Origin of the sequence: Rhizobium sp. BK212 (genome assembly GCF_014197475.1) — a bacterium.
Lineage (GTDB): Bacteria > Pseudomonadota > Alphaproteobacteria > Rhizobiales > Rhizobiaceae > Rhizobium > Rhizobium anhuiense.
Genome location: NZ_JACIFS010000002.1, coordinates 617342 through 672902 on the forward strand (window position 1 = coordinate 617342; position 55561 = coordinate 672902).

The 55561-nt window shown below is 61.9% G+C and carries 55 protein-coding genes and 1 pseudogene (2 of these 56 cut by a window edge); 30 read left to right on the forward strand and 26 right to left on the reverse strand.

Annotated features, from left to right (window positions below; all coding sequences use genetic code 11):
• From FHT79_RS08065 to FHT79_RS08075, 3 genes are all read left to right on the forward strand, one after another.
• A protein-coding gene (locus tag FHT79_RS08065; protein ID WP_047611230.1) for a Xaa-Pro peptidase family protein crosses the window boundary here: on the forward strand, positions 1-558 show its final stretch. 594 nt of this gene lie to the left of the window's left edge; the window shows 558 of its 1152 coding nt (coding positions 595-1152); its start codon lies beyond the left edge, outside the window; the stop codon is at positions 556-558.
• 91 nt (positions 559-649) lie between these two features.
• Positions 650-1471 carry a hypothetical protein gene (locus tag FHT79_RS08070; RefSeq protein WP_183903211.1) on the forward strand — a complete coding sequence of 274 codons (822 nt, stop codon included), beginning with the start codon at positions 650-652 and terminating at the stop codon, positions 1469-1471.
• A 105-nt stretch (positions 1472-1576) separates the two neighbouring features.
• Positions 1577-2509, forward strand: a complete 933-nt coding sequence (locus tag FHT79_RS08075; RefSeq protein ID WP_047611235.1) for a ribose-phosphate pyrophosphokinase — start codon at positions 1577-1579, stop codon at positions 2507-2509.
• Positions 2510-2784: 275 nt separating this feature from the next.
• Here FHT79_RS08075 and FHT79_RS08080 read toward each other — a convergent pair whose 3' ends face one another.
• A complete protein-coding gene (locus FHT79_RS08080) occupies positions 2785-4335 on the reverse strand; it encodes a hypothetical protein (protein WP_047614279.1) in 1551 nt (516 codons plus the stop codon).
• A gap of 348 nt (positions 4336-4683) precedes the next feature.
• Here FHT79_RS08080 and FHT79_RS08085 point away from each other — a divergent pair, with 348 nt between their 5' ends.
• From FHT79_RS08085 to FHT79_RS08105, 5 genes are all read left to right on the forward strand, one after another.
• Positions 4684-5292, forward strand: a complete 609-nt coding sequence (locus FHT79_RS08085) for a 50S ribosomal protein L25/general stress protein Ctc (RefSeq protein WP_047611239.1) — start codon at positions 4684-4686, stop codon at positions 5290-5292.
• 186 nt (positions 5293-5478) lie between these two features.
• On the forward strand, positions 5479-7830 hold the full coding sequence (locus FHT79_RS08090) for an EAL domain-containing protein (protein WP_047614282.1): 2352 nt from the start codon (positions 5479-5481) through the stop codon (positions 7828-7830).
• A 24-nt stretch (positions 7831-7854) separates the two neighbouring features.
• Entirely contained in the window at positions 7855-8568 is a 714-nt protein-coding gene (locus tag FHT79_RS08095) for a transporter substrate-binding domain-containing protein (RefSeq protein WP_047611786.1), read from the forward strand.
• A gap of 87 nt (positions 8569-8655) precedes the next feature.
• The gene (gene pth / locus FHT79_RS08100; protein WP_047614284.1) at positions 8656-9387 is read left to right on the forward strand and encodes an aminoacyl-tRNA hydrolase; all 732 of its coding nucleotides are present in this window, start codon (positions 8656-8658) and stop codon (positions 9385-9387) included.
• The gene (locus tag FHT79_RS08105; RefSeq protein ID WP_047614287.1) at positions 9384-9857 is read left to right on the forward strand and encodes a GNAT family N-acetyltransferase; all 474 of its coding nucleotides are present in this window, start codon (positions 9384-9386) and stop codon (positions 9855-9857) included. Before pth ends, FHT79_RS08105 begins: the two co-directional genes overlap by 4 nt.
• 11 nt (positions 9858-9868) lie before the next feature.
• Here the strand turns inward: FHT79_RS08105 and clpS are convergent, their stop codons facing one another.
• Entirely contained in the window at positions 9869-10180 is a 312-nt protein-coding gene (clpS, locus tag FHT79_RS08110; RefSeq protein WP_047614289.1) for an ATP-dependent Clp protease adapter ClpS, read from the reverse strand.
• A gap of 342 nt (positions 10181-10522) precedes the next feature.
• Here clpS and ychF point away from each other — a divergent pair, with 342 nt between their 5' ends.
• Positions 10523-11626, forward strand: a complete 1104-nt coding sequence (ychF, locus tag FHT79_RS08115) for a redox-regulated ATPase YchF (protein WP_183903212.1) — start codon at positions 10523-10525, stop codon at positions 11624-11626.
• An 18-nt stretch (positions 11627-11644) separates the two neighbouring features.
• Here the strand turns inward: ychF and FHT79_RS08120 are convergent, their stop codons facing one another.
• Positions 11645-12718 carry a hypothetical protein gene (locus FHT79_RS08120; protein WP_183903213.1) on the reverse strand — a complete coding sequence of 358 codons (1074 nt, stop codon included), beginning with the start codon at positions 12716-12718 and terminating at the stop codon, positions 11645-11647.
• A gap of 81 nt (positions 12719-12799) precedes the next feature.
• On the opposite strand from FHT79_RS08120, the gene FHT79_RS08125 reads away from it, so the two are divergent.
• Together FHT79_RS08125 and FHT79_RS08130 are read left to right on the forward strand one after the other, a co-directional pair.
• The gene (locus tag FHT79_RS08125; protein WP_047611259.1) at positions 12800-13270 is read left to right on the forward strand and encodes a MaoC family dehydratase; all 471 of its coding nucleotides are present in this window, start codon (positions 12800-12802) and stop codon (positions 13268-13270) included.
• On the forward strand, positions 13267-13734 hold the full coding sequence (locus tag FHT79_RS08130; RefSeq protein ID WP_183903214.1) for a MaoC family dehydratase: 468 nt from the start codon (positions 13267-13269) through the stop codon (positions 13732-13734). Before FHT79_RS08125 ends, FHT79_RS08130 begins: the two co-directional genes overlap by 4 nt.
• A 24-nt stretch (positions 13735-13758) precedes the next feature.
• Here FHT79_RS08130 and FHT79_RS08135 read toward each other — a convergent pair whose 3' ends face one another.
• From FHT79_RS08135 to petA, 4 genes are all read right to left on the reverse strand, one after another.
• Entirely contained in the window at positions 13759-14301 is a 543-nt protein-coding gene (locus tag FHT79_RS08135) for an adenine phosphoribosyltransferase (protein WP_183903215.1), read from the reverse strand.
• 114 nt (positions 14302-14415) lie between these two features.
• On the reverse strand, positions 14416-15300 hold the full coding sequence (locus tag FHT79_RS08140) for a cytochrome c1 (RefSeq protein WP_047611264.1): 885 nt from the start codon (positions 15298-15300) through the stop codon (positions 14416-14418).
• 25 nt (positions 15301-15325) lie between these two features.
• Positions 15326-16606 (reverse strand): cytochrome b N-terminal domain-containing protein, encoded by a 1281-nt coding sequence (locus tag FHT79_RS08145; protein ID WP_047611266.1) that lies wholly within the window; start codon positions 16604-16606, stop codon positions 15326-15328.
• 14 nt (positions 16607-16620) lie between these two features.
• On the reverse strand, positions 16621-17199 hold the full coding sequence (gene petA, locus FHT79_RS08150; RefSeq protein WP_063474524.1) for a ubiquinol-cytochrome c reductase iron-sulfur subunit: 579 nt from the start codon (positions 17197-17199) through the stop codon (positions 16621-16623).
• Between the two features lie 284 nt (positions 17200-17483).
• Here petA and FHT79_RS08155 point away from each other — a divergent pair, with 284 nt between their 5' ends.
• Positions 17484-18416: an endonuclease/exonuclease/phosphatase family protein gene (locus FHT79_RS08155; protein WP_063474523.1), complete on the forward strand. Its 933-nt coding sequence runs from the start codon at positions 17484-17486 to the stop codon at positions 18414-18416.
• Here FHT79_RS08155 and FHT79_RS08160 read toward each other — a convergent pair.
• Positions 18372-20285 carry an ABC transporter ATP-binding protein gene (locus FHT79_RS08160; RefSeq protein WP_097542077.1) on the reverse strand — a complete coding sequence of 638 codons (1914 nt, stop codon included), beginning with the start codon at positions 20283-20285 and terminating at the stop codon, positions 18372-18374. The two genes, FHT79_RS08155 and FHT79_RS08160, sit on opposite strands and share 45 nt — an antisense overlap.
• A gap of 162 nt (positions 20286-20447) precedes the next feature.
• Between FHT79_RS08160 and FHT79_RS08165 the strand changes: the two genes are divergently transcribed.
• Complete coding sequence (locus tag FHT79_RS08165) at positions 20448-20678, forward strand: ribbon-helix-helix protein, CopG family (protein ID WP_028757016.1); 231 nt, start codon at positions 20448-20450, stop codon at positions 20676-20678.
• 87 nt (positions 20679-20765) lie between these two features.
• Here FHT79_RS08165 and FHT79_RS08170 read toward each other — a convergent pair whose 3' ends face one another.
• On the reverse strand, positions 20766-22622 hold the full coding sequence (locus tag FHT79_RS08170) for an ABC transporter ATP-binding protein (protein WP_028757015.1): 1857 nt from the start codon (positions 22620-22622) through the stop codon (positions 20766-20768).
• Positions 22623-23007: 385 nt separating this feature from the next.
• On the opposite strand from FHT79_RS08170, the gene FHT79_RS08175 reads away from it, so the two are divergent.
• Both FHT79_RS08175 and FHT79_RS08180 read left to right on the forward strand, forming a co-directional pair.
• Positions 23008-23469, forward strand: coding sequence for a tRNA (cytidine(34)-2'-O)-methyltransferase (locus FHT79_RS08175; RefSeq protein WP_047611274.1), 462 nt, complete (start codon positions 23008-23010; stop codon positions 23467-23469).
• A 216-nt stretch (positions 23470-23685) separates the two neighbouring features.
• Positions 23686-25332: a Na/Pi cotransporter family protein gene (locus FHT79_RS08180; RefSeq protein WP_183903216.1), complete on the forward strand. Its 1647-nt coding sequence runs from the start codon at positions 23686-23688 to the stop codon at positions 25330-25332.
• Positions 25333-25335: 3 nt separating this feature from the next.
• Here the strand turns inward: FHT79_RS08180 and FHT79_RS08185 are convergent, their stop codons facing one another.
• Entirely contained in the window at positions 25336-25596 is a 261-nt protein-coding gene (locus FHT79_RS08185) for a hypothetical protein (protein WP_047611276.1), read from the reverse strand.
• A gap of 177 nt (positions 25597-25773) precedes the next feature.
• Here FHT79_RS08185 and hemF point away from each other — a divergent pair, with 177 nt between their 5' ends.
• From hemF to FHT79_RS08200, 3 genes are all read left to right on the forward strand, one after another.
• Positions 25774-26685, forward strand: a complete 912-nt coding sequence (hemF, locus tag FHT79_RS08190; RefSeq protein WP_028757012.1) for an oxygen-dependent coproporphyrinogen oxidase — start codon at positions 25774-25776, stop codon at positions 26683-26685.
• A gap of 103 nt (positions 26686-26788) precedes the next feature.
• Positions 26789-27058, forward strand: coding sequence for a hypothetical protein (locus FHT79_RS08195; RefSeq protein WP_028757011.1), 270 nt, complete (start codon positions 26789-26791; stop codon positions 27056-27058).
• A gap of 112 nt (positions 27059-27170) precedes the next feature.
• Positions 27171-27356 carry a DUF1059 domain-containing protein gene (locus tag FHT79_RS08200; RefSeq protein ID WP_010029983.1) on the forward strand — a complete coding sequence of 62 codons (186 nt, stop codon included), beginning with the start codon at positions 27171-27173 and terminating at the stop codon, positions 27354-27356.
• Between the two features lie 66 nt (positions 27357-27422).
• Here FHT79_RS08200 and FHT79_RS08205 read toward each other — a convergent pair whose 3' ends face one another.
• From FHT79_RS08205 to FHT79_RS08215, 3 genes are read right to left on the reverse strand one after another with little or no spacing between them, the layout of a single operon-like run.
• On the reverse strand, positions 27423-28676 hold the full coding sequence (locus FHT79_RS08205) for a CCA tRNA nucleotidyltransferase (protein WP_047611279.1): 1254 nt from the start codon (positions 28674-28676) through the stop codon (positions 27423-27425).
• Positions 28673-29323, reverse strand: a complete 651-nt coding sequence (locus FHT79_RS08210) for a CoA pyrophosphatase (protein WP_028757009.1) — start codon at positions 29321-29323, stop codon at positions 28673-28675. The genes FHT79_RS08205 and FHT79_RS08210 overlap by 4 nt, the downstream gene beginning before the upstream one ends.
• Positions 29320-29943 (reverse strand): DUF1285 domain-containing protein, encoded by a 624-nt coding sequence (locus FHT79_RS08215; RefSeq protein ID WP_047611283.1) that lies wholly within the window; start codon positions 29941-29943, stop codon positions 29320-29322. Before FHT79_RS08215 ends, FHT79_RS08210 begins: the two co-directional genes overlap by 4 nt.
• A 158-nt stretch (positions 29944-30101) precedes the next feature.
• On the opposite strand from FHT79_RS08215, the gene FHT79_RS08220 reads away from it, so the two are divergent.
• Genes FHT79_RS08220 through FHT79_RS08240 form a run of 5 tightly spaced genes read left to right on the forward strand, consistent with a single transcriptional unit; the run spans position 30102 to position 37348 of the window.
• On the forward strand, positions 30102-31112 hold the full coding sequence (locus tag FHT79_RS08220; protein WP_028757018.1) for a MoxR family ATPase: 1011 nt from the start codon (positions 30102-30104) through the stop codon (positions 31110-31112).
• Positions 31113-31125: 13 nt separating this feature from the next.
• Entirely contained in the window at positions 31126-32046 is a 921-nt protein-coding gene (locus FHT79_RS08225) for a DUF58 domain-containing protein (protein ID WP_183903217.1), read from the forward strand.
• Complete coding sequence (locus tag FHT79_RS08230) at positions 32043-34856, forward strand: DUF4159 domain-containing protein (RefSeq protein ID WP_183903218.1); 2814 nt, start codon at positions 32043-32045, stop codon at positions 34854-34856. The genes FHT79_RS08225 and FHT79_RS08230 overlap by 4 nt, the downstream gene beginning before the upstream one ends.
• Before the next feature lies 1 nt (position 34857).
• On the forward strand, positions 34858-36927 hold the full coding sequence (locus tag FHT79_RS08235; protein WP_063474519.1) for a hypothetical protein: 2070 nt from the start codon (positions 34858-34860) through the stop codon (positions 36925-36927).
• Between the two features lie 4 nt (positions 36928-36931).
• Complete coding sequence (locus FHT79_RS08240) at positions 36932-37348, forward strand: GNAT family N-acetyltransferase (protein ID WP_063474518.1); 417 nt, start codon at positions 36932-36934, stop codon at positions 37346-37348.
• Here the strand turns inward: FHT79_RS08240 and FHT79_RS08245 are convergent, their stop codons facing one another.
• Complete coding sequence (locus FHT79_RS08245) at positions 37349-37912, reverse strand: N-acetyltransferase (protein ID WP_183903219.1); 564 nt, start codon at positions 37910-37912, stop codon at positions 37349-37351. It lies immediately after the preceding gene.
• Positions 37913-38106: 194 nt separating this feature from the next.
• On the opposite strand from FHT79_RS08245, the gene FHT79_RS08250 reads away from it, so the two are divergent.
• Complete coding sequence (locus FHT79_RS08250; RefSeq protein ID WP_183903220.1) at positions 38107-39093, forward strand: glutathione S-transferase family protein; 987 nt, start codon at positions 38107-38109, stop codon at positions 39091-39093.
• 6 nt (positions 39094-39099) lie between these two features.
• Here FHT79_RS08250 and FHT79_RS08255 read toward each other — a convergent pair whose 3' ends face one another.
• The gene (locus FHT79_RS08255; RefSeq protein ID WP_029867931.1) at positions 39100-39579 is read right to left on the reverse strand and encodes an NUDIX domain-containing protein; all 480 of its coding nucleotides are present in this window, start codon (positions 39577-39579) and stop codon (positions 39100-39102) included.
• A gap of 70 nt (positions 39580-39649) precedes the next feature.
• Here FHT79_RS08255 and FHT79_RS08260 point away from each other — a divergent pair, with 70 nt between their 5' ends.
• The 4 genes from FHT79_RS08260 to FHT79_RS08275 all read left to right on the forward strand — a co-directional run bounded on the left by FHT79_RS08260 (position 39650) and on the right by FHT79_RS08275 (position 42820).
• Positions 39650-40558, forward strand: coding sequence for a metallophosphoesterase (locus FHT79_RS08260; protein ID WP_029867929.1), 909 nt, complete (start codon positions 39650-39652; stop codon positions 40556-40558).
• Between the two features lie 159 nt (positions 40559-40717).
• On the forward strand, positions 40718-41278 hold the full coding sequence (locus FHT79_RS08265; RefSeq protein WP_183903221.1) for a hypothetical protein: 561 nt from the start codon (positions 40718-40720) through the stop codon (positions 41276-41278).
• 187 nt (positions 41279-41465) lie between these two features.
• On the forward strand, positions 41466-41975 hold the full coding sequence (locus FHT79_RS08270; protein ID WP_183903222.1) for an RNA polymerase sigma factor: 510 nt from the start codon (positions 41466-41468) through the stop codon (positions 41973-41975).
• Positions 41976-41977: 2 nt separating this feature from the next.
• Positions 41978-42820 carry an anti-sigma factor gene (locus tag FHT79_RS08275; RefSeq protein WP_183903223.1) on the forward strand — a complete coding sequence of 281 codons (843 nt, stop codon included), beginning with the start codon at positions 41978-41980 and terminating at the stop codon, positions 42818-42820.
• 97 nt (positions 42821-42917) lie between these two features.
• Here FHT79_RS08275 and FHT79_RS08280 read toward each other — a convergent pair whose 3' ends face one another.
• Positions 42918-43946, reverse strand: a complete 1029-nt coding sequence (locus FHT79_RS08280; protein WP_183903224.1) for a zinc-binding dehydrogenase — start codon at positions 43944-43946, stop codon at positions 42918-42920.
• A 5-nt stretch (positions 43947-43951) separates the two neighbouring features.
• Between FHT79_RS08280 and FHT79_RS08285 the strand changes: the two are divergent.
• Positions 43952-44438: pseudogene (locus tag FHT79_RS08285) on the forward strand (helix-turn-helix domain-containing protein).
• Positions 44439-44450: 12 nt separating this feature from the next.
• Here the strand turns inward: FHT79_RS08285 and leuA are convergent.
• The 4 genes from leuA to FHT79_RS08300 all read right to left on the reverse strand — a co-directional run bounded on the left by leuA (position 44451) and on the right by FHT79_RS08300 (position 48570).
• Positions 44451-46184: a 2-isopropylmalate synthase gene (gene leuA, locus FHT79_RS08290; protein ID WP_029867923.1), complete on the reverse strand. Its 1734-nt coding sequence runs from the start codon at positions 46182-46184 to the stop codon at positions 44451-44453.
• A gap of 157 nt (positions 46185-46341) precedes the next feature.
• On the reverse strand, positions 46342-46467 hold the full coding sequence (locus FHT79_RS32365; protein ID WP_254959063.1) for a hypothetical protein: 126 nt from the start codon (positions 46465-46467) through the stop codon (positions 46342-46344).
• Positions 46468-46606: 139 nt separating this feature from the next.
• Complete coding sequence (locus FHT79_RS08295; RefSeq protein WP_183903226.1) at positions 46607-47797, reverse strand: benzoate/H(+) symporter BenE family transporter; 1191 nt, start codon at positions 47795-47797, stop codon at positions 46607-46609.
• Positions 47798-47985: 188 nt separating this feature from the next.
• Positions 47986-48570, reverse strand: a complete 585-nt coding sequence (locus FHT79_RS08300; protein WP_029867921.1) for an ATP-dependent Clp protease proteolytic subunit — start codon at positions 48568-48570, stop codon at positions 47986-47988.
• Between the two features lie 330 nt (positions 48571-48900).
• On the opposite strand from FHT79_RS08300, the gene FHT79_RS08305 reads away from it, so the two are divergent.
• Positions 48901-49671 carry a DUF2076 domain-containing protein gene (locus FHT79_RS08305; RefSeq protein WP_183903227.1) on the forward strand — a complete coding sequence of 257 codons (771 nt, stop codon included), beginning with the start codon at positions 48901-48903 and terminating at the stop codon, positions 49669-49671.
• 192 nt (positions 49672-49863) lie between these two features.
• Here FHT79_RS08305 and queF read toward each other — a convergent pair whose 3' ends face one another.
• The 6 genes from queF to FHT79_RS08335 all read right to left on the reverse strand — a co-directional run.
• Positions 49864-50328 carry a preQ(1) synthase gene (gene queF / locus FHT79_RS08310; protein WP_029867919.1) on the reverse strand — a complete coding sequence of 155 codons (465 nt, stop codon included), beginning with the start codon at positions 50326-50328 and terminating at the stop codon, positions 49864-49866.
• Entirely contained in the window at positions 50328-51242 is a 915-nt protein-coding gene (gene emfA, locus FHT79_RS08315) for a CDF family cation efflux transporter EmfA (RefSeq protein ID WP_047611305.1), read from the reverse strand. Before emfA ends, queF begins: the two co-directional genes overlap by 1 nt.
• A gap of 216 nt (positions 51243-51458) precedes the next feature.
• Positions 51459-52130, reverse strand: a complete 672-nt coding sequence (locus FHT79_RS08320; RefSeq protein ID WP_183903228.1) for a DUF2161 family putative PD-(D/E)XK-type phosphodiesterase — start codon at positions 52128-52130, stop codon at positions 51459-51461.
• 15 nt (positions 52131-52145) lie between these two features.
• Complete coding sequence (locus FHT79_RS08325; RefSeq protein ID WP_047611312.1) at positions 52146-52385, reverse strand: hypothetical protein; 240 nt, start codon at positions 52383-52385, stop codon at positions 52146-52148.
• Between the two features lie 131 nt (positions 52386-52516).
• A complete protein-coding gene (locus FHT79_RS08330) occupies positions 52517-54706 on the reverse strand; it encodes an anthranilate synthase (RefSeq protein WP_029867915.1) in 2190 nt (729 codons plus the stop codon).
• 264 nt (positions 54707-54970) lie between these two features.
• Positions 54971-55561: the 3' end of a TonB-dependent hemoglobin/transferrin/lactoferrin family receptor gene (locus FHT79_RS08335; RefSeq protein ID WP_063474511.1), read on the reverse strand. It continues 1644 nt past the right edge of the window; the window shows 591 of its 2235 coding nt (coding positions 1645-2235); its start codon lies off the right edge, out of view — the gene reads right to left on this strand; its stop codon occupies positions 54971-54973.

The following is a 55561-nucleotide window of genomic DNA, read 5'->3' on the forward strand; positions in this document are numbered from 1 at the left end:
GGCGGCGGCGACTATCCCGCCAACGAGTTCATCATCGGTTCCGGCGCCGACGCCCTGCTCTGCCGCTACAAGGCCGGCCGCCGCAAGCTCGACGCCAACGACCAGCTGACGCTCGAATGGGCCGGCGCCTATGCGCATTACCACGCCGCCATGATGCGCACGATCGTCGTCGGCGAGCCGACACACCGCCATCGCGAGCTTTACAACGCCTGCCGCGAGACCATCGAGGCGATTGAGACCGTGCTGAAGCCCGGCCATACCTTCGGCGATGTCTTCGACATGCATGCCAGGATCATCGATGAGCGCGGCCTCGCTCGCCACCGGCTGAATGCCTGTGGTTATTCGCTCGGCGCCCGCTTCTCGCCGTCCTGGATGGAGCACCAGATGTTCCATGTCGGCAATCCGCAGCCGATCGAGCCGAACATGTCGCTCTTCGTGCATATGATCATCGCCGATTCCGACACGGGCACGGCGATGACGCTCGGCCAGACCTATCTGACGACAGCGGATGCACCGCGCCCGCTGTCCCGCCATCCGCTCGACTTCATCGGCCTCTGACCGGTGAGAATCCGGAATTGACAGACGACCATCCCCGCCCGCATAAATTCGGGTGGGGCTGATTGCAATTGTGGGAAGGACGGATCAAGGGATGACGCGAGCTGCGATTGTGCCCACGCTCCTGTTCGTCACAGCTCTGCTGACCGCTTGCAATACCACCGATGCACTGACGCCGCAGGTCGATATCGGCGATTCCTCCGGGGCGACATCGTCGAGCCCGGTGTCGCAGAGCGAAGCCGAGCGTTTGGCGGGTACCCGCCAGCCGGGTTTCGCGGCAAGTGCGCAGCAGGGCGGCTACCATCCAGCCTATAATCAGTCGCAGCAGGCCTATCGGCCCGGCAGCGGCGCGCCGCCGACGACGATGCAGCAGCAGGCAGACGCCCTGTCGCGGAGCGGCTCCTCGCCGGCCGCCCCTACTCCGATCGAGGGGCAATCGCTGCCACCGGCGGCGGCCAATGGCGGGCTTCCCGCACAGCCGGCTCAGCCGGCCGAGGCGCAACAGCCACAGCAGACCGCGGCCCTGCCGCCCAGTTCTTCCTCCGGCCGCGGCAATACCGTACGCTTCCTGCCGATCATCGGCGCGCCGGTGCAGGCCGTGACCCCGCTCTCACGTCAGCTCGGCGCCGAGGCGCGCGCGCACGGCCTTTCCATCAAGAGCTCGACCGATGCGAGCAGCGATTACATCCTCAAGGGCTATCTCTCAGCCTTCAGCGACGACGGCAAGGTCACAGTGGTCTATGTCTGGGACATTCTCGACAGCGCCGGCGGTCGCCTGCACCGCATCCAGGGGCAGGAAAGCGTGCCGGCGGCCGCGGCCGATCCCTGGGCAGGCGTTCCCGCCTCGGTCATGCAGCAGATCGCCTCGAAAACCATCGCGGAATTCTCCTCCTGGCGACAGACTCAGGGCGGTTAGTCACAAACTTTTTGCAAATATGAAAGCCTGTGGCACCTTTGCCCTTGCATTCATCGGGAAGCTGACTAAAAAGCGCGGCTATCAGCGCATAACAGGCGGACCAAAATGAAGGTTTTCGCAGGCAATTCGAACCGGCAACTCGCCGAAGCGATCTGCACCTATCTCAATGTTCCCTTGGGGAGAGCCAGCGTCCGAAGGTTTGCCGATCAGGAAATCTTTGTGGAAATCCAGGAAAATGTCCGCGGTGAGGACGTTTTCCTCGTGCAGCCGACTGCCTTCCCGGCCAACGACCACCTGATGGAACTGCTGATCATGATCGATGCGATGCGTCGTTCGTCAGCCCGTCGCATCACTGCCGTGCTTCCCTATTTCGGTTATGCGCGTCAGGACCGCCGCGCTTCCGGCCGTACGCCGATCTCCGCCAAGCTGGTGGCAAACCTGATCACCGAAGCCGGCGCCGACCGCGTCATGACGCTCGATCTCCACGCAGGTCAGATCCAGGGCTTCTTCGATATACCCACAGACAACCTCTTTGCGCTGCCGGTGCTGACCCGCGACATCAAGAGTCACTATGATCTCAGCAACGTCGTGGTCGTCTCGCCTGACGTCGGCGGCGTGGTTCGCGCCCGCGCGCTCGCCAAACGGCTGGACTGTCTTCTGGCCATCGTCGACAAGCGTCGCGATCGGCCGGGTGAATCCGAAGTCATGAACATCATCGGCGACATTGCCGGCAAGGACTGCCTGCTGATCGACGACATCGTCGATTCCGGCGGAACGCTCTGCAACGCGGCCGACGCGATGCTGGCCAAGGGCGCATCCAGCGTCACCGCCTACATCACCCACGGCGTTCTCTCGGGCGGCGCAGTCACCCGCGTGACCTCCTCGAAGCTGCGCGAACTCGTCATCACGGATTCGATCCAGCCGACCACCGCCGTGCTCTCGGCCCACAATATCCGCATCGTGACGACGGCGCCGCTGATCGGCGAAGCCATCAGCCGAACGGCCCAGGAAGAGTCCGTCTCCAGCCTCTTCGATTGACCGGCCGCTTCGATTGACCAGCCTCTTCAATAAAAAAGAGCCGGCATCGACCGGCTCTTTTTAATTTCTGCATCAGATGGACCAAGCTATTGCCGGGCAGGCCCTCCGAGCCGCGTCAACTGCTGGCCGTTGATCGTCGCGGAGCCGCCTTCGTTGACAGCGAAAGCCCAGAATAAATCGTCGTCCCGATCGTTGGCCTCGGTGAAGCGTGTGACTTAAAACAAAGAGGCCGGCACAAGGCCGGCCTCTTCATGTCTGATCCCAATTGATAACGCTCAAGGCTGCTGCGGCGGCGCAGGTACCGCATCCTGACCCTGATCCGGTTCCTGCTCCTGATCTGGCTCCAGCCCTTGATCTTGATCCTGATCCGGACCATCCGGCCCCTTGATCTGCTGGCCGTTGACGGCGACCGCACCATCGCGGCTGACGCTGATGTCCCACCGCGAGCGTCCATCCGCATCGGTCTTGGCGAAGCCCTTCACCATCATGATGCCGAAGGAGACCTGGTTGAGATCGGGATCGGTCTTGGCAAGCTCCTGAACTGCGGCGATCGTCTTGTCGAGATCGCGGGCGAGGATCGTCGCCTCCATCGAATAGTCCTTCTGGGTATCGACGCGCCCCTCGATCTTGCCCGTCATGTCGATGTCATAGACATCCGACTTGGCGCTGATCTTCGGAAACTCGACGGTGAGCCGACCATCGCGGAAGAGCTTCTTGCCCATCTCCTCACCGCTCGTCTCCGGCGCCTTCTCATTGAAATCCATCGCCATCAAGGCGTCGCCGAAACTTGCGAAGTCTAGATTCGGCATGGCGAGCTGCAGATCGAAGCTGGTCGGCAGGAAAGGCGAATAGCTTGCCGGCATCAGCGGGCTGTCGAAGCTGATCTCCTGCGCATTCATGCCGAAGCCGAAGCGCATCGCGTTGGTCGGCCCATCGATGGCGACGTTATAACCGAAGGCCTTGACGCCGCCGCTGCCCACCTGGGTGCTGACGGTCAAATTGTTGACCCCGATCGTCTCGCTGAACGAGGCCAGAAGCGGGAAGGCTTCCTTGAGGATTCCCTTGATCCTGTCGCTGTTTTCTGGGCTCAACTCCTTCTCCTCGACATGATCGAGAATGAAGAAGACCATCTCGCGGATCTGCTTCGCCGGCAGGCCGTTCACCTTGGCCTCGACATCGACCGAGTCGGCACGGATTTCAACGGGCGGCATTTGCGCGCCGGAAATCTGCTCGACGAAAGCCGACATCGAACCGCTGCCCGTAAGATCGATACGCCCGTTGCCGCCTGCGCTGTCCGTCGAACTCAGCTTTTGATCCATGCTGGCGATGCTGGCGCTGACTTCCTCAGTCTCAGACTTGCTGGTGAGCTTGATGTCCTTGGCCGTAGAAGTGGCGGAGCGCAGATAGCTAATCGCAGGATCGAAGACGCCGCTGTAAACAAGCGATGCGATAGAATAGGAGAAATCCGTCGGCTTCTCGTCCTTGCCTTTGAAATGGCCGGAGACGTTGAACTTGTTGTCGCCTTCGATATTCCAAAGCCCGCTATCGAGCGGTGTAGCGAACGTCGAGAACGGCGCCAGCCCGTTGATCGCGAATGTCGCGGGATCGGCCTTGGCAAGCAGCTTCGCCAGATCGTAGATGATCTCGTAGCGCGTGCCTGCCGGATTGACGGTGATCAGGCCGCTCTTTGCCAGATCCTCCGGAAGCAGCTTCGTCAGGGTACCCTTGAGCGCGTCGGCGCCGCCCTGATTGATCTCGACACCCTGGGCCGTAGTGACAAGGCAAAGTGCCAGCAAGCTCGTTGCCGTGACAAGTTTAAGACGCATAGTCCGATTTCTCCTCAGCCGCTTTTTGAATGCGGCATCCAAAGAGGTGAAGCGCGCCGATGTCAACCTCGGCCGCAGCGGGAATGCTGAATTTTGCCGCTTGCTGGACCGGGAATACGATCGCTGCGAAGTCGGGTGCGGTTTCGGCTTGCCGAAGCGCGTATTTCGCCGGAAAACAGCCTGAAACCGCAACTTGCGTTTCCGATCGACTTATAATATAGGCCACCGGTCCGCGTAGACACCCTTGGAGGCAACGCGGATGAGGTTGGGTTATACCCGCCTCCGGTTCGACGGAGCAAGGCATTGCCCGCCCGCCGAACTCTCCAAATAACCTCGAAAGGAATAGCCATGAGCCAGGAAACTTACGAGCTCAAGGCCGAGGCGCGCGAACGGGTTGGTAAGGGGTCCGCCCGTGAACTTCGCCGCAACGGTTTGATTCCCGCTGTCATCTATGGTGACAAGCAGGCCCCCATTGCCATCGCTCTCAACACCAATGAGGTGACGAAGCGCATTCATGCCGGTGGTTTCATGACCACCGTGGCGACGATCGAAGTCGGCGGCAAGAAGTACAAGGTTCTGCCGAAGGACTATCAGCTCGATCCGGTCCGCGACTTCACGATGCATGTCGATTTCCTGCGCGTCTCCGGTAACACCCAGGTGAGCGTCGAAATCCCGGTTCACTTCGTCAACGAAGCGAAATCCCCGGGCATCAAGGTCGGCGGCGTTCTGAACATCGTTCGCCATGAAGTCGAAGTTCATTGCCCGGCCGATGCGATCCCGGAATTCTTCAATGTCGACCTCAGCGGCAAGAAGATCGGCGACAGCATCCATATTTCGGAAGTCACCCTGCCGAAGGGTGTCACCCCGGTCATCGACCGCGACTTCACGATCGCGACCATCATTGCCCCGGCTGCCGGCATCGACGAGACTGCTGCCGAAGGCGAAGCCGAAGCCTGATCGCTTCGACCAATTTGTAAAGCATATGGCCCGCTTTCCCCTGGAAAGCGGGCTTTTCATTGCCCGGCAACTGCCCCGTTTCAGCAACATTTAACAAATTCGTGAAAGCATGCTTCGTCAGCTGCGAAGAAGCCCGCCTTGACGCGCGACAGGAAATATGGCCGGCCTGGGGGAGTAAACGGAACCATGAACAATTCCGTTGAGAACAGATTTTTTGCGATAGTTTGCGGTGCGCTGCTTGTTTTTGTCGCTCCGCTTTTTGTTCTCTTCCTTTTTCTTTCCTCGGAACGGGCCGATAAGGAAATACGCGACCATATCTCCGTTCTTCTTGTCGCCAATGCCCAGGCGCTGGCCAAACCCCTGTGGGACCTCGATGAGGACAGCGTCACCCAGATCAGCGCGACGGTCGTTTCCCAGGGCGCCATCGTCAAGGTCGAGGTGCGGGATCAGTCAGGCCAGCTCGACGTCAGCCAGTCCACCATTCCGCGCTCCTTCGACGGCCAGCTCGTGCAGGTGTCGCGCGCCATCATCTACAACACCGTCGACGGTCCGAAGAATCTCGGCAGCATCAGCGTCTATTATCCCGCACTCGGCCTGTTTTCCGGCCTGAAGCAGGAAGAAGTCGTCTTCATCTCGATCTTCATTTTCGCGGTGCTGACCGTTTTCGGCACGGCGCTGATCGGCAACCGTTTCTTCGTCATCCAGCCGCTGATGCGGCTGACGGCGGCAATCGAGGCCACCCGCCAGCTAGGCTCCCGCCATCATGTCGACTGGCAGTCGAACGACGAGATGGGACGGTTGGCCCGCAGCTTCAACGAGATGCAGACCAAGCTTGAAAGCGAGGAAAAGGAGCTGAAGCTTGCCCACCGCCGCGCTACCGACATCTACAATCTGACGCCCGCCATGCTCTTCTCGCTCGACGAGGAGGATCGCATCACCGCCGTCAGCGATTACTGGCTGCTTGCGACAGGTTATAACCGCGCCGCCGTCATCGGCCGCAATTTCGGCGATCTCGTCACATCAAACACCCGCGACAAATTCGTCAAGCGCCGGCTGGCCGAAAGCGGCATGACCGTCACCGTCAAGTTCGTCTGCCTGGACGGCCGCACCATGGACGTCCTCATCATGGAATCGGAAGCGGGAGCCGGCGCTCATGACCGCCTGTCGCTCTCGGTCATGACCGATGTGACCGAACTCAAGGCCTCCGAGGACCGCAACCACCGCCAGGCAATCACCGATCACCTGACCGGCCTTCTCAATCGCCAGGGCTTCGAAGCCGTCCTCGACAACAAGATCGCCGCCGCCGACGCCGCCGGCCAGGAACTCGCCTGTCTCTTCGTCGATCTCGACCGCTTCAAGTGGATCAACGACAATATGGGCCATGCCGCCGGCGACATGGCGCTGATCGAACTCGTCGAGCGTCTGAAGACCCATCTTGCCCCCTCCGACGAAGCGGCCCGTCTCGGCGGCGACGAATTTGCCATCCTGCTGCCGGCCAAGGACGCCGCAAAACGCGCCAAGGTGATGTGCGAACAGATCGCCTCGATCTTCGAAACGCCCTTCACCCCGGACATGCATCTGAGCGCTTCCGTCGGCATCGCCATCTATCCGCACCATGCGGCGACCGCGGCCGAACTGCTGCAGAAATCCGACATGGCGATGTATGCCAAGAAACGCGACGGCAAGAACGGCGCGCAGCTCTTCGACAACGCCATGCTCGACCGGGCCCGCAGCCGCGCCGAGATCGAGGCCAATATCGAAGCCGGCCTCGTCGACAACTGGTTCGAGGCCTTCCTGCAACCGATCGTCAACCTGAACGGCCGCGGCATTGCCGGTTTCGAGGCGCTGATGCGCCTCAACCATCCGCAGAAGGGCTTGATGCCGCCGGCCGAGATCATCAGCGTCGCCGAGGAGACGGCAAAGATCGTCCGGGTCGGCAACGTCATCATGGAAAAGGCGATCGCCAACCTCGCGAAGATTTCCCGCATATCGGGCATGCAGGATACCTATCTCGCCATCAACTTCTCGCCGCTGCAGTTCGAGCCGGCGCTGCCGGCCCGTCTTGCCGCCATTGTCGGCCGCCACGGCATCCGTCCTGAGCGCATTGTCGTCGAAATCACCGAAGCCGTGCTGATGCACGACAACCCGCAGATCCGCATGATCGTCACGGAACTCCGTCGCTTCGGCTGCCGCATCGCGCTCGACGACTTCGGGACCGGCTATTCGTCGCTGAGCTACCTCAACCGCTTCCCCGTCGACATCATCAAGATCGACCAGTCCTTCACCCGTGCGATCAACGACGGCGACGACGACGTACGCCAGAAGAGCCGCATGCTGATCGAAGGCATCACCACGCTTTCGCACAAAATGAACTGCACCGTCATTGCCGAGGGCATCGAGACCGAAGAGGAATGCCGCACGCTCCATCAGATGGGGCTTGACTACGGCCAGGGCTACCTCTTCCATCGTCCGCAGCATGCAACCGCGCTCATCGAGCAACTGGTAGGCTCACAATCGGCCGTGGCGCGCGCCTCGTGAATGAAGAACGAAGGAGATGATATGATGAAAAAGCTCCTGCTTCTCGCATGCCTGGCGCTGCCCTGCGCCGCCCATGCGCAAACCGTGACCTTCACGACTGAGGACTATGCCCCCTTCAATTATCGCGAAGGCAAGGAGATCAAGGGCGCCACCGTCGAGCAGGTCGAAAAGGTGATGGCCGCGATCGGCGTCGACTACACGATCGAGATCATGCCCTGGGCGCGCGCTTTCGGCCTTGCCCGCACGGCGCCGATGACCTGTGTCTTCGCAACCGCCCACAACGGCGCACGCGACCCGCTGTTCAAATGGGTCGAGCCGCTGCTCATCGACCGCAACATCCTGATCACCCGCAAGGGCTCGGGCGTCATCGCCAACAATCTGGAAGAGGCGAAGAAATATACGGTCGGCACTCAGCGTGAGGATTACACCGAGACGATCCTGAAGGAGAAGGGCTTCACCAAGCTCGATGTCGCCAGCGACTTCAACGCGACGCTGCGCAAGCTGCTCGGCGGACGCATCGACATGATGCCGATCTCCGAACTCTATTTCGAAAAGCTGAAGGCCGACCAGCCGGTGGAGATGGTGACCGTGCTCTCCGCCCAGCCGATGAGCATCGCCTGCGAGAAGAGCTTTCCGGACGATCTGCTCGTCAAGATGCAAGCTGCCCTCGACAAGCTGATCGCCGATGGCGACCAGAAGCAGATCTTCCTGAAATACGGCATGAATCTGTCGCAGTGACTGCGACGGATACTGCCCTTTCCGCTTGACTTTGCGGTCATTTACAGGTGGTGAACGGCGGGAAATTCTAGCGAGGAAAAACAGACCATGCTGATCATCGCGGGTCTCGGCAATCCTGGCGGCAAATACGCCGGCAACCGCCACAATATCGGCTTCATGGCCGTCGACGCCATTCATCGGCGCCACAGCTTCTCGCCCTGGTCGAAGAAATTCAGGGCGGAGATCGCCGAGGGCGAGATCGGCGGCGAGAAGGTGCTGCTGATCAAGCCGCAGACCTTCATGAATCTCTCCGGCGAATCCGTCGGCGAGGCGATGCGCTTCTACAAGCTCCAGCCCGCCGACCTGGTCGCGATCTACGACGAACTCGATCTTCCCCCGGGCAAGGCGCGGCTTAAGACCGGCGGCGGCCATGGCGGCCATAACGGCATCAGGTCGCTGGACGCCCATTGCGGCCGGGAGTACCGGCGGCTGCGCCTCGGCATCGGCCATCCGGGCGTCAAGGAAATGGTGCAGAACCACGTGCTCGGCGATTTCGCCAAGGCCGACAAGGTCTGGCTGGAGCCGCTTCTCGACACCCTCGCCGACAATGCCGACATGCTGGTGCGAAACGAGGATTCGCAGCTGATGAACAAGATCGCGCTGGCGCTCGGCGGCAAGGCCGAGGAAGAGAAGCCGCGGAAGGAAAACAAGAATACCGAAAAGAAGCCGGCCGGCCAGTCGCATATCCATCAGGCCCGCAACCACAATCAGCCGAAGTTGCCGGCCAGCGGCCCGATGGCCGACATGTTGAAGAAGATGTTCGGCAACAAGGGGGAATGAGGCCGGTGCCGGATCACGACCAGGACCAGGATTTCGCCATCCGCCCGGCCGCCGTCGGCGATCTTCCCGGGCTGATCACCCTCTACCAGCATTTGAATTCGACCGATCCGGTTCTCGACAAGGCCTTGGCCGAAGAGCGCTTCTCCGCCATCCTCGCCCAACCCGGCATGACCCTCTTCATCGGCTTTGCCGGCGATCTCGCTGCGGCCACCGTCACGCTGATCGTCGTGCCGAACCTGACGCGGAACGGCGCCTCCTATGCCCTGATTGAAAACGTCGTCACCCACGCCGATCACCGCCGGCGCGGTTATGCCGGCGCCGTCATCGGCCATGCCGTGACGGAGGCCTGGAAAGCTGGCTGCTACAAGGTGATGCTGCTCACCGGCTCGAAAAACCCGGCGACCCTGCGCTTCTACGAGAATTGCGGCTTCGTGCAGGACAAGACCGGCTATCAGATCCGCAGAACCTGAATCCGCAGCATCTATTCTTCCGGCTCCGTTGTGAACATCAGTGGAAAGCCCATGCCCTTGGCAAGGTCGATGCCCTCCTTGGCCTTGGTCTCGGCGATATCCCTGGCGCAGACCACGACCACGCAGGAACCGAGCTTGTGCGCTGTTATCATCACCCGGTAGCCCGTCTCCTCGCTCATGCGGAACACGGCCTTCAAGATCACGATGACGAATTCGCGTGGCGTATAATCGTCATTGACGAGAATGACCTTGTAGAGCTTCGGCTTATCCAGCTTCGGCTTCACCTTGGTCTTCGGTTTCAGGGCAATGTCATTGTCACTCATCGGAAAAATCCACCCGTTGATGACATGGGGTCAGGAATGTTCAAACCAGCTAATCAGTGTCGATGACGAGTTTTCGACGGTCAGCCGCCACAGCTCCTGGCCTCAAACAGGCAGGACCTAGTCCCCGGCTTCGGCGCAGAGAGAGGCAATTGCATCTGCGTGGGAGTGATCTGGCATTCTGGTGAAATCCGCAATGCGTCGAAAATCTCAGTCGCATTCAAAAATAGGCCAGCACCGATCTGTCGGCAAGTGAGCAGCGGTAAAAGCTCTCTAAGACTTGACCATATTGCTCCTTTATCCCATAGGCACCAGCAAGGAATTCAAGAACAGCAGGTTTTAGCCATGGGCTTCAAATGCGGCATCGTCGGTCTGCCGAACGTCGGCAAATCGACCCTCTTCAACGCGCTCACCAAGACGGCGGCCGCGCAAGCGGCAAACTATCCCTTCTGCACCATCGAGCCGAACACCGGCGAAGTCGCCGTGCCCGATCCGCGCATGCGCAAGCTTGCCGACATCGCCAGGTCGAAGGAACTGATCCCGACCCGCATCTCCTTCGTCGACATTGCCGGCCTTGTGCGTGGCGCCTCGAAGGGTGAAGGTCTCGGCAACCAGTTCCTCGCCAATATCCGCGAGGTCGATGCCATCGTCCACGTGCTGCGCTGCTTCGAAGACAGCGACATCACCCATGTCGAAGGCCGCATCAATCCCGTCGCCGATGCCGAGACGATCGAGACGGAGCTGATGCTTGCCGATCTCGAAAGCCTGGAGCGCCGCACCGAGCAGACGCGCAAGCGCGCCACCAGCAAGGACAAGGATTCGATGGCGATGCTGCCGATCATGGAAGCCTCGCTGAAACTGCTCAACGAGGGCAAGCCGGTACGCACACTGCTGTCGACGCTCGATGCCGAGGAAATCGCCATCCTCAAGGGCCTCAACCTTCTGACCTCGCATCCGGTGCTCTATGTCTGCAACGTCGCTGAGGCCGAGGCTTCGACAGGCAATGAATTCACCGAGGCTGTCGCCGTTATGGCTCGGGAACAGGGTGCCGAAACCGTCGTCATCTCGGCGGCGATCGAGGCCGAGGTCGCCCAGCTTCCCGAGGATGAAGCCAAGGAATTCCTCTCCGCCCTCGACCTCGACGAAGCCGGCCTCGACCGGCTGATCCGCGCCGGCTACAAGCTGCTCCACCTCATCACCTATTTCACCGTCGGCCCGAAGGAAACGCGCGCCTGGACGATCGAGCGCGGCACCAAGGCGCCGCAGGCCGCCGGCGTCATCCATTCGGATTTCGAACGCGGCTTCATCCGCGCCAACACCATCGCCTATGACGATTACATCAAATACAACGGCGAAGTCGGCGCCAAGGATGCAGGCAAGGCGCGTGACGAAGGCAAGGAATACGTCGTCCAGGACGGCGACGTCATCCATTTCCGCTTCAACACCTAAATAAGAAATGCTGCCGCCTTAACCAGGCGGCAGCCTGTTTGCGATTGCCGGGGGCAGTGCCCGCAGCACCAGCCGTCGCAGTGGCATCCAGCCTGTTCCGATAATGAGAACGATCGCGCCCACGACGATCAGCGTCGTGAAGATGTAGGTGTCGACAGTCGCGCTTCCGTGCCGGAAGACGCTGAAGATCGCAACACCGAGTGATAGCAGCCCCGAGGTGACGAAAGCGCGGCGATCGATGATCAGACCGATCAGCATCAGCGCCGCCACGGTCGCGACGACCACGGGGGTCCGGGCCGACATGTTCGCCAGGTCGAAGATACGGCCGCCTTCTCCTAGAGACAGCAGAGAAACGGTGCTGTAGAGCAGCGCCGGCGCCGCACCGAGATGCAGCCAGAAAGCAATATCCGAGCGCGTCGTCCGGCGCAGCCGGTCGCCGAAATCGAAATAGAGCGCCGTCGCGAAGAGGCCGAGCGCGCAGACGAGGGACACCGCAGCCAGCAGGGCAAGATGGTCGACGAAAAATGCGGGATTGCCGCTTAGCCATTGCGCTAAACGTAAAAGCAGGGTGAGCACCAGGGCAAGTACCGACATGATGGCGAGCGCCAGCGTCAAGGGCACGCGATAGCGGGCATAGTAGATGCCGAGAAGGATCGGGAAGCCGGCAACGAACTGCGTGAGGTCCGCTCCGATCTCGGAGGTCCATGGCGTAAAGACACGGGACATCAGCAAAAATGTCCAGCAGAACAGCGCGATCGTCAAGCCGACGGCCGGCAGGGCGAGCCGCTGACGCCGCACCAGGATTTCCGAAAGCACGAGGATAGCGGGCGGCACCGCGTAAAGCGGTGCAAGCCCCCAGAGGCCGCCGAGCGCCACGACGACGCCGATGGTGATCAGCACGTCGTGGAAGCCGCGCACGAAACGCGGCGTCTCCGTATCCGACCAGGCCCGTCCTTCAGCCGCCATTGCCGGCTGCGCCTCGGCGACGGCCACACCGTGCGCGATCAGAAACGGCAGAAGCCGCTCTCCGGCCTCCGGCGAAATCAGTCCCTGGCGCACCGCTTCATCGAGTATCGACCTCAGTTCCGTCATGCCGGTTTATCTCCCCGGAATCATTGAGCCCGCGCGGATGCTATTGTAAGCATTGTGCGCTGCATATGGCGGGAGGAGCGAATGTCGGCAGAAAAGCTTTCCTTCGAGGATTTCCAGCCCGGCCGCCGCTTCGCGCTCGGCCCGAAGCTGGTGATCGCCGAGGAAATCATTGAGTTCGCAAGCGAATTCGACCCGCAGCCGATGCATCTCGATGAGGCGGCCGGCCGCGCCAGCATTCTCGGCGGGCTCGCCGCGTCCGGCTGGCACACCTCTTCGATGTTCATGCGCATGATGGCCGACAGCTATGTGCTGCATTCGCTCTGCGAGGGTGCACCGGGCGTCGATCTGATGGAATGGCGCAAGCCGGTGCTTGCCGGCGACACGCTGTCTGGCCATTCGACCGTCCTCGAAGCCCGGCCGATGCGTTCGCGCCCCGGCATGGGCATCGTCAAGTTTCGTCACGAGGTCGGAAACCAGCGCGGCGAACTCGTCTGCGTCTCGGAGAATTCGGTGATGATTCGCATGCGCCCCACATCGGAGCTGTCAGCATGAGAATGTCGGAACTTTACGCCGTCGGCGAGAAGGTCGAGATCGGCAGCTACGCCTTTACCGAGGAAAACATCATCCGTTTCGCGACGCGCTACGATCCGCAGCGTTTCCACATCGACAAGGAAGCCGCCAAGGACACGCTCTTCGGCGGCCTCTGCGCTTCGGGCTGGCACACCACGGCCGCCTGGATGCGGACCTTCCTCGCCTTTTGGGAAAGGCAGAGCGCTGCACTCGCGCAGGAGGGCCTGACGTCGCCGAACCTCGGCCCCTCGCCTGGCTTCCAGAAGTTGCAATGGCTGCGGCCGGTCTTCGCAGGCGACGTCGTCGCCTATTCCGTCGCCTTCCTCGCCAGCCGGCCGCTCGCGTCGCGGCCGGGCTGGCACCTCAACACCATCCTCTGCAAGGGCGTCAATCAAAACGGCGATGCCGTCATCCGCTTCGAAAGCAGCGTGCTCGAATTCGACTAACGCTGCCGCATAGTAGCCACGGACTCAGTGACCGGAGAATTCGACCAGCGTGTGCACGACGACGCCGAGCTCTTCCAGCTTCTTGCGGCCGCCGAGATCCGGCAGATTGATGACGAAGCAGGCGCCGACCACTTCGGCGCCGATTTGGCGCAGCAGCTTCGTGGCACCCACCGCCGTGCCGCCGGTAGCGATCAGGTCGTCGACCAGGATCACCTTCTCGCCGGGCTGCACCGCATCGCGATGCATCTCCATCTCGTCGACGCCATATTCCAGGCTGTAGGCGATGCGCACGGTCTCGTGCGGCAGCTTGCCCTTCTTGCGGATCGGCACAAAGCCCGAGGAAAGCTGGTGCGCCACCGCGCCGCCGAGAATGAAGCCGCGCGCCTCCATGCCGGCGATCTTGTCGATCTTCATGCCCGCATAGGGCTGCACGAGCTCGTCGACCGCCCGGCGGAAAGCGCGAGGGTTGCCGAGCAGCGTGGTGATGTCACGGAAGATGATGCCCGGCTTGGGATAGTCGGGAATGGAGCGGATGCTGGCTGCGAGCTCCGAAGTCGTATTGTCCATGGAAAATCCATATCTGCGAGCGCATGAAACTGGCCGCACCCTATCAATTGACAGGAATGGAACCAACAAAAAAGGCGGCCCGCAAGCCGCCTTTCGAATTCCGGTAGGGAACGCTCAGTGTTCCTTGTTGGCGTAAACCGAGCGCTTCGTCAGGTAGATCAGCACCGTGAAGATCGCCAGGAAGATCATGACCATGAAGCCGGTGCGCTTGCGCTCTTCGAGATGCGGCTCGGCGGCCCACATCAGGAAGGCGGAGACGTCCCTGGAATACTGCTCGACGGTCGCCGGCGCGCCGTCGTCATAGGTCACCTGGCCGTCGGAGAGCGGCTTCGGCATGGCGAGGACGGCGGCGGCATGGAAATAAGGGTTATAATGTCCACCCTGAGGCACCTGGAAACCGGCCGGCGGCTCTTCATAGCCGGTCAGCAGCGAGTGGATGTAGTCCGGTCCGCTTTCCTGATATTGGGTGAAGATATCGAAGACGAATTGCGGGAAACCGCGCTCGACCTCGCGGGCCTTTGCGATCAACGAAAAGTCGGGCGGAGCCGCGCCATTGTTGGAAGCAGCCGCCGCTTCCGCATTGGGGAAAGGCGACGGGAAGTGATCGGAAGGGACCGCCTTGCGGGTAAACATCTCGCCGGCGGCGTTCGGGCCATCCTGGACCTCGTAATTCGCGGCGAAAGCCTTCACCTGCGCCTCGGAATAACCGAGCTCGTCGAGCATGCGGAAAGGCACAAGGTTCATCGAATGGCAGGCGGAACAGACTTCGGTATAGACTTTGAGGCCGCGCTGAAGCTGAGCCTTGTCGTAATGACCGAACGGTCCGGCAAAACTCCATTCTTCCTCTTTCGGCTCCTTCAGCGGATAGTGCGGCGTCGCGCCTTCCTCGTGATGGGCAGGTGCTGCTCCATTCGCGGGCGCCGCTTCCTCGGCGAAGGCTGCGCTGCCGAGAACGACAGCGACGGCGAGCGGCAGAATGCTTGCAACAAGCGTTTTCATATTTCTATTCCCTTCCGTCGCGCGCTTACGCATTGGCCGCTGCACTGGCGGCAGCTGTCTTGTTGCGCTTTTCGAGCACCGCTTCGGTGATCGAGTTCGGGATACGGCGCGGCGTTTCCACCAAGCCTAGAACTGGCATCGCGACCAGGAAGAAAGCGAAGTAGAGGAGTGTGCAGATCTGCGAGATCGTGGTGAACAGCCCTTCCGCCGGCTGCGAACCGAGCCAGCCGAGGATGATCGCATTGATCACGAACAGCCAGTAGAACAGCTTGTACCAGGGGCGGTAGACGGCCGAACGGACCTTCGAGGTATCGAGCCACGGCAGGAAGAACAGCACGATGATCGCGCCGAACATCACCAGCACGCCGCCGAGCTTGGAGTCGATCGGGCCGATGTTGAAGGTGATCGAGCGCAGCATCGCGTAGAAGGGCAGGAAGTACCATTCCGGAACGATGTGGGCCGGCGTCTTCAACGGGTCAGCCGGGATGTAGTTGTCGGCATGGCCGAGGAAGTTCGGCAGGTAGAAGACGAAATAGGCATAGACCAGCAGGAAGACCGAAACGCCGAGCGCATCCTTCATCGTCGCATAGGGCGTGAAGCGAACCGTGTCGGTCTTCGTCTTGACCTCGACGCCCGTCGGGTTGGTCTGGCCGACGACATGCAGCGCCCAGATGTGCAGGACGACGACGCCGGCGATCATGAAGGGCAGCAGGTAGTGCAGCGAGAAGAAGCGGTTCAGCGTCGGCTGATCGACGGCAAAGCCGCCGAGCAGGAACTGCTGGATCCATTCGCCGACCAGCGGGAAAGCCGAGAAGAAGCCGGTAATGACCGTCGCACCCCAGAAGGACATCTGGCCCCAGGGCAGGACGTAGCCCATGAAGCCGGTCGCCATCATCAGGAGGTAGATGACCACGCCGAGGATCCAGAGGATTTCGCGCGGCGCCTTGTAGGAGCCGTAGTAAAGACCGCGGGCGATGTGCAGGTAGACGGCGACGAAGAAGAAGGATGCGCCGTTGGCATGCATGTAGCGCAGCAGCCAGCCGTGGTTGACGTCGCGCATGATCTTTTCAACGGAGTTGAAGGCGATCGTCGTGTCGGCGGCGTAGTGCATGGCGAGCGTGACACCCGTCAGGATCTGCACCACCAGCATGACGGCGAGCATGGCGCCGAAGGTGTAGGCATAGTTCAGGTTACGCGGAACCGGATAGGCGATGAAGCTGTCATAGACCATGCGCGGCAGCGGAAGGCGCGCATCGACCCATTTCTCGAGGCCGGTTGATGGCTCGTAGCTGGAATGGCCACTCATTAATCAGTCTCCCCTCAACCGATCTTGATTTTGGTATCGGACAAAAATGAAAAGGTCGGAATCGCCAGGTTCTGCGGCGCAGGACCCTTACGAATACGGCCCGCCGTGTCGTAGACCGAGCCATGGCAGGGACAGAACCAACCGTTGTATTCGCCGGCCTGACCGAGCGGCACGCAGCCGAGATGGGTGCAGGTGCCGATCATGACGATCCAGTTTTCCTTGCCCTTGCCGCCCGAACGGTCAACACCCGTTGCCTGAGCGTCGACAGGAAGGTTTGCATTGCGCGCGACCGGATCTTTGAGGTCCGACAGCGGAACATCGGCTGCGGCCGTCACTTCTTCCGGGGTACGGTTGCGGATGAAGATCGGCTTGCCGCGCCATTTGACCGTCAGCGACATGCCGGGCTCGAGGCTGGCAACGTCGACTTCGATGGAGGCGAGAGCGAGCGTCGAAGCATCAGGACGCATCTGATCGATGAACGGCCAAGCGACCGAAACGGCGCCGACGGCGCCTGCCATACCAGTGGTGAGATAAAGGAAATCACGGCGAGTGGGTTCGCCCATGCCCTCGCTTGTCGTTTCGTGTTCGCTCACGGCTAACATCCTCTGCGCAATTTTCGCGGAATTCCGCCCTACCCCCTCTACCGGCGAATCTCTCTGGACACAATTCGGCCATAGATTCCCCGGCAATCCGGCGCGTTCTATGCTTGATCGCAAATTATGTCCAGCCTTGACAAGGGGATGAGGGCACAATGTCGCGGGAAATTTCGGATGAATTTTTTAAGGCAAACACGCGCTCGCCATTATGTTGCATTGCAACAAAAAAGCCGGCGTGATAGGCGCAGTCACAACCACGCCAGCGAGCCGGACCGGAGCGGATGAGAGACACGATTTTTTGCGTATTCAGCGTCCTCACCACCCTCGTCCTCGCCATCGTCTCTCTGCGCTATGTCAAAGATTTCTACCTGCTTTCCTTCTTTTACAGCTTCCAGCTCCATCTGGCGGCGGCCGCGGCGGCCGCCTCGATCGCGGCCCTTCTCGTCAAGCGGCACTGGTATGGGTTTCTGACGCTCGGCGTATCGCTGGTTCTTGCCGTCCACGGCGCCGTGATGATGCGCGAATTCGTCGAGCCCGCGGTCGATCAAAGCCGCCCGGTCCTCTTCAAGCTGATGTCCTTTAATATCGAGAACGATAATTTCGCGAACGGGGCAGCGATCGCAGACATGGCCATTGCCTCAGGCGCCGACGTCGTCAACATCCTGGAGGCCGAACCGCTGCTGTCGGAATTGCCGCGGCTGTTGAAGACCTACCCTTATTACATCGGCTGCGGTGTCGGCATGGAGCAATGCGATACGCTGGTCCTGTCGAAGCGCCCGCTTATCGAACCTCGTATCCGCAGCCTCGGGCTCCTATGGCGCAACCGGCTGACGATCTCGACGATCGATTTCGACGGCCAGAAGGTCAATTTCCTCGCCGCGCACCTGACCAAACCCTATTACGACGAATTCCACGGCCTTGAGATCGCAGACCTCGCGGAGATTATCCCTTCCCTGCCGGGACCGCTCGTTCTTGCCGGTGATTTCAATACGTCGATTCTGGCGCCCGACGTGCAGTATCTCATGCGCAGCCAGGGCCTGGGCACGGCATCGCTGGAGCCGGCGACATGGCCAATCCGCGCCGGTGCTTTCGGCATTCCGATCGATCATATCTTCAGCAGGGCGCCCCTGCGGCTGAAATCGGTCCGCCGCATCGAGGACAGTTTCGGATCAAACCATTTTGGCCTCATGGCGGAATTCGTCGTCGACCCTTGAGCCCACATCCTCGTCCGTCGCGAGGAAGCCGCCGGACTGGCGTGCCCAAAGTTCGGCATAGAGCCCGCCGCGGCGAAGCAGTTCGTCATGGCTGCCCTCCTCGATGATCCGGCCGAGATCGACGACGATCAGCCGGTCGAGTGCGGCGATCGTCGACAGCCGATGGGCGATCGCAAGCACCGTCTTGCCTTCCATGATCCGGTGGAGATTGGACTGGATCGCTTCCTCCACCTCCGAATCGAGCGCCGACGTCGCCTCGTCGAGAACAAGGATCGGGGCATCCTTCAGCATGACCCGGGCAATGGCGATGCGCTGGCGCTGCCCGCCAGACAGTTTGACACCGCGCTCTCCGACATGCGCATCGAAACCTCTGCGGCCCTGCTGATCCTGCAGGCGGGCGATGAAGTCGATGGCTTCGGCGCGCTTGGCCGCCTCGACCAGCCCCTCCTCGCCGGCATCCGGCCGTCCGAACAGGATATTGTCACGCACCGAACGGTGCAGCAGCGAAGTGTCCTGGCTGACGACGCCGATCTGCATCCTGAGCGATTCCTGCGTCACGGCTGCAATATCCTGGCCGTCGATGAGAATGCGGCCGTCCTGGATGTCGTAGAGCCTTAGAAGCAGGTTCATCAGGGTCGACTTCCCCGCGCCCGAACGGCCGACGATTCCGACCTTTTCGCCCGGTCGGATGGTCAGAGAGAAATTCTCGACGACCGGCTGATGACCCTTGCCGTAGCGGAAGGAAACATTGTCGAAGCGGATGCCGGGATGCCGGATCACCAGATTTTTGGCATCGGCCCGGTCGACGAGCCCCAGCGGCTGCGAGATCAGTTCGGCGGCGTTCTGGATGGTGCCGAGATTGCGCATGATGCCGTTGAATTGCGTCATCAGCCGTCCGAGCAGGAAATTCAGCCGGAGCACCAGCGCCAACGAGAATGCCACAGCACCGGAACTGACCAGGCCGCGCAGCCACAAATCGACGCTCAGCCCCGCCATCGTCACGATCATCAGGCCGGAGAGCAGCGCCATGGAGGCCCTGACACCAGTGATGAACCGCGTGAAACGCAGCACCGTATCCTGATAGATATCGAAGCCCTGCCGCATATAGCGGTCGCTCTCCTCATCGCGCGCAAACAGCTTCAGCGTCTGCATGTTGCTGTAGGAATCGACCATCCGGCCATTCAGCATCGATCCGGCTTCCGCCGTTTCGCGGGAATGATGGCGAATTCGCGGAACGAAGTGGCGGGCAAGCAGGCTGAAGGCGCCAAGCCAGAACAGCACGACGGCGGCAAGGGAGAAGTCCAGCCGGGCGACGAGCACGAGCGTCGTTACGGCATAGATGCCGACGAACCAGACGCTTTCCATCAGCGAGGTGACGAGATCGCCGGTTGCCTGCCCGGCCGACCAGACCTTGGTGACGATACGTCCGGAGAAATCGCTCTGAAAGAACGATAAAGACTGGCGGGAGACATGGAGATAGGACTGCCAGCGTGCTAGATTATAGAAACCAGGCGTGATCACCTGCTGATCGACGAGCGCGATCAGGAAGGCGACGACGAAGCGCACGACCCCGATGAGGGCGAGCATGCCGAACAGTTCGCCGCCATGGGCTGCGAGAAGTCCGCTCCAGCCGGCGCCGGGCTTGATACTGCCGAGGATATCGACCAGCCGGCCGACGAACCAGAAGAGCGCCGCCTCGATTGCCGCCGATGTCCCGCCGAGAACGAGCATGGCGATGAACGGCATCCTCGCCTGGCCGATATAGAACCAGACGAAGCCGAGCGTCGAGCGCGGCGGCTGGAGATTGGCGCGTGGACGGAACGGATCGATCCAGGTTTCGAACAGGCGGAGGATGGGGCGCAGGAACATAGAAGCGATATAGGCGGATTGAGGGGAGCGGCAAAGAGAATGAAAAGCGGACGCAATCTTATATTTTTGTAATAAACGATAACATCGGCGGCATCGCCATTGACTGCCCCCGAACCCGTCACAATCTGACGTTACGATCGCGTGTCACCGGAGAGAAGGTCCATGGAAACGAAAATGCTCGATGCGCATATTCCGCTTCCGCTTGCAGAGAGGCTGGATGCCCTGGCCATCGACCTGGCGCAGCCGCGCGACGAAATCGTCACCGAGGCCATCACCGCCTGGATCGACCAGGAGGAGCGCCGCCGCATCACGGCGCTGCGCACGATCGCCGCCGCCAACACCATCGTCCTGATCGAACATCACCGCGCGATCGACTGGGCCGACAGCCTTTGAACGGATAGCAACCGCGCCGGCAAATTCGAAGCAACCCTGAGAATTCAAGAGGCCCTCCCCGCTTTCGCAGGGAGGGCCTCTTTCATCTTATTCCGCAGCCTCTTCCGCTTCCTCGGCGTGATCGGAGAGGAAGCCGCCGGACTGGCGGTTCCACAGGTCGGCATAGATACCGCCGCCCTCGATCAGTTCGCTGTGCGAGCCGGCCTCGATGATCCGGCCCTTGTCGAGCACGATCAGCCGGTCCATCTCCGTCAGCGTCGAAAGCCGGTGGGCGATCGCGATCACCGTCTTGCCCTCCATCAGGGCAAAGAGGTTCTCCTGGATTGCCGCTTCGACTTCCGAATCGAGCGCCGAAGTTGCCTCGTCGAGCACCAGGATCGGCGCGTCCTTCAGGAAAACGCGGGCGATCGCGATGCGCTGCCGCTGACCGCCAGACAGCTTGACGCCGCGTTCGCCGACCTGCGCGTCGAGCCCCTCGCGGCCCTGCATGTCGACGAGGCCTTCGATGAACTCCCAGGCATTCGCACGTTTGGCGGCCTCGATTATCTCGACGTCCGAGGCATCGGGACGGCCATAGGCGATGTTGTCGCGGATCGAGCGATGCAGCAGCGACGTATCCTGCGTCACCACGCCGATCAGCGAGCGCAGGCTTTCCTGCGAGACGCCGGCGATGTCCTGCCCGTCGATGGTGATGCGGCCGGCCTCCAGGTCGTAGAAGCGCAGCAGCAGGTTCATCAGCGTCGTCTTACCGGCGCCGGAGCGGCCGACCAGGCCGACCTTCTCGCCCGCCTTGATGTCGAGCGACAGATTGTCGATGACACCCTTGCTCTTGCCGTAGTGGAAGCGGATGCGGTCGTAGTGGATCGCGCCCTTCTTCGCCGTCAAGGTGGGCGCACCCGGCTTGTCGACGATGTCGTGTTGCTTGCTCATCATCTCCATGCCGTCATAGACCGTGCCGATATTCTCGAACAGCGCCGAGACTTCCCACATGATCCATTGCGACATGCCGTTGACGCGCATGGCAAGACCAATGGCGATGGCGATGGCGCCGACCGAAATCGCTCCGTTCAGCCAGAACCAGATCGACAGGCCCGAAATGACGAAGAGCGCAACGCAGTTGTTCAGATAGACGCTGATGTGGAAGAGCGTCACCTTGCGCATCTGCTTGTGCACGGTCTGCAGAAACTCATCCATGCCCTCCTTGGCATAGACCTCCTCGCGGCCCGCATGCGAAAACAGCTTGACGGTGGCGATATTCGTATAGCTGTCGACCACGCGCCCCGTCATCATCGAGCGCGCATCCGCCTGGGCGGCCGCGATCTTGCGAAGCCGTGGCACGAAATAGGCGACGATGCTGATATAGACGGCGAGCCAGACGAGGATCGGGATCATCAGCCGCCAGTCGGCCGCTGCGATGACGATGATCATCGTCAGGAAGTACGTCACGACATAGACGAAGACGTCGAGGATCTTCATCACCGTCTCGCGCACGGCGAGCGACGTCTGCATCACCTTGGTGGCGACACGCCCGGCAAACTCGTTGGCGAAGAACGACATGCTGTGGCGCAGCAGGAAGCGGTGCATCTGCCAGCGTGCGATCATCGGATAATTGCCGAGCATCATCTGATGCATGATGAGAGAATCGAGCCCCGCCGTCAGCGGCAGACCGACCAGCACAAGCGCCGCCATCCAGAAAAGCTTGTGACCCTCCGTCTGCAGGAAGGTGGCGCGGTCGGCATTGGTCAGCCAGTCGACGATGTCGCCCAGGAACTGGAACAGCGCCACTTCGCCGACGGCGATCAGCGCTGTCAGCAGCGCCATCAGGCCGAGCCAGGGGGCTGCCGGCTTGCTGTAATGCCAGCAGAAGGCAAAGAGACCCTTCGGCGGGGCGACAGGCTCCTCGCTCGGAAAGGGATTGAGTCGCTGTTCGAACCAGCCAAACATGAAATTGCTCCGAAACGTCAGCGTTTCGGCTCCCGGCTTCGCGCCATCCCAGCGCCATGCAAGCACATATGGGAACCGAACGTTCAAGGGGCGAGGCCGAAACAGCCGCACAATGGATCAAAAGGGGGATTTCAGAAAGAAATGCGCACTAGCGGCGGCGTGTCGCCTTAATCGGCATCACGGCGGGAAGGCGCATATCGAGCAAAATATTCATTGTGACCCTCCCTGCTGGCGATTGAAGATAGGCATGGATAACGCGAAAACCGCGAAAATTCCAGCCCTGTATTGCCGTAAATTGAACGTTTCCTGGTCAAAACGCGCCCTGTTGCGCCGAAATCACAGTTGCATTAGGCCTTTGACGGCGAAAGCGGAAAGACGGCGCATCATGACTTTACTCAGACTGGCACTCTATCAGCCGGATATTCCTGGCAATACCGGCACGATCCTGCGCCTTGCCGCCTGCCTTGGCTTCGCGGTCGATTTGATCGAGCCCGCCGGCTTCGATGTGTCCGACCGCAACCTGAAACGGGCCGGCATGGATTATATCGCCGCCGCGGCCCTCACCCGCCATGTCAATTGGGACCGCTTCGAAGCGTGGCGTCTGACCACCGGCCGCCGCCTGATCCTCGCCTCGACCAAGGCTGCGGAGCGCTACACTGATTTCGCCTTCCGCCCGGACGATATCCTGCTCTTCGGCCGCGAAAGCGCCGGCGTGCCGGATCAGGTCCATGAAGCAGCCGATGCACGCATCCTGATCCCAATGGTCGACGGCCAGCGCTCGATCAACGTCGCTGTTTCGGCCGCGATGATCGTCGGCGAGGCAATGCGCCAAACCGTCTGGACCTGACGAACGCGGGCGCCGGCGGAGCAAAGCCTGCGGAATTGCCGATCCGCTCCAGAATATGTCGCAAAATAGCGTTGTCTATCTGTGAAACCGGCGTATATTTATTAGCCGGGCAATCAAAAATTCAATATTGGCCTCCATGATTCCAATAAGTTGGAATAGCTATGCGAGGAAAGCAGCACTTCTCCAGATCTGTGAAAGAAGAATAAAAACAACAAAATGGACTCTACAATCATCATGATCAACCTGTTCGGCGCCGTGGCTCTGCTGCTGTTCGGCCTCGCGCAGGTAAAGGATGGCGTATCTAGAGCCTTCGGAGCCCGCCTCAGAACGGGTCTGGCGACCGGTACGCGCGGCAGTCTTCGTTCTTTCCTGTCGGGTCTCGTTGCAACCGTCGCGCTGCAGAGTTCGACGGCAACGGCGCTGATGACCGCCTCCTTCGTTGAACGTGACCTGATCAAGCCGCGCATGGCGCAGATCGTTCTGCTCGGCGCCAATGTCGGTACCGCGATCACAGCCTGGATCGTCGCCACCGGCATCGAATGGCTTTCCCCGCTTCTGATCCTCGCCGGCATCGTGCTTTACCGCGGCCGCTCCAGCACCAGCCAGGGCGGCGGCACGGCGCTGATCGGCATCGGGCTGATGCTGCTGTCGCTGCACCTTCTCGGCCTTGCGACGGAGCCGATGCGCGCCTCTCCCGCCCTTGCGGCCTTCATCGGCCTGCTGGACGGCGCCCTGCCCGTGGCAATGATCGTCTCGGCGGCACTCGCCTTTGCGTCCTCGTCGAGCCTTGCGGTGGTGGTGCTCATCCTGTCGCTTGCCTCGGCCGGCGTGGTCTCTGCCGAACTCGTCATCGTGCTCGTGCTCGGCGCCAATCTCGGCGGTGCGATACCGCCTGTCGTCGCGACATTGTCCGGCCCGGCTTCGGCGCGGCGCGTCACTCTCTGCAATCTCGCCATCCGCACGCTCGGCTGTCTCATCGCCCTGCCGCTGGCGGGCTACGGTGCGGAACTCATCCAGATGCTGCCCTTTGGCCCGGCCAAGCTGCCGGTCGATGCGCATCTTGCCTTCAACCTTCTGCTGGCAGCAGTTGCCTGGCCATTCTCCAGGCCGCTCGCCGCCCTGATGGCCAGGCTGGTGCCGGATCAGGCCGAGCCTGACAGTGCCCCGAAATATCTGGATGCGCAGGAGCTTTCGACGCCGGTCGTGGCCCTCGCCAGCGCCACCCGCGAAGTGCTCGGCGTCGGCGACCTGATCGAGCGCATGCTGATCCGGGTCTCCGAAGCCTTCGAGCGCAACGACGCATCCAAGCTTGCCGAGATCCCCGCCCTCGAAGAGCGCGTCGACCGACTGCAGCAGGCGGTGAAGGTCTATCTCTCCAGACTTGGCCGCGAGGGTCTCAGCGACGAGAACGCCCGCCGCTCGATCGTCGTCATCGACTATGCGATCAACCTTGAACATATGGGCGACATCATCGAGAAGGGCCTGTTGGAGCAGGTGACGAAGAAGATTTCGCTTGGCCTGAAATTCTCCGAGGATGGTCATCAGGAACTGCGCAAGCTGTTCGATCTGACGATCGACAATCTGCGCGTCGCCCAGACGATCTTCGTCACCCGCGATTTCAATCTCGCGCGTCAGATGATGGAGGTGAAGGTCGAGGTGCGCCGGATGGAAAAACAATCTGCCGAGCGCCACCTCGAACGTCTGCGCGATGGCCGTGCCGACAGCCTGCAGACGAGTTCGCTGCATCTCGACATGCTGCGCGACCTGAAGCGCATCAACGCCCACATCGTCTCCGTCGCGCATCCAATCATGGATGAAAGCGGCCTCTTGATCGAAAGCCGCGTACGCACCACTGCGAAGTGACGATCAGTCGGCCGAAGGCAGGCGACGCATGGTGAATTCGATCTGGTCGCCGTCGAGCTGGCGCCAGCTTTCCACCTCGGTCCAGTAGGCGGCTTTCGGATATTCGTCGAACCATTCGCGCGCCTTGGCCCGCGCGTCCATGAGGCCGAGGCAATATGTCTCACGCACGAAATGGTCCTTCTTGCGCAGAGGATTTTCCGCCCGATGTCTCGCTATCCTGCGCTTCAGCCCATCGAAGGATGGAGGTCCTGGAACTTTTTTCATCTAACCTACCTCTTGGGAAAAGGTAGTATCGAAATACTTGATTTGCGAGTCGAATCTTGGAAGCGCCCAACCGTGCTTGGCTACGCTTGGCGAGATGCTGCGCCAACTGCTAATCATGGCGCGCAATCAAGAATGAGCGAGTCGCTTCCACAGCGGATGTGACCGCCGGAGGCGCAAATGGAAAGACCGGAACTGCCGATCGGCTTGCCTGACGATATCGAAGAGAAGAAGGCTGCCGCCCGCAATTGGTTCGAGGGATTGCGCGATACGATCTGCGCCTCCTTCGAAGCCATCGAAGACGAATTGGAAGGGCCGCTCTCCGACCAGGAACCCGGCCGCTTCGTCGCCAAGGACTGGTCACGCGAAAACGGCGCCGGCGGCGGTGGCAGGATGTCGATGATGGAAGGCCGCGTCTTCGAAAAGGTCGGCGTCCACACCTCCACCGTTCACGGCGAATTCTCCCCGGATTTCCGGACGCAGATACCAGGTGCCAAGGATGATCCGCGTTTCTGGGCCTCGGGCATCTCGCTGATCGCCCACCCCGTGAACCCCAACGTTCCCGCCGTGCATATGAACACCCGCATGGTGGTCACATCAAGCCGCTGGTTCGGCGGCGGCGCCGACCTGACGCCGGTGCTGTCGCGCCGCCGGACCCAGGAGGACGAGGACAGCCAGCTCTTCCACAAGGCGATGGAGATCGCCTGCCGCAATCACGCCGTCGCCGATTACGATGCCTACAAGGCCTGGTGCGACGAATATTTCTTCCTGAAGCACCGCAATGAGGCCCGCGGCATCGGCGGCATCTTCTACGACTGGCTGCATTCGAGCGAGGAAGCCGGCGGCTGGAACGCCGATTTCGCCTTCACGCGCGATGTCGGCCGGGCCTTCGCCATGGTCTATCCGAAGATCGTTCGCTCCAACTTCAACAAGTTGTGGACAGAGGCCGATCGCGACGAACAATTGATCCGCCGGGGCCGCTACGTCGAATTCAATCTGCTGTATGATCGCGGCACGATCTTCGGCTTGAAGACCGGCGGCAATGTGGAATCCATTCTCTCCTCGCTGCCCCCCGTCGTCCGTTGGCCGTGAGACTGTGATATCTCATCGATAAATTCGAGTTGATAGACCTTCACGAAAATTCAGCGCGTCCTAACTTTATATGTATGTGCGTAACAATCGGAGGAGGATTGTCATGACGATACAAAGTGGCTCGCCTACGTCCACGGATGTCCAGGAAACATCCCGCACGATCGACACATCCGAGTTTTTGACGCGCATCGCGGAGAAACTGCGGGCCAAGAGCGGCTCGGATTTGCCGCTGTCCTGCTTCATCGAGCAGGTCAAGCTGCAACTGGCCGGCGGGAAATCACCGGAACAGCTGCAGAACGAAGCCGCGGCCGCCAACAGCAACATGCCCGGCCAGCTTTCGGATACCTACAAAGCCTGGGCGATGCCCGACTGAAAGACCTTCTCCGGTCGTCATCTTATGCCGGCCGGAACCATCTCCTCCTCCGCACATTCATCAATCGCGTGAAAGCGCGATGGCCGTTGCGTTTCAGACAGAGGAGAAAACCATGCGACTTTTCGAATGCGGCACGCTCGTTCCCGGCTGCGCTTGGCACACCCGGGCGGATAATGACGCAGAAGTGGTTCGCCGCGCCGTCGAGCACCTGAAGACGGCCCACGGCGAAACGACCATACGCGAAAACATGGTTGATAACATCAAGGCCCGCATCCGCGACGAAGCGACCGCCGCCTGATAGCTGGGCGAGTATCGATACCAACGACCAAAGCCGCCGCATCCGACGGATGCGACGCCGCTTTGCCTATTGCACGCGTTCCTGCAGCCGGACGAGCAGTTCCGCCCGGTCGGAGGCGAAATTTTCCTCCACCCACTGGTTTTCCAGGCCGGCAAGCAATTCGCCGACGCGCGGGCCGGACGCCACTCCCGCCGAAATCACGTCGCCGCCGTTCAGCGGAAACTGCGGCTTCTTCCAATGCATTGCCTTGTCCAGCAGCTTGATGAGCCGCGCCGACCGCGCCATTTCGTCGAAATCGCCTTCAGCCTTGCCGCGTGCCACCGCAAGCGCCAGCTTCAGCCGCGTCGTGATGCCGTCGGCGCCGTTGCGGTAAAGCAGCCTTTCGAAGGCGGCCGGCGACATCTCGTCATTGACGGGCGCTGCCATTGCCCAGGCCTTGAGAGTGGCCGCTTCCGCATTCGAGAGCTTGAGCCGGGCCGCAAGCGCCTCCACGCGCGCCGCGTCAGGCGGCACGATCGCCGCAAGGCGCAGCAACGGATCGGGCGTCCAGCCGAGCGCCTTTTCGGTGGTGATCAGCGATGGGATCGCATCGATGCCCCATCGTTCCGATTCCGGCAGGATTTCCGTCAACACGGCCACCTGCCGCATCCAGAGCAGCGCCCGGCCAGGATCGGCAGCACCGAGCAGCTTTCGCAATTCCGACCAGACGCGTTCTGCCGAAAGCATCTTCAGTTTTGAACGCGCTGCGGAACAGGCCTTCAGCCCCTCGGCGTCCGGCCGTCCTGACCCGTAATAGGCAAAGAAGCGGAAAAAACGCAGGATGCGCAGATGATCTTCGGCAATACGCCTTGCGGCATCGCCGATGAAGCGGATGTTGCGCGTCTTAATGTCGGCAAGTCCGCCGACGAGATCCACCACCTCGCCGTCGGCATCGGCGTAAAGTGCGTTGATCGTCAGATCCCGCCGTTCGGCATCTGCCTTCCAGTCGGTGCTGAAAGCAACCTTGGCATGGCGTCCGTCGGTCTCGATGTCGGTGCGAAGCGTCGTCACCTCGAAGGGTTTGCCGTCGATCACGAGCGTCACTGTGCCGTGCTGCAGGCCGGTTGGTACCGCCTTGATGCCCGCCGCCGCTGCCCGCTCGATCACCGCCTCCGGTCTGAGCGTCGTGGCGATGTCGACATCGCTGACCGGCAGGTCCATCAGGCTGTTGCGCACCGCGCCGCCGACCACCCGTCCTTCCCCGCCATCGGCGTTGAGAAGTGCGAAGATCCGGCCGAGTGCCGGGTCGCGGAACCATGCTTGGTCGGCAAGGCCGGTCATGCATAAAGCCTTTCGTAAAGCGTGCGGACGATGCCGGCGGTGATGCCCCAGATCATTCTGGTTTCATAGGGCACGCGGTAGAAATGCCGGTCGATCCCGTCGATGACACGCCTGTCGCGGGTGTGATTGGCAGGATCCATCAGGAAGGAAAGCGGCACCTCGAACACGTCGTCCACCTCGGTCGGGTTCAGCGTCAGCGCGAAGCCCGGCGTGACGACGCCGAGCACAGGCGTGATGCGGAAGCCCGTCGAGGCAAGATAATTCGGCAAGCGACCGACGGTTTCGACGAAGGAACCGGCCAGGCCGATCTCCTCTTCCGTCTCGCGGATCGCCGCCATTTCGGGCGAGACATCGGCAGGATCGATCGAACCGCCGGGAAAGGCGATCTGCCCGGAATGTTTGCGCAGCGTCGCCGTGCGCTTGGTGAAGATCACCTGCGCCTCCTCGCCGTCGTCGACGACGGGCACCAGCACGGCGGCGTCGCGCAGCTTGAAGGTTTCGACCTCGGCGACGATATCGGGGTTGAGGATATGGTCCCCGTGATCGCGCCAGGCATGATCGACCGGCCCGCCATTCTGGTTGAGCGCACGGCGACGGAATTCGGCTGCTGAGAACAGCGGATAACGTTGGGTAATTGCATCATTCATCGGGAAAGCGCATCCAGTTCGTCGGCCGGCATGACCGGGAAGACCTCGCCCGCGGAGCGGATCGCAAACATCGCGCGCCCTCCCACGTCGAAAGTCTCGCCGAGCGCGACCAGTTCATACATCACCGCACGCGACACCAGCGCCTCCAGCCGCCCGCGCACATGCAGATAGGGTTTCAGTTCGGCGTTGCCGTCCGCAATGGCAAAACGCAGCCGATGGTCTCCTCCCGCCTCCACGACATCGCCGACATTGGTACGGAAGGTCAGCACCTGCTGACCCTCTCGGTCCGTCACGCTCATCTCCACGGCGGTGAAGGGCGCGTCGACGACCCTTATCCCGACCTTTTCCACAGGAGTTACGAGATAGGTCTTCTTATCATCGTCCTTCCTCAAAACCGTCGAAAACAGCCGCACCAGCGCCGGCCGGCCGATCGGCGTGCCCATGTAGAACCAGGTGCCGTCGGCCCTGATTTCCATGTCGATATCGCCGCAAAAAGGCGGATTCCACCGCTCGACCGGCGGTAAGCCGCGTTTTTCTCCGCCACTTTCGTCAGATGCACGCGAAATCAGTGCGGCAAGTCCCGCCGCATCCGCCTGTCCGCTGATTTCCTCGGCTGCCATTCTTCCGTCCCGGTTTGTCCTTAACGAAGTGAAGTCACGAGATAGTCATTCGCAACGAACTTGTCAGCCCGTCTCATCTCCATAACTCTATCGGGTATGAGGCACATGTATAAGTCCGCCGATTCGCTGCCGAATGATTTCAGCCGTTGGAGATGCCCGTGGGTATGATGAAGACCGAATCCAGCCTCGATGAAAAGGCGATCGTCGCCGCCGCCGAAAAGGCGCTCTCCGATATCGCCGCCATCCGCGCGGAAGTCTCGAAGGTGATCTTCGGTCAGGAAAGCGTCGTCGAAAACACCATCCTCGCCGTGCTCTCCGGTGGCCATGCCCTGCTTGTCGGCGTTCCCGGTCTTGCCAAGACCAGGCTGGTGACGACACTCGGCGAGGTGCTCGGCCTTGCCGCCAACCGCATCCAGTTCACGCCGGATCTGATGCCCTCGGATATTCTCGGCTCCGAGGTGATGGACCAGGACGACAGTGGACGCCGCTCCTTCCGTTTCGTCAAGGGCCCGGTCTTCGCCCAGCTTCTGATGGCCGACGAGATCAACCGCGCTTCGCCGCGTACCCAGTCTGCTCTTCTGCAATCCATGCAGGAATATCACATCACGATCGCCGGCCAGCGCTATGACCTGCCGGCGCCCTTCCATGTGCTCGCCACCCAGAACCCGCTCGAGCAGGAAGGCACCTATCCCCTGCCCGAAGCCCAGCTCGACCGCTTCCTGCTGCAGGTCGACGTCAACTATCCCGAACTTGCCGCTGAGCGGCAGATCCTGCTCGAAACGACGGGCCTGGGCGAAACCCGGCCGGAAGCCATCATCGATGCGCAGCGGCTGATCGAGATCCAGACCCTGGTGCGCCAGATGCCGGTGAGCGACACGGTTGTCGACGCTATCCTGGCGCTGGTGCGTTCGGCCCGTCCCGGACAGGGCAATGCCTCGACCGACAAGAACGTCGCCTGGGGCCCGGGCCCGCGCGCCGGCCAGGCAATGATGCTCTGCGCGCGTGCCCGCGCCCTTTACGAAGGCCGTCTCGCACCGTCTCTGGACGATATTTTCGCGCTCGCCGAACCCATTCTCCAGCACCGCATGGCGCTGACTTTCGCCGCCCGCGCCGAAGGCATGTCGGTGCGCGACGTCATCGCCGGACTGGTCAAGCAGGCAAAGGGATAAGGAAGCCGGACGCGTGGCATCTATCGGACAGATCGTCAATCCGACACCCGGCAGCGATGCCCTTTCCCGCGCCAGGCAGCGGGCCGCCCTGGTGCCGGACTGCCTGGTGGAAGCCAAGCGCATCGCCAACACGGTGATCGCCGGCTGGCATGGCCGCCGCAAGCGCGGCATCGGCGAGAATTTCTGGCAGTTCCGTCCCTATTCCGAGGGCGAGAGCCTGTCGCGCATCGACTGGCGCCGCTCCGCCCGTGACGACCACACCTATGTACGCGAACGCGAATGGGAGGCGGCGCACACGATCTGGCTCTGGTGCGACATGTCGCCCTCGATGATGTACAAGTCGAGCTACGGCAATGTCTCCAAGGAAAGCCGCGCGCTGGTCATCCTGCTGGCGCTTGCCGAAATCCTCGCCCGCTCCGGCGAGCGCATCGGCTGCCCCGGCATCATGGAACCCGCCTCCGCCCGCAACGCTGCCGAACGCCTCGCATCCGCGCTCATGCACACGCCGCTGACCGGCGGTCTGCCGGAAACGGCGATGATCCGCGGTTGGAGCGATCTCGTCCTCATCGGCGACTTCCTCGACGATGCGCCGGCAATCATGGAACGGCTCGGGCCGCTGGCCCGCCGCGGCCTGCGCGGCCACGTGGTCGAGATATCCGATCCCGCCGAAGAGATATTCCCCTATAGCGGCCGCACCGAATTCACCGATCCGGAGAGCGGCGCCAAGCTCATTTCCGGCCGCGCCGAACACATTCGCGAGGCCTATCGCAACGCCTACCTCGCCCGCAGGGACAGCCTCGGCCAGTCGCTGCGCCATCTCGGCTGGACCTTCGCAAGCCACCGCACCGATCATCTTGCTTCCGAGGCGCTGGTCGCGGTGCACATGTATCTGTCCGGCATGCCGGCCAAGGCGACGCATGGAGGGCAGCTATGAACGCCCTTCCCTTCGCTTTCGCCTATCCCGCCATTCTCGGCGCGCTCGTCGCCCTGCCCGTCATCTGGTGGCTGCTGCGGCTGACACCGCCACGCCCGAAGACCGAGGTCTTCCCGCCGCTGAAGATCCTCGCTTCCGTGCTGAAGCGCGAGGAGACGCCGGCACAGAGCCCGTGGTGGTTGACGCTGCTGCGCATGCTGCTCGCCGCCGCCATCATCCTTGCGATCGCCGATCCAGTTTTCAATCCGCGCACCAGTTCGCTCGCATCGGGTGGCCCGCTCGTCCTCTTCGTCGACAACAGCTGGGCGGCGGCACCCGACTGGGAGCGCCGCATCCAGACCGCCGACGCGTTGATAGACGACGCCGAATCCGCCGGCACGCCGGTGTCGATCACCTTTACCGCCGATCCGACCAACGACGCCGTGCCCGGCACCGCCGCCGCCGCCCGAGACAAGCTGCGCGCCGCCGAGCCGCGACCGCTGGTGCCAGACCGCGAACGCGCCTTCCAGGCACTGCGCGGCGCGCTGAACGGCATCAAGCCCGGCACCCTCGCCTTCCTGACCGACGGCGCCGCTGCCAAGGCCGACGACGCCACGGTGCGCAGACTCGCCGAACTCCAGCCCATCGATCTCCGTCTGATCGAGGGCGATGCCGCAAGGACGGTCGCGATCACCGCCGCCAACAATGCGGCTGATGCCATGACCGTCAAGGTCACGCGGCTCAACAGTTCGCAGGCCGCATCGGTGGCGCTGAACGCCGTCGATACCCAGGGCCGCTCGATTGCCAACGGCAGGGTAGATTTCCATCCCGGCCAGAGCGTCGCGACGAGTTCGATCACCGCCCCCTTCGAGATGCGCAACGATTTCGCGCGCGTCAGCGTCGACAACGGCGCCACGGCTGGCGCCGTCCACCTTCTCGACGACGCATTCAAGCGCCGCCGCGTCGTATTGCTGTCGGGTGAAGGAGGCGATGAGTTCCAACCGCTCCTCTCGCCGCTCTATTATATCCAGCGGGCACTGCAGCCCTATGCGGATCTGATCCAGCCCGCCGATTCCGATCTTTCGGTCGCGATACCAAAACTTCTCGCCAGCAATCCCTCCATCATCATCATGGCCGATATCGGCCGGCTGCCTGAGGAAACCTACGAGCCTCTGACGCGGTGGATATCGAATGGCGGCATGCTGCTGCGTTTCGCCGGCCCGCGCATGGCGGCTGCCCCCGCCGACGATCCATTGATTCCCGTCATCCTGCGCCAGGGGGAACGGGCGCTTGGCGGCACATTGTCCTGGAGCGAGCCGCAGTCGCTTGCCGAATTTCCGAATTTTGGGCCTTTCGCCGGCATAGCCCGCCCCGCCGATGTCGTCGTCAAGCGACAGGTGCTTGCCGAACCGACGCCCGATCTTGCCGAACGCACCTGGGCAAGCCTGGCTGACGGCACGCCGCTCGTCACGATGAAGCAGATCGCGTCCGGCCAGATCGTCCTGTTTCATGTCACCGCCGAGGCCACCTGGTCCGATCTGCCGATCTCAGGTACCTTCGTCGACATGCTGCGTCACCTCCTGCAGATATCGCGATCGGGCGGCGTGACGTCGGAGGCGCGCGGCAATGCGCGTGTCTCCGAAACCCTGCCGCCATTCCGCATGCTCACGGCCAAGGGCACGCTCGTCTCCGAGACGGGCTCGGCGCGGCCGCTCATTCCGCAGGCCGGAGCCGAACCGACCGCGAATTTCGACAATCCGCCCGGGCTCTATGGCTCGGAGGATGGTTTCACCTCCCTGAACGTGCTGCCCGAGAACGCCGAACTGACGCCGCTCGACACAACCGGGACCAATGCCGTGCGCGAAGGCCTGATCGGCGGCGAAAGCTGGTCGGCAAAACCCGCACTCTTTTTCGCAGCCTTTCTGCTGCTCTTGGCCGATAGCCTGATCGTCCTCTTCATGAATGGCGCATTCTCGCGATTGCGCCCGGCTGTCCGCACCGCCGCGATGATCGCGGTCGCCGTCAGCGCCGGCTTTCTCGTGCAACCCGGCACACTTCACGCCGACGATTCCCAGCCCGGCGACGACCTCATCCTGCAGAGGCTCGATAACACCCATCTCGCCTACGTCGTCACCGGCGAACAGGAGGTGGACAATATTTCCGAGCGCGGTCTCGAGGGCCTGACTCAATTCCTGACGTTTCGCACGACGCTGGAGCCGGCGCCACCGGTGGGCATCGACCTCACCAAAGACGAGCTCTCCTTTTATCCGATCATTTACTGGCCGGTTTCGGCAACGGCGCCGATGCCATCGTCGGCGGCGATCAGCCGTATTGACGCCTATATGCGCAATGGCGGCACCGTGCTTTTCGATACGCGCGACCAGATCAGCGCATTGGACAATGGCGGCAATGTCAGCGCCAACGGCGAGAGGCTACAGGCAATCCTCGCCAATCTCGACATTCCGCCGCTGGAGCCGGTGCCATCGGACCACGTGCTGACGAAATCCTTCTATCTCCTCTCGAGCTTTCCCGGCCGTTATACCGGCAGCCCCCTCTGGATCGAGGCGCGGCAGGGCGGCCAGGAGCCGAGCGAAAAATCGGCGGCGACGGCCGACGGCGTTTCGCCGATCCTGATCACCGGCAATGATTTTGCCGGCGCCTGGGCGATCGACGACAACGGCGTACCGATACTGCCGACCGTGCCGTCCGATGAAACGCAGCGCGAGTATGCCTACCGTTCCGGCGTCAACATCATGATGTACATGCTGACCGGCAACTACAAGACCGACCAGGTCCATGTTCCCGACCTTCTCGAACGGTTAGGACAATGAGATGACCTTCGATTTTTCGCCCTTCCTGCCCTGGTCGGTTCTGGCCGCACTGGCCGTCGTCAGCGCTGTTATCGCCGCCTTCGCGATCTGGCGCGGCATTCGCGGCGCCTGGATCAGAACGCTGGCGGCACTCGCCATGCTGACTGCGCTTGCCAATCCCGTGCTGCTGCAGGAGGACCGCGATCAGCTGTCGACGATCGTGCCTGTTCTCGTCGATCGCAGCCAGAGCCAGCAGACGACCGATCGCGTCAAGATGACCGACGACGCGCTTGCGGCGCTGAAGGGACAGCTCGCTCGCTTCCCGCAGATAGAGCCGCGCTTCGTCGATGTCGAAGGCGACGTCAATTCCGACGTGCCGTCCACGCGCCTGTTCGACGCCCTGTCGGCCAATATCGCCGACGTTCCGCCCGCCCGCATCGGCGGCGCCATCATGCTGACCGACGGGGAGGTTCATGATGTTCCGGCCGCCAATCAGGCGCTCGGTTTCGACGCCCCGATCCATGGCCTGGTCACCGGCAAGGCCAACGAATTCGATCGCCGCATCGAAGTCATCAAGGGCCCGCGCTTCGGCATCGTCAACGAAGAGCAGCAGGTGATCCTGCGCGTCTTCGACGACGGCCCGAGCCCCGGCGGCACAGCCGATGTCACCGTGAAGCTGAATGGTGACGAGATCGCCACCCTGCAGGCGACCCCCGGGCAGGATACGCCCTTCTCCTTCAAGGTGCCGGGTGGCGGCAGCAACGTGCTCGAATTCTCGGTCGCAGCCCTTCCCGGCGAAGTCACCACCGCCAACAACCGCGCCGTCCATGTCATCGACGGCATCCGCCAGAATCTCCGCGTCCTGCTTGTCTCCGGCGAACCGCATGCCGGCGAGCGCGCCTGGCGCAACCTGCTGAAATCGGACGCGTCGGTCGATCTCGTCCACTTCACCATCCTGCGTCCGCCGGAAAAACAGGACGGCACGCCGATCAACGAGTTGTCGCTGATCGCCTTCCCGACGCGTGAGCTCTTCGTCGACAAGATCAAGGATTTCGACCTGATCATCTTCGACCGCTACCAGCACCGCGGCGTGCTGCCGCTGCTCTATTACGATTACATCGCGCAATATGTCGACAATGGCGGCGCGCTGCTGATCGCCGCCGGTCCCGAGCACGCCGGCCCCGATTCCATTGCACTGACGCCACTTTCCTCGGTCCTGCCGGCAACGCCAACCGGCCAGATGATCGAGAAGGCCTTCTATCCCCGCCTCTCCGAGGAAGGCCGCAAACATCCCGTCACGCGCGGCCTTGATGGTTCGGGCGAGGATCCGCCGCATTGGGGCCGCTGGTTCCGCAGCGTCGATGTCGACCGGCCGCAGGGCGAAACGATCATGCTCGGCGCCGACAACCATCCGCTGCTGGTGCTGAACCGCGCCGGCCAGGGCCGCGTCGCCATGCTGCTTTCCGATCAGGGCTGGCTCTGGGCGCGCGGCTTTGAAGGCGGCGGTCCGAACGTTTCGCTCTATCGCCGGATCGCCCATTGGCTGATGAAGGAGCCGGCGCTCGAGGAAGAAGCGCTGACGGCGCGCGCCTCCGGCCGGACCCTTGAAGTCACGCGCCAGACGATCGGCGACAATCCCGGCAACGCCACCGTGCGTTATCCCTCCGGCAAGACCGAAACCCTGCCGCTCACCCAGTCCGAACCGGGCCTCTACAAGGCCGAGAAGAGGATGGACGAGATCGGCCTTTTCGAAATCCGCAACGGCAAGCTGTCGACGCTTGTTCATATCGGCGCCGTCGACGCACCGGAATTCAAGGCGATGATCTCGACGACCGATGTGCTGCAGCCGGTCGCCGACAGAAGCAAGGGTCTCGTCACCCGGGTCGCCAATGCAAATGGCGCGATCTCCGTCCCGCCGATCCTGCCGGTGCGCGGCCAGGTCCGCGTCGCCGACAATGATCGCATGATGATCCGCATGACCAGCGAGACGGTCTTGAAGGGCATCAACACGCTGCCGCTCTTTGCCGGGTTCGCCGGCGTCGGCATCCTGCTGCTCGCCTTCGGCGCCATGTGGTGGCGCGAAGGACGGTAATCTCATGCCGGAATTCGAGCTGACCGCCTCACCCTCGCCGGAGGAACTCGCGGCGATCACCGATGCGCTCTCGGCCTTCAACACCGGCGATGTCGGCCCCTCGGATCGCCGGCCGCTCGCCGTCCTCATCCGCGACACCGACGGCAAGGTGACCGGCGGTCTTTCCGGCTTTACCGCCTGGGGCTGGCTCTTCACCCAGATGCTCTATATCCCCGACACGCTGCGCGGCACCGGTCTCGCCGGCGAGATCCTCGCAAAAGCGGAAGACGAGGCAAGAATCCGGGGATGCCGCGGCGCCTGGATCGACACTTTCAGCCCGCTGGCGCTGCGAGCCTATCTGCGTCAGGGTTATGAGGTTTTCGGGGAGCTTCAGGATTTCCCGGAAGGCCGCACGCGCAGCTTCCTCCGCAAAAACCTCTGATCATCCGTGCCAGGCGATGATGCCCTTCAGCCGTTCGTGCACGCCCTCGGCGATCGGAACGACGAGCACGCGGCCGGGATCGACGGGGCCCGGGAAGGACAGCGCGTTGTAGGCAACCTTCTCGAAGCCGAGCGGGCCGTAATAGGGCGGATCGCCGACGAGGATGACGGCTTCCGAGCCCTTGCGTCTAGCCGCCTCCACCGCGATCCGTACCAGCTCCCGGCCGATACCCTGATTCTTATGGGAGGGGCGGACGGCGAGCGGGCCGAGCAGATGCCCCTTCACGGAGCCTGCCAGCACCGGCGTCATGCGCACGGAGGCGATCGTCTCACAGTCGTCGGCGCAGATGAAGGAGAGCGACAGATCGTGCGGCCCCTGCTCGCGGATGCGCGCGGCGGCACGCGTGAAACGGCCAGGACCAAAGGCCTCTTCGTTGATGTGTTCGATGGCGGCGTCGTGGGACGCGTCTTCGGTGAGGTAGACGAGATCGTGCTTGTACATGATGACAGAAACCGGATGGACAGATTGATGGGTCTCGAACACGCCTTGGGCGTTCGGGAACATCAGCGTCGTCGCGGGTTTCTGGAAATGAACATCAAGCAGGGGTCCGAAAATCGTGAAAAGGCCGATAGCAGGAAAAATTTCCGTCGTCCAACGCAAAATGCACGACGTGACGCTCTGTTCAATCTTTGCCGCCTGTAAAGCCCTGCCATCTGCGATATCTTCCGTTCCAACACGCAATCAAAGGGATGAACACCATGGGAATGCTGGTGGATGGCGTCTGGCATGACGTCTGGTACGACACGAAGGAGAGCAAGGGCCATTTCAAGCGGCAGCCCTCGCAGTTCCGCAACTGGGTGACGTCGGACGGTGAAGCCGGCCCTTCCGGCGTCGGCGCCTTCAAGGCCGAGGCCGGGCGTTACCACCTCTATGTCTCGCTTGCCTGCCCCTGGGCGCATCGCACGCTGATCTTCCGCAAGCTGAAGAAGCTCGAAGGGCTGATCTCGGTCTCCGTCGTCGATCCGCTGATGGCGGAGAATGGCTGGGAGTTCAAGGTCGGCGACGGCGCCACCGGCGACCAGCTCTTCGGTGCGTCCGCGCTCTGGCAGATCTATGTCAGGGCCGATCCGCACTATTCCGGCCGCGTCACCGTTCCCGTGCTCTGGGACAAGAAAACCGGCACGATCGTCAGCAACGAATCCGCCGAGATCATCCGGATGTTCAATAGCGCTTTCGACGGCTTGACCGGCTCGAAGGCCGATTTCTATCCCGAGGATATCCGTGCCGAAATCGATGCGCTGAATACTACCGTCTACGACACCGTCAACAACGGCGTCTACAAGGCGGGTTTTGCCACCACCCAGGCGGCCTATGAGGAAAACGTCGGCAAGCTGTTCGAAACGCTCGACATGCTCGACGAACGCTTGGGCAAGGGCCGCTACCTCTTCGGCAACAGATTGACCGAGGCCGACTGGCGCCTGTTCACCACGCTGGTGCGCTTCGACCCCGTCTATGTCGGCCATTTCAAGTGCAACATCCGCCGCATCGCCGATTACCGCAACCTACCCGGTTATCTCAGGGACCTCTACCAGACGGCGGGCGTTGCCGAGACGGTGAACCTCCACCACATCAAGCAGCATTATTACCGCAGCCACAAGACGATCAATCCGACCGGCATCGTCCCCGTCGGCCCGGCGCTCGATCTCGACAGCCCGCATGGCCGCGCCAGGCTAAATGCCGCCTGATACTTCTTACCAGCGGTGATCGGGCTCCTGCTCGCCGCGAAGCTCGGCGAGGCGGCGATGCGTCGCCTCGGTCGTACCCTCGGGCAGGCTGTCGAGGAAAAAGAACCCGCTGTCGGAGATTTCCCAGTCCGGCGGACGGGGCGCTGTCTGCTCGACGGTCGCCCTGTAGAACACGACATGGTCGCGCCGGGTCGTCGTGGTATTGAAGTAGACTTGGACCAGCTCCGGCTTGCCGATGATCCTGAGGTTGCCTTCCTCGCGCAGCTCCTTGACCAGCGCTTCTTCTACCGTCTCGTTGCGCTCCAGTCCGCCGCCCGGCATATGCCAGCCACCGATATAACTGTGGCGCACGAGGAAAATCCGGCCGTCCGCATCGAAGCAGGCGGCCCTGACGCCCATCGTCATGCCGCGGGCGAAGGAGAAATAAACATGCAGCAGGCGCAAGGCCAGCCTGATATGAGGGGGGCGCTTCTCTTTATCCACCATGGTTCCGTTTCGGCTATTCATCGCGCCGGATGTGTTTGATTTGTCAATAAGCTGGTCTATGTCTCGTAGCATGTTCAAGCTCGCGCATATTTCCGACGTCCACCTCGGACCGCTGCCCCGCCTTTCCATTCAGGAGCTGTTTTCAAAACGCATAACCGGCTTTGTGAACTGGCATCGAAACCGACGCAAGCACCTTTTCGGCAGCACGCTGGATCTGCTGCTCGAGGATATCCGCGCCCGCCAGGCCGATCACCTGGCCGTCACCGGCGACCTCGTCAATCTGGCGAGCGGCATCGAGATCCGCGCCGCCGCCGCCTGGCTGCGCACGCTCGGCGATCCCGCCGACACCTCGGTCGTTCCCGGCAACCACGACGCCTATGTGCCCGGCGCCTATGAGAAGTCAATGCGCGCCTGGTACGATTATGTCCGCGGCGATCTCGCCCCGCCGCAATGGCAGGAGGATCGCCACGTCTTCCCCTATCTGCGCATCCGCGACAAAGTCGCGATCGTCGGTTGCTCGACGGCGGTCGCCACCCCTCCCTTTGCCGCTTCCGGCTTTTTCGGCGCGCGCCAGGCCCGCGACACCGTCAACATGTTGCGCGCGGCCGGCGAAGCCGGTCTCTTTCGCGTCGTCATGATCCACCATCCGCCGATCCGCGGCGCCACGGCCTTCTACAAACGCATGATCGGCATCCGCCGCTTCGCCGCCGTAATTTCGACGGGCGGCGCCGAACTCGTGCTGCACGGCCATACGCACCTGAACACGCTGCACTGGCTGCGCGGCCAGGTGCAGCCGGTGCCTGTCGTCGGCATCGCGTCGGCGTCGCAGGGACCCGGCAGCATCAAGCCGCCTGCCGCCTATAACCTCTTCTCCATCGAGGGCTCTCCAGGCGCCTGGGAACTCCGCGGCGAGCGTTTCAGCCTCAACAGGGCCGGCGACGCGGTGATACCGGAAAGCGCCGATATTTTCGCGCGTTAGCGCCAGTTCCAGACTCTGTTTGTGCAGCACTTGAATCGATCTGCGAAGAGATCAGGCCATCGTCGCGACATTTGCCGTGGAGGTTGCTTACCCTCTTGGTATTTTTAATGGTAAGCGTACAATTCCAGCAACAGCATCGCCTGAGAACGGAGCCCGCCCATGACTTCTCCTTTCCGTCGCCTGTCCAGATTTTCGCTCGCCGCCGGCTTTGCCTTCGGCATCGCCACGGCCGCTTTCGCGGTCGGCGACAGCAACGATGACACCAATCCGCCGCCGAAGACGCAGACGACCAAGACCTGCACCGGCGGCAAGGTCTGGGACAAGGCCAAGAAGGAATGCGTCAATCCGAAGAAGAGCAGCTTCAACGACGACGATCTCTATAAATTCGCCCGCGAATTTGCCTATGCCGGCCAATATGACAACGCCATCACCGTGCTCAATCTGGCCCGCAACCAGAACGACCCGCGCATCCTGAACTATCTCGGCTACGCCAACCGCAAGGCCGGCCGGATGGAACTCGGCATGTCCTACTACCGCAAGGCGCTGCAGGCGGATGAGAATTACATCCTCGCCCGCTCCTACATGGGCATGGCGCTGGTCGAACAGGGAGACATTCAGGGCGCCCGCGTTCAGCTTGTCGAAATCCGTGATCGCGGCGGCGAAGGCACCTGGGCCTATCGCGCGCTGCTGCAAAGCTTGAACGGCTACAAGACATATTGACGCAAGCTTTGTGGGCCACAATACGAAAATCCCTTGGGAAAGAGGGATGAAAACGACCGGATGCTTGCGCAGTGCAGGAGACTTGTTTCATAAAGCACATGCATCGCCGGCGTCGATAAGGCCGGCTTCGCGCCCGAGGGTAATCCCTTCGTCCGCGAAACCATTGTGAATGCTTCTTGGATAGACAATGCGTCAACCCGCAACGACCATCGATCTCCGACGTGATCTCGTCGGCCTTCTGCCCCGCCTTCGCCGCTTCGCGATCACGCTCGCGGGTGAGGTTGCCGTGGCCGACGAACTCGTTCAGGCTGTCTGTCAGCGCGCCATCGCCAAGGGTCATCAATGGAGCGGCGAAGGCCGGCTGGAAAGCTGGATCTACACGCTTGCCCGCCAGCAATGGACCGACGACAGCCGCAAGCGCAAGCCGAAGGCTTCCGTCCGCGGCAACGTCACCGATCTTCTTGAGGCCCCACGCGAACGGGCGGCTGCCGTTGATCCCGATGCCATCCATCACATGATCGCCGATATGCCGGATGGCGTTTCCAGCATGTTCCTGCTTGTCGACGTCGAAGGCCACAGCTACCAGCAGGCGGCCGACATTATGGGCATCCCAGTGGCAAGCGTCGTTTCGCAGCTCGCCGCCGCAAGGCTGCACTTTGCCGAGCTTGCCGGCACCCACCCGATCCACAGGTACTGAATTTGCTCGATCTTAGGAAATTGCCGCTCGAAGTCCAGCTTACCGCCCTTCTCGACGGCGAAGTCTCGCCCGAACAAAGGCACGAACTGGAGCAGCGTCTGGCAAGCGACGAGAATGCGCGCCGGCTGCATGAGAAGCTGCGCCACGGTGCCGATTTCGGCCGCCGGCGCCTCGACGATATCCTGAAGGAGCCGGTGCCGCTCGCCCTCGTCCGCTCCATCAAGAGCACGCAGCCGCCGAAGGCGCCGATCGCCCAGCGTGCCACGCGCCCGCAGGTGAAACTGGCGCCGAGCGGCCCGCAGGCGCTGGCCGCCGCTCTGATCCTCTTCGTCGTCGGTTGCGGCATCGGCTATTTCGTCGGCACCAGCCCCGATGCCGACGAAATCGCCACCACGACCGCCGCCACGGCGCCGGCCAATACCAGCGACTGGCTGGGCGACGTCACCGCCTATCAGCGCCTGCTGATCCGCCAGCCCCGTCATCTCGTCGAAGTGCCCGCCTCGCAAGCCGAGGAAATCTCCAGCTGGCTGACGACCGCGATCGGCGTGCCCTTCCGCGTGCCCGATCTCAGCGCCGAAGGCTGGACCTTCCAAGGCGCGCGCGTCATCCTCGGCGACAGCCGCCCTGTCGGGCAGCTCGTCTATTCCAACGCCGATGGCGACGTTATCTCCATCTGCTTCCGCAAAGACGCGCAGCCGCCGGAGACCGACGACTTCAAGGAAACGATCAAGGACGAGATCGGCCTGGTAACCTGGCACAATGCCGGCACCTCCTATGTGCTGGCCGGTCCCTCCGCCGAAGCAACGCTCGGCCAGCTCGCCATGGAGATCGCCACGGCGATCTAGCGCATCGCCCAAAAATCGGAACTGATTTTCGGAAAGCACGATGCGTCGGTTCAAACTGTTAGAGCGTCCTTTGTGCGTCCGAAAGGACGCACGGTGCTTAAGGGGCCAAGTTTTTTGGCATCGCGTCGGGCTCGCTTTCTTGGATTGACGGCGTCAACACCACTTTTCCGACCGCCCTCCGCTCCTCAATGACGCGATGCGCCTCCGCGGCTCCATGCAGTGGAAAGCGACCGCCTTCGACAACCGTCAGCGCGCCCGTCGCCGCAAGATCGAAGAGCGCGCCAAGATCCTTTGGCACAGCTTGGAGCGTCAGCAGCGGCAACAGCGAAAATCCCTTGATCGACTGGTTCTGATCAAGCATGCGCTCGATATCGGCGACCCCAAGCCCGAATCGTCCCATCGCCGCCAGCACCAACTCGCCGCAAGGCGCCAGCGCATCGAGCGTTGCCCTTGAAACCGCGCCGCCGACGGTTTCATAGATGATGTCCGCGCCGAGCCCTCCGCTCAGCCCCTTGACCTCCTCCTGCCAGCGGGGCGCCGTATAGTCGACCGCATGATCGGCGCCGAGAGACAGGGAAAGCGCCCGTTTCTCCTCGCTGCTCGCCGCTGCGATCACCATCTTTGCGCGGTCGCGTCTTGCAAGCTGCAGCAGCAGCGAGCCGACACCGCCGGCTGCCGCATTGACGAGGACGGTTTTGCCATTCACGGGGCTGCGGCGTAGGAGATGCAGCGCCGTCAGTCCCTGCACCATCAGCGCCACAGCCATCGTGAAGGAGACAGCATCCGGCAGCGGCACCACCGCCCCAGCGTCGACCGCGACGAACTCGGCATAACCGCCCGAACCGCGGCCGATCGCAAAGAGAGGAACGGCAACCCGCATGCCGATGAGCGAGCGATCGGCACCGGGCCCCGCCCGCTCGATGATACCCGCGACCTCGACACCGGGAAACATCGGCAGGTCGGGCGATACGGCATAGCGGTCGGCCCGCATCAGTACCTCGAAGAAATTCACGCCGGCCGCATGAACGCGGATGAGAACCTCACCCGGCCCCGGCTCGGGGACCGGCAGTTCCACCACCTCGAGGACTTCGGGCGGACCGAAGCGCGTGAATTGGATCGCTTTCATAACAGATGAACCTCACGTCTGATTTGGCGTGGGGCAGGTTTAGCAATAGGATATGCTGTAAAAATACACACTCTTTCGTGCCATACCCACCAGGAGGTGACCATGGCTGAGCCGATGAAAAGACTCCCCGAGCTGCCGGTCGAGCGCGCGCTGAAAGTGATTTCAGGGCGCTGGAAGCCGGTCATCCTCTACTACGTCTTCTCCGGCCCGAAGCGTCTTTCGGAGCTAAAGCGCATGATGCCGGCCATTAGCCAGAAGGTGCTGATCCAGCAGCTGCGCGAAATGGAGGAACATGGGCTGGTTGCGCGCCGGATCTTTACCGAAATCCCCGCCCGCGTCGAATACAGCGCGACCGAACTCGGTCTCGGCCTCGAACCGGTGCTGCTGGCGCTCTGCCAATGGGGCCAGCGCCATGCCGAGGCGCGCAACGAAGCCGGCGATATCGCCGACTGCATCGTCAGGCCGCGCCGCACCGATACGATCGCGGCCTGAGTTCCTTTGAGATCAGGCCTTGCCGGCCTTCACCTCGAGCACACGGTTGGCGGCCGAGACGATCGCCTCCAGCGACGCCGCGACGATGTTGGTATTGATGCCGGCGCCGAAGAGCTTGCCGCCGGGATAGGAGGTCTCGACATAGGAGATCGCCGCCGCATTCGAGCCGTGCTGCAGCGAATGCTCGGAATAGTCCTCGACCGACATCTCGATGCCGAGATAATGCGACAGCGCGTTGATGAAGCCGTCGATCGGGCCGTTGCCGCGCCCTTCGATGCGCTTGATCTCGCCATTGTCGGTGATCTCGGCGGCCACGACCCGTTGGCCCTTGCGCTCAGTATCGGGATAGGTGTGGTGGTCGACGAATTTCAGGCGCGCGCTCGGCTGCGTCACGTAGCGCTCGATGAAACGATCGTGAATGCGCTTCGAAGGAAGCTCCTTGCCCTCTACGTCGGTAATGCGCTGAATGTCCTCGCGGAACTCGACCTGCAGGTTGCGCGGCAGGTTCAGCCCGTAATCCTGCTGCAGGATGTAGGCAATGCCGCCCTTGCCGGATTGCGAGTTGATGCGGATGATCGCCTCGTAGGAACGACCGACATCACGCGGATCGATCGGCAGATACGGGACCTCCCATACGGGATGGTTGGCGACCTGTGCTGCCTTCATGCCCTTGTTGATCGCATCCTGATGCGAGCCGGAGAAGGCGGTATAGACCAGTTCGCCGACATAAGGATGGCGCTCGCCGATCGCCATCTGGTTCGAATATTCGAACACTTCCTTGATGCGCTCGATATTCGAGCAGTCGATCCCGGGATCGACGCCCTGGGTGAACATGTTCAGCGCCATGGTCACCATGTCGACATTGCCGGTGCGCTCGCCATTGCCGAACAGCGTGCCTTCGACACGGTCGGCGCCTGCCAGCAATGCCAGTTCGGCAGCGGCAATGCCCGTGCCGCGGTCGTTATGCGGATGCAGCGAAATGATCAGGTTCTCGCGATTGTCGAGATTGCGGCACATCCATTCGATCTGGTCGGCATAGACGTTCGGCGTCGCCATCTCGACGGTGGACGGCAGATTGATGATCAACTTGTTATCGGGCGTCGGTTTGACGACCTCGATGACGCCGTTGCAGATTTCCAGCGCCACCTCGAGTTCGGTGCCGGTGAAGCTCTCTGGCGAATATTCGAAACGGTAGCCGCCGCCGGCCTTGGTGGCCATATCGGTGATCATCTTGGCGGCATCGACGGCGATCTGCTTGATGCCCTGCACATCCTTGGCGAAGACGACGCGGCGCTGCAGCTCGCTGGTCGAGTTATAGAAATGCACGATCGGCCGGTTTGCGCCTTCCAGCGCTTCGAAGGTACGGGTGATGAGTTCCGGGCGGCATTGCACCAGCACCTGCAGGGAGACGTCGGCGGGCACATTGCCCTCCTCCACGCACCAGCGGGCAAAATCGAAGTCGGTCTGCGAAGCCGAGGGGAAGCCGATCTCGACTTCCTTGAAACCCATATCGAGCAGCAGTTGGAACATGCGCGCCTTGCGGTCGTGGCCCATCGGATCGACCAGCGCCTGGTTGCCGTCGCGCAGGTCGACCGAGCACCAGACCGGCGCCTTGGTAATGGTCTTCGTCGGCCATGTGCGGTCGGGAATGTTTACCTGCGGATAGGCCCGGTATTTCACCGCGGCGTCAGGCATGCCTTTTGCGGGGGTGGTCTTGTTCTGGGAGGATTGCGTCTTCGCGTCCATCGTATCGTCTCCTCGTCCCGGCATTTGCCCCGCCTCTTAGCCGATCGTGTCGGGCTTGGCGATAAACAAATGCGGACCTTTGTCGGTCGTTAGGTCAATTTTGAAAGTGAGTCGCGAGGAGCGATGGCCGGGCGGGCTTTCGGCCGCCGGGCGCTCCTCAAAGGACCCGGCAACCGCGCGTAAGGCCGAGGAGAAGAAGCGAGGTCAGGGCGCGCGTATTGTCACGCAGGGCGATGCGGCCGCGTGCAATGCTGTTGGAAATCTTGGCGCCAGTGGTCTTCATGGCCGCGCTTATAACCTCGGGCAGTGGAACTGGCAAGCCCTTGCCCGGCCTTTGGTCGCCGCCCAGCGTTGACGCGGTGCGCGCCTGCGGTCACGGAGATATTCCAAAGCGCCGTGATTCGGCATTTCCACGACCGTGACTAAGCCCGGTCTTTCCAAATCTTCACCAGCCGCGACAGTGCGAGCATCAGCCCGCCTGCGATCAGGCCCCAGAAGGCGCCTGATATGCCGCCGAAGGAAACGCCGGAGGCGGTGACGAGGAAGGTGATCGCCGCCGCCTCGCGCGAATCCGGCGCCTGGAACGCCGACATTGCCGAGGACGAGAAGGCACCGACCAGGGCCAGCCCCGCCACCGCCTCGATCAGGATCGAAGGCGCGAGCGCGACGAAGGCCGTTACCGCGCCGGCGAGCAGCCCGAGGATGACATAACCGACGCCGGCGATCAGCGACGCCCAATAGCGCCGCTTCGGATCGGTATGGGCATCCTGCCCAGCACACATCGCCGCGGTGATTGCCGCCAGATTGACGGCGTGGCCACCGAAGGGCGCCGACAGCAGCGAGAAGAAGCCGGTGACGGCAAAGAGCGGACCGGGCTTGGGATCGTAGTGATTGACCTTCAGGACCGCGATACCCGGGATATTCTGTGAGGCCATGGTGACGATGAAAAGCGGCAGCGCGATCGAGACGAGGCCGGCAAGATTGAACACCGGCCGGACGATCTCCGCCGTCGGCACCAGCGATTGTTCCAGCGATCTGAGCGCACCCTCGGGGATATCGACGCCGAAGGCGAGCACCAGCGCGAAGGCTGCGAGTGCCGCCGGCACCGCCCAGAGCCGCTTGAAGGCGCCGACGACGATCCAGGCGACGACGATCGGCAGGCCAAACAGCGGATTGAAGCCGATTGCCTTCACCGGCGCGAAGCAGAGGCCGATCAGCACGCCGGCGAGCATCGCATTGGCGAGCGGCGCCGGAATGGCGGCCACCGCCCGACCGAGCGGCTTGAAAAGCCCCGCGACGATGATCAATACAGCACAGATAAGGAATGCTCCGACCGCCGCATTGAAGCCGCCCTCGATAGCCCCGGTGCTTGCCAGCAGTGCGGCGCCCGGCGTCGACCAGGCAATGCTGATCGGCAATCGGGTCACGGCGCTCAGCACGATCGCGCAGATGCCCATGGAAATCGACAACGCCATCAAGCCCGAAGCCGCCTGAGCATCCGTGGCGCCGACCGCCTGCAGCCCGTGCAGCACAACGGCAAAAGAGCTGGCGGAACCGACGAAGGCAGTCAGCAGTCCCATGAACAGGGCCTGGACGGAAAAATCTTTGAGCATGGCGGACTCGTGGGATGCAGGAGTGACGCATGGAGCATGATGGCTGCCGCAGGCGCAAGTCCGGAATCAGAGCTTTCCGTTCAACCCTTGCGGATAACCATCTTCATTCAAACCAGCCGAAGATAAAACGCCCTCGCCTGCGATCGGCAGGCAAGGGCGGCTTCTTGGCAGCTTTTGGCTGAGAAAGCTCAGATGTCGGACTGCGACGTCACAACCCGCGAAACGAGGCCATAGTCCTTCGCCTCTTCGGCCGACAGCCAGTAGTCGCGATCCGTATCCTTGGCGATCTTGTCGAGCGGCTGGCCGGTGGCCGCCGCCATGATCCTGTTCAGGCGCTCGTTCATCTTGATGATCTCGCGCGCCTGGATCTCGATGTCGGATGCCATGCCGCGCGTGCCGCCGGAGGGCTGGTGCAGCAGGAAGCGCGTGTTCGGCAGGCACAGGCGCCGCTCTTTCGGAACCGCGACATAGATCAGCGCGCCGGCCGAGGCGACCCAGCCCGTGCCGATCATCCAGACCTTCGGCTTGATGAACTTGATCATGTCATGGATGGAATCGCCGGATTCGACGTGGCCACCGGGCGAATTGACATAGATGCGGATGTCCTCGTCACTGGCTGCGGCAAGCGCCACCAGCTGCGAGCAGACCTTCTGCGCCAATTCCTGATTGATCGGTCCGTAGATGAAGATCGAACGCGACTTGAAAAGATTCGCCTCCGTTTCCTTGCCGAGCGGCAGTTCCTTCGTCTTGTCGTCCTGGTCTTCGTCGTTCATTCGAACCTCTTGGAGATGAATTCGGGTTCCTCGCACATAGTGCGACTCAATGCCTAAAACAATGCGGGAAAAACACAAGGCACCGAAGCGATGCAGATATCCTTAAGAAGCCGCGCGCCGTTCTGCAAGCCTTACTGAATTGTAACGGTGAAAGGCTTTGAAAAGCCAAAATCGGTTCCTACCTCAGCCTCACGCGGCAAACGCCGCCAGCGCATAACCCCGAAATCGGAATCGATTGTCGGAAAGGATTATGCGCAGTTTTAAATTGATAGAGCGTCCTTAGCGCGTCCTATCGGACGCGCGGCGCTCTAGATCATTAGGAGACAGGACATGTCACCGGAAGAACGCCAACTGCTGACCGCCCTCTTCGACCGCGTGCGCACCGCCGCGGCCACACCGCGCGACCGCGAGGCTGAAGCGCTGATCGACCAGGCAACGCGCGAACAGCCATCGGCCACCTATTATCTGGCCCAGGCCGTCATCGTTCAGGAAAAGGGGCTGGAGGCGGCAGCCAATCATATCAAGGAACTCGAAGAGCATATCCGCCAACTGGAAGCCGGCGCCAGTGAACATCGCCAAGCCGAACAGGGCGGTGGTTTCCTGAGTTCGATCTTCGGCAATACGCAAACGCAGCAGCCCGCGCCCGTCCCCTCCAACCCCGGCCCATGGGGCCAGTCCTCCCGCAGCTATGACGAGCCCCGCGGCTACGACCGTGATGTCCGCCAGCCGCCGCAACAGCCGACCGGCCCCTGGAGCCAGCAGGCCTATGCGCCATCGGCCGGCGGCAGCTTCCTGCGCGGCGCGCTCGGCACGGCAGCGGGCGTTGCCGGCGGCATGCTGCTTGCCAATTCGCTGAGCGGCATCTTCGGCAACCACATGTCCTCGCTCGGCTGGGGCTCGCCCTTCGGCGCCAACCCCTTCGGCAATGCCAGTGCGCCGACCGAAGAAACCGTCATCAACAATTATTACGGCAACGACGACACCCGCCAGGCCTCGGACAACGCAGGTGACGACAAGGACGGCAACGTGCAGCAGGCCGACTACGACGATAACGACGATTACAACGACGACTCGTCTGGAGATGACGTCACGGATGCTTGACGTTTAACGGCCAAGGCGCGAGCGGCGGTTGGTTTTATATTGCCGCGCCGTTGCCCGGCCTTTCGCTTAGGTTCAGGGCGTTCGTCGCTGCAATCGATTGAGAGCAATTCCAGAAAAAGTGCCTCGCGGTTTTTCGTCCGGAATTGCGTTGAAGAAAAAACATCGATTGCTCGGGCTGCGCCCGACCGCTCCTCACCCACGCCCGCGATAGGTGGCAACACCCTGCTCCGGCAGCCACACGCCTTCCGGCGGCCTGCCCGTCTGCCAGAAGACGTCGATCGGAATGCCTCCGCGCGGATACCAATAGGCGCCTATCCTCAGCCACCGGGGATCGAGCAGCTCGACGATGCGCTTGGCGATGTAGATCGAACAATCCTCGTGGAAAGCGCCGTGATTGCGGAAGGAATGCAGGAAGAGCTTCAGCGATTTCGATTCCACCAGCCATTCGCCCGGAATGTAGTCGATGACGATATGGGCGAAATCCGGCTGCCCGGTCATCGGGCAGAGCGAGGTGAATTCCGGCGCGGTGAAGCGCACGACGTAGTCGGTACCGGCATGGTTGGACGGCACTTTTTCAAGCACCGCCTCCTCCGGCGATTGCGCGGTTTCGGTTTGCTGACCCAGCATCGACAGGCTGGAAACATCGGTACTCGGCATCATGCCTCCTTGACGACTTTGACGCGGATGCCGTGAGCCTTTTCGCCCTCGGGCTCCACGTGAATTGCGATAGTGGCGCCCTCGTGCACTGCCCTGATGGCATCCTCAAGGCGATCGCATATATCATGCGCCTGTCGCACGGACATCCCGCCGGGCACCACCATGTGAAAATCGATGAAGGTGACGGTGCCCGCCCGCCTCGTCTTCAGGTCATGCACGCCGATGGAGCCCGCCGCATGGGTGGCGATCGCCTGTTTGATCGCCTCCTCTTCCTGTGGCTCGACCGCCTGGTCCATCAGCCCGCCGATCGATTGCGAGATCACCTTCCAGCCCTGATACAAGATGTTGACGGCAACGAGGATGGCAAGCACCGGGTCGAAGATCGCATAACCCGTTGCCAGCGCCAGCAGCAGGCCGACGAGCACGCCGATGGAGGTCACCACATCGGACATGATATGCTGACCGTCCGCCATCAGTGCCGCCGAGCGATGCCTGCGCCCGGTGCGGATCAGCAACCGCGCCCAGATCGCGTTGATAACGCCGGCCGCGAAATTGATCGCAAGACCGAGGACAGGTGCGTCCAGCATGCGCGGCTCGGCGAGATAACCGATCGCCTCGGTGACGATCAGCAGGGCAGCGACGACGATCAGCACGCCTTCGGTGACGGCAGACAGATATTCCGCCTTGTGATGGCCGAAGGGATGGTCGTGATCGGCAGGCTTCTGCGCATAGCGGATGACGAAGAAGGCGACGAAGGCAGCAACGACGTTGACCGAGGATTCGAGCCCGTCGGACAGCAGCGCCACCGATCCGGTCACCCACCAAGCCACCATCTTCAGGCCCATGACGCCGAGCGACAGCGGAATCCCCCACATCGCCAGCTTCCGAACCGTAAGATCGCCGTTGTCACTCATATCGTTCCCCTGCGGTTGCGAATGAATTGCAGAATTCAAGCCGTTGAAACGCAAAACCGCCCACGCGAATGTCGCGCAGGCGGTTCAGTTAATGGTGATATGGGCGATGACGGCGGATTTGTCAAAGGGGAATGACAAGTCGTTCACAGGCGTTGCCGTCTCCGGTCGGAAAGCGGCATACTGAGCGATCCCGCCGATGCTTCCTACAGCGCAGCTTCAAGGTGCCGGGTCGGAAAGCACAGGCTGCGGCCAGCGCAAAAGAGCGGCCCGCCCTGCAGGCGTCAGGGCATAAACGCCTTTTTCCATGCGCTCGAACCATCCGTAGACGTTGTCGCGCAGGATCGGGCCGGCCTTGGGCGTAAGCGCCTTCATATCCCGCGGCCGAACCAGTCCCCGGTCGAGTGCAGCGGCGCAGAGCAACGCCTGCTGGCGATAGGCGGTCATGATCGGCGCCCGCGAGCCGCCGCCGACGGCCGGATCACCGCGGCGGCGCTGATGCTCCTTGACGAGGCGCGAGCGCCGCTTCGGATTGGTGCGCGGCATCGGCGAGACGGAGCTGACGATGACGCTGACCTCGCCGCCATCGGAAACGCCGAGCATGCCGATGCCGAGGCGCCGGCAGAGGTCGCGGTAGCGTCTGTCGGCCTCTCGCCCGCGCCCCTTGGCGGAAACGCGGGCCGCGATCCAGACCTCATCGCTCATCGCCGCCCGGTCGACCGCCTGCAGAAGCAGTTCGAGGTTGAAGGAGAGTTTGAGTTCGCAGACCACCACGACCGGCGGCTCGCCATCGCTCAACCCCACGAGATCGCATCCGCCGACCTCGCCCTTGACGACATAACCGGCCGCCTCCAGGAAAGCTTTGACCGGCAGGTAGAGTGATGTCTCCATGCTGAAAACCGCGCCTCAGGCGGCGTTGAGATCGGCAATCTCGCCATATCGCGCGAGCAACCGCGGCGACGACATGTCGCCGGTTTCTTCATCGACGATTACGGCATAGGCCGCCACGCCGACGAAACGCTGCGCCATCGCCGAAGCGATCTTTTCCGCGCTGACGGAGTTCGATGCCTGGCGCATTTCACCGGGCACGAGATTGCCGCGGTTCTTACGATAAGGGAGAATGATGAACTTTTCAGCATTGGCCACGGCGACGGGCTCCGATTGATCGTTCCTGAAATGTTCTGATTTACGGGAAGAAGTCAACCGAACTCTGATGTGAACGCCGCTGACCCGCCTTTCCCTTCCCGCAAAGCAGGAAGGGAGAGGTGGAATTGCGCTCAGGCAGCTTTGGTCTTCACCTTGCGCGCCAGATGCGCCACCACATTCTCGATCATCCGCATGCCGGCATCGCCGCCGAGCGTCATGATCGATTCGGGGTGGAACTGCACCGCGGCGATCGGCTCCTTCTCATGTTCGATGCCCATGATCGTGCCGTCTTCGCTTTCCGCCGTGATGATGAACTCGCGCGGCAGCGTCGAAGGATCGGCGAAGATCGAGTGGTAGCGGCCGACCGTCACCTCCTTCGACAGGCCGGAGAAGACGATGCCCGGCTCCAGCACGCGGATGCGCGATGGCTTGCCGTGCATCGGCAGGGCCAGATGGCGCAGTTCCCCACCATAGGCTTCGGCAAGCGCCTGCAGGCCGAGGCAGACGCCGAAGATTGGCAGATTGCGCGCCCGCGCCTTCTTGATCGTCGCCTTGCAGTCGAAATCCTTGGGGGTTCCGGGGCCAGGCGACAGCACGACGAGGTCGGGATTCAAACGGTCGAAGATTTCCTCCGGCACCGGCGTGCGCACGGTCGAAACCGTCGCCCCCGTCTGGCGGAAATAGTTGGCGAGCGTGTGAACGAAGCTGTCCTCATGATCGATCAACAGGATGCTGACACCCTTGCCGACGCTTGCGACGTCGCGCTGGATCTTGCCGGAATTACCGGTCTTGGCATCGCGGATGGCGGAAAGCATGGCGGAGGCCTTCAGTTCGGTTTCGGCTTCTTCTTCCTCTGGAATGGAATCATTCAGCAGCGTAGCACCAGCGCGCACCTCGGCGATGCCGTCCTTGATGCGCACGGTGCGGAGCGTCAGGCCGGTGTTCATATCGCCGTTGAAGCCGACCATGCCGATCGCCCCACCATACCATGCCCGTGGGCTCTTTTCATGGCTTTCGATGAAGCGCATCGCCCAGAGCTTCGGGGCGCCGGTGACGGTGACGGCCCAGGCATGGCTGAGAAAACCGTCGAAGGCATCCATGTCGTCGCGCAGCCGTCCCTCGATATGGTCGACCGTGTGGATGAGGCGCGAATACATCTCGATCTGCCGGCGGCCGATCACCTTGACCGAGCCCGGCTCGCACACCCGGCTCTTGTCGTTACGGTCGACATCCGAGCACATGGTGAGTTCGGATTCGTCCTTCTTCGAATTCAAAAGCTTGAGGATCTGCTCGCTGTCGGCAATCGGATCGTCGCCGCGCTTGATGGTGCCCGAGATCGGGCAGGTCTCGATGCGGCGGCCGGAAACGCGCACGAACATTTCGGGCGAGGCGCCGACCAGATATTCCTGATGGCCGAGATTGATGAAGAAGGAATAGGGCGACGGATTGATCGCCTTCAGCCGCCTGGAAATATCGGAAGGCTTGCTGTCGCAGCGTTCCATGAACTTCTGCCCCGGCACGACTTCGAAGAGGTCGCCCTTGCGGAAACTTTCCTTCGCCTTGGTGACAAGATCGGCATATTCGCCCGGCCGGTGATCGCTCTTCGGCGGAATGGAATCCGTATGCTGGAAGGGGTCGGGCGCGATATCCTGGGCCTTGCCCTCGGTCGAAACGCCGCCTTTTTCGAAATCGTAACGGTCGATCCAGGCCTTGGCGGCATAATTGTCGACGACGAGGATCTCGTCCGGCAGGTAGAGCACCATGTCGCGCTGGTCGGCGGGCCGCGTCAGCTTCAGATCGATCGCGTCGAACTGGAAGGCGATGTCGTAGCCGAAGGCGCCGTAAAGCCCGAGGCTCGCATCCGCCTGCGAATAGAACAAATCGGTCACGGCGCGCAGCACGGTGAAGACCGTCGGCATCTTCGAGCGCTCTTCCTCGGTGAACACCCGGTCCGGTGTCTTGACGGTCAGGTCGAGGCGACGGGCAGAGGAAGCGCCGAGCACAAGGTCGGCCACCGTCTTCAGCCGCTCGGTTACGAAGCCGAGGATCACTTCGCCACGTTCGTTAAAGGCTTCGATCCAGACGTCGCGCCCGAAGGAGGAGATGCCGAGCGGCGGATCGACGACGGCAGTATCCCAACGCGTGTATCGGCCCGGATATTCGTAGTTCGACGAGAACACCGCACCGCGGCGCTCGTCGAGCTTGTCGACATAGGAAGAGACCGCATCGCCGTAGGGAATCGCCCGCCGCTGCCGCGTGACGGATATCCCGCCCTTGGTCTCGTAGATTTCCGCACCATCATCCCGCAGGATCGTTACCATTGTTCCACTCCGTTATCGGGGCCCGGACGACAGGCGGCCATAAAACAAAAAAGCCGCCTCGAAGTTTCGGGCGGCTCACTCGTCGTCTTTGGACACGATTGGTCGAGGCCGCCTTAGCGAACCCACCACCAAACAGCAATGTTCAAGGACTTGATCATGAAAAATTGTTAGCCTGAGATCAGCCATTGCGCAAGAGGCGATTGCGGGATCGAAAAAGGGCGGCCCGAAAGCCGCCCTCCCCCAGCCTAGAAAGCGCGATCGCGATCAGAAAGTCTTGGTGATCGACACCTTGAACGTACGGCCCGGCTCCGAATACCATTCTTGGGGCTGCGACGCAGTCACCGAGGTCAGGTTGACGTCGCGCACGGCGAGCGCGTTGTAGTGCTCCTGATCGAAGATGTTGTAGACACCCCCCTGGATACGCAGACCCTTCAACTGTTCCGGCGTCCACCATGCCGTCAGATCGACGACACCATAACCGGGCGCATCGAATGTGGTCGCAACATCGTCGTCAGGCATGGCTGCCGAGAGCGTCGAGGAAAGATCGAAACCGTAGTTGTCGTTGCTCCAACCGCCGCCGATGATCGCCTTGAAGGGAGCAACCGATCGCAAGTATTTGCCCGTATCCTCGTTGCGGCCATAGGCATAGGCAAGCGACGCATGCAGGTTGATGCCATTGTTGAATGTCTTGACGGCACTGGCTTCAATACCCGAAATTGTGGCCGCAGACACGTTCGTGTAGTTGAACTCCGTAAAGCCGGTCGCGTCCCGGCTTGTCACCGTCTCGATAAAGTTCTGGTAGCGGGTGTGAAAAGCCGCAACCCGACCGGTAAAATCGCCCGTGTCGAAATTGGC

What these genes read in the sequence shown, in the direction of transcription:
- FHT79_RS08270 (WP_183903222.1), top strand. Translation starts at nt 41,466, where the DNA reads ATGCGTCAACCCGCAACGACCATCGATCTCCGACGTGATCTCGTCGGC.
- FHT79_RS08305 (WP_183903227.1), top strand. Translation starts at nt 48,901, where the DNA reads ATGTCACCGGAAGAACGCCAACTGCTGACCGCCCTCTTCGACCGCGTG.
- FHT79_RS08175 (WP_047611274.1), top strand. Translation starts at nt 23,008, where the DNA reads ATGACTTTACTCAGACTGGCACTCTATCAGCCGGATATTCCTGGCAAT.
- FHT79_RS08080 (WP_047614279.1), bottom strand. Translation starts at nt 4,335, where the DNA reads ATGCGTCTTAAACTTGTCACGGCAACGAGCTTGCTGGCACTTTGCCTT.
- FHT79_RS08195 (WP_028757011.1), top strand. Translation starts at nt 26,789, where the DNA reads ATGACGATACAAAGTGGCTCGCCTACGTCCACGGATGTCCAGGAAACA.
- ychF (WP_183903212.1), top strand. Translation starts at nt 10,523, where the DNA reads ATGGGCTTCAAATGCGGCATCGTCGGTCTGCCGAACGTCGGCAAATCG.
- FHT79_RS08105 (WP_047614287.1), top strand. Translation starts at nt 9,384, where the DNA reads ATGAGGCCGGTGCCGGATCACGACCAGGACCAGGATTTCGCCATCCGC.
- hemF (WP_028757012.1), top strand. Translation starts at nt 25,774, where the DNA reads ATGGAAAGACCGGAACTGCCGATCGGCTTGCCTGACGATATCGAAGAG.
- FHT79_RS08120 (WP_183903213.1), bottom strand. Translation starts at nt 12,718, where the DNA reads ATGACGGAACTGAGGTCGATACTCGATGAAGCGGTGCGCCAGGGACTG.
- FHT79_RS08280 (WP_183903224.1), bottom strand. Translation starts at nt 43,946, where the DNA reads ATGAAAGCGATCCAATTCACGCGCTTCGGTCCGCCCGAAGTCCTCGAG.
- FHT79_RS08075 (WP_047611235.1), top strand. Translation starts at nt 1,577, where the DNA reads ATGAAGGTTTTCGCAGGCAATTCGAACCGGCAACTCGCCGAAGCGATC.
- FHT79_RS08210 (WP_028757009.1), bottom strand. Translation starts at nt 29,323, where the DNA reads ATGAATGATGCAATTACCCAACGTTATCCGCTGTTCTCAGCAGCCGAA.
- FHT79_RS08125 (WP_047611259.1), top strand. Translation starts at nt 12,800, where the DNA reads ATGTCGGCAGAAAAGCTTTCCTTCGAGGATTTCCAGCCCGGCCGCCGC.
- FHT79_RS08235 (WP_063474519.1), top strand. Translation starts at nt 34,858, where the DNA reads ATGACCTTCGATTTTTCGCCCTTCCTGCCCTGGTCGGTTCTGGCCGCA.
- FHT79_RS08135 (WP_183903215.1), bottom strand. Translation starts at nt 14,301, where the DNA reads ATGGACAATACGACTTCGGAGCTCGCAGCCAGCATCCGCTCCATTCCC.
- FHT79_RS08085 (WP_047611239.1), top strand. Translation starts at nt 4,684, where the DNA reads ATGAGCCAGGAAACTTACGAGCTCAAGGCCGAGGCGCGCGAACGGGTT.
- FHT79_RS08320 (WP_183903228.1), bottom strand. Translation starts at nt 52,130, where the DNA reads ATGGAGACATCACTCTACCTGCCGGTCAAAGCTTTCCTGGAGGCGGCC.
- FHT79_RS08095 (WP_047611786.1), top strand. Translation starts at nt 7,855, where the DNA reads ATGAAAAAGCTCCTGCTTCTCGCATGCCTGGCGCTGCCCTGCGCCGCC.
- FHT79_RS08090 (WP_047614282.1), top strand. Translation starts at nt 5,479, where the DNA reads ATGAACAATTCCGTTGAGAACAGATTTTTTGCGATAGTTTGCGGTGCG.
- FHT79_RS08240 (WP_063474518.1), top strand. Translation starts at nt 36,932, where the DNA reads ATGCCGGAATTCGAGCTGACCGCCTCACCCTCGCCGGAGGAACTCGCG.
- FHT79_RS08215 (WP_047611283.1), bottom strand. Translation starts at nt 29,943, where the DNA reads ATGGCAGCCGAGGAAATCAGCGGACAGGCGGATGCGGCGGGACTTGCC.
- queF (WP_029867919.1), bottom strand. Translation starts at nt 50,328, where the DNA reads ATGCCGAGTACCGATGTTTCCAGCCTGTCGATGCTGGGTCAGCAAACC.
- FHT79_RS08180 (WP_183903216.1), top strand. Translation starts at nt 23,686, where the DNA reads ATGGACTCTACAATCATCATGATCAACCTGTTCGGCGCCGTGGCTCTG.
- FHT79_RS08260 (WP_029867929.1), top strand. Translation starts at nt 39,650, where the DNA reads ATGTTCAAGCTCGCGCATATTTCCGACGTCCACCTCGGACCGCTGCCC.
- FHT79_RS08160 (WP_097542077.1), bottom strand. Translation starts at nt 20,285, where the DNA reads ATGTTCCTGCGCCCCATCCTCCGCCTGTTCGAAACCTGGATCGATCCG.
- FHT79_RS08250 (WP_183903220.1), top strand. Translation starts at nt 38,107, where the DNA reads ATGGGAATGCTGGTGGATGGCGTCTGGCATGACGTCTGGTACGACACG.
- FHT79_RS08330 (WP_029867915.1), bottom strand. Translation starts at nt 54,706, where the DNA reads ATGGTAACGATCCTGCGGGATGATGGTGCGGAAATCTACGAGACCAAG.
- FHT79_RS08185 (WP_047611276.1), bottom strand. Translation starts at nt 25,596, where the DNA reads ATGAAAAAAGTTCCAGGACCTCCATCCTTCGATGGGCTGAAGCGCAGG.
- FHT79_RS32365 (WP_254959063.1), bottom strand. Translation starts at nt 46,467, where the DNA reads ATGAAGACCACTGGCGCCAAGATTTCCAACAGCATTGCACGCGGCCGC.
- FHT79_RS08130 (WP_183903214.1), top strand. Translation starts at nt 13,267, where the DNA reads ATGAGAATGTCGGAACTTTACGCCGTCGGCGAGAAGGTCGAGATCGGC.
- clpS (WP_047614289.1), bottom strand. Translation starts at nt 10,180, where the DNA reads ATGAGTGACAATGACATTGCCCTGAAACCGAAGACCAAGGTGAAGCCG.
- FHT79_RS08230 (WP_183903218.1), top strand. Translation starts at nt 32,043, where the DNA reads ATGAACGCCCTTCCCTTCGCTTTCGCCTATCCCGCCATTCTCGGCGCG.
- FHT79_RS08255 (WP_029867931.1), bottom strand. Translation starts at nt 39,579, where the DNA reads ATGGTGGATAAAGAGAAGCGCCCCCCTCATATCAGGCTGGCCTTGCGC.
- FHT79_RS08165 (WP_028757016.1), top strand. Translation starts at nt 20,448, where the DNA reads ATGGAAACGAAAATGCTCGATGCGCATATTCCGCTTCCGCTTGCAGAG.
- FHT79_RS08200 (WP_010029983.1), top strand. Translation starts at nt 27,171, where the DNA reads ATGCGACTTTTCGAATGCGGCACGCTCGTTCCCGGCTGCGCTTGGCAC.
- FHT79_RS08205 (WP_047611279.1), bottom strand. Translation starts at nt 28,676, where the DNA reads ATGACCGGCCTTGCCGACCAAGCATGGTTCCGCGACCCGGCACTCGGC.
- FHT79_RS08145 (WP_047611266.1), bottom strand. Translation starts at nt 16,606, where the DNA reads ATGAGTGGCCATTCCAGCTACGAGCCATCAACCGGCCTCGAGAAATGG.
- FHT79_RS08265 (WP_183903221.1), top strand. Translation starts at nt 40,718, where the DNA reads ATGACTTCTCCTTTCCGTCGCCTGTCCAGATTTTCGCTCGCCGCCGGC.
- FHT79_RS08295 (WP_183903226.1), bottom strand. Translation starts at nt 47,797, where the DNA reads ATGCTCAAAGATTTTTCCGTCCAGGCCCTGTTCATGGGACTGCTGACT.
- FHT79_RS08300 (WP_029867921.1), bottom strand. Translation starts at nt 48,570, where the DNA reads ATGAACGACGAAGACCAGGACGACAAGACGAAGGAACTGCCGCTCGGC.
- FHT79_RS08155 (WP_063474523.1), top strand. Translation starts at nt 17,484, where the DNA reads ATGAGAGACACGATTTTTTGCGTATTCAGCGTCCTCACCACCCTCGTC.
- FHT79_RS08070 (WP_183903211.1), top strand. Translation starts at nt 650, where the DNA reads ATGACGCGAGCTGCGATTGTGCCCACGCTCCTGTTCGTCACAGCTCTG.
- leuA (WP_029867923.1), bottom strand. Translation starts at nt 46,184, where the DNA reads ATGGACGCGAAGACGCAATCCTCCCAGAACAAGACCACCCCCGCAAAA.
- pth (WP_047614284.1), top strand. Translation starts at nt 8,656, where the DNA reads ATGCTGATCATCGCGGGTCTCGGCAATCCTGGCGGCAAATACGCCGGC.
- emfA (WP_047611305.1), bottom strand. Translation starts at nt 51,242, where the DNA reads ATGAGTGACAACGGCGATCTTACGGTTCGGAAGCTGGCGATGTGGGGG.
- FHT79_RS08140 (WP_047611264.1), bottom strand. Translation starts at nt 15,300, where the DNA reads ATGAAAACGCTTGTTGCAAGCATTCTGCCGCTCGCCGTCGCTGTCGTT.
- FHT79_RS08245 (WP_183903219.1), bottom strand. Translation starts at nt 37,912, where the DNA reads ATGTTCCCGAACGCCCAAGGCGTGTTCGAGACCCATCAATCTGTCCAT.
- FHT79_RS08170 (WP_028757015.1), bottom strand. Translation starts at nt 22,622, where the DNA reads ATGTTTGGCTGGTTCGAACAGCGACTCAATCCCTTTCCGAGCGAGGAG.